The sequence below is a fragment of the Candidatus Methylacidiphilales bacterium genome (assembly GCA_028713655.1).
Lineage (GTDB): Bacteria > Verrucomicrobiota > Verrucomicrobiia > Methylacidiphilales > JAAUTS01 > JAQTNW01.
This window is the reverse complement of record JAQTNW010000024.1, coordinates 1-48,701: the sequence shown is the minus strand read 5'-3', so window position 1 is coordinate 48,701 and position 48,701 is coordinate 1. Positions and strand designations below refer to the sequence as shown.

The 48,701-nt window shown below is 55.9% G+C and carries 39 protein-coding genes; 23 read left to right on the top strand and 16 right to left on the bottom strand.

What is annotated here, in order from left to right; all coding sequences use genetic code 11:
* Positions 1-43 precede the first annotated feature (43 nt).
* Entirely contained in the window at positions 44-403 is a 360-nt protein-coding gene (locus tag PHD76_09260) for a hypothetical protein (GenBank protein ID MDD5262021.1), read from the bottom strand.
* Between PHD76_09260 and PHD76_09255 the strand changes: the two genes are divergently transcribed.
* Positions 398-3,394: a hypothetical protein gene (locus tag PHD76_09255; protein ID MDD5262020.1), complete on the top strand. Its 2,997-nt coding sequence runs from the start codon at positions 398-400 to the stop codon at positions 3,392-3,394. The two genes, PHD76_09260 and PHD76_09255, sit on opposite strands and share 6 nt — an antisense overlap.
* Before the next feature lie 114 nt (positions 3,395-3,508).
* Here the strand turns inward: PHD76_09255 and PHD76_09250 are convergent, their stop codons facing one another.
* Positions 3,509-4,585: an inorganic phosphate transporter gene (locus PHD76_09250; GenBank protein MDD5262019.1), complete on the bottom strand. Its 1,077-nt coding sequence runs from the start codon at positions 4,583-4,585 to the stop codon at positions 3,509-3,511.
* Between the two features lie 14 nt (positions 4,586-4,599).
* Positions 4,600-5,241: a DUF47 family protein gene (locus tag PHD76_09245; protein ID MDD5262018.1), complete on the bottom strand. Its 642-nt coding sequence runs from the start codon at positions 5,239-5,241 to the stop codon at positions 4,600-4,602.
* A 219-nt stretch (positions 5,242-5,460) separates the two neighbouring features.
* Here PHD76_09245 and PHD76_09240 point away from each other — a divergent pair, with 219 nt between their 5' ends.
* Positions 5,461-5,988: a hypothetical protein gene (locus PHD76_09240; GenBank protein MDD5262017.1), complete on the top strand. Its 528-nt coding sequence runs from the start codon at positions 5,461-5,463 to the stop codon at positions 5,986-5,988.
* Positions 5,985-6,188, top strand: a complete 204-nt coding sequence (locus PHD76_09235) for a hypothetical protein (GenBank protein MDD5262016.1) — start codon at positions 5,985-5,987, stop codon at positions 6,186-6,188. The genes PHD76_09240 and PHD76_09235 overlap by 4 nt, the downstream gene beginning before the upstream one ends.
* Positions 6,189-6,282: 94 nt before the next feature.
* Here the strand turns inward: PHD76_09235 and PHD76_09230 are convergent, their stop codons facing one another.
* From PHD76_09230 to PHD76_09220, 3 genes are all read right to left on the bottom strand, one after another.
* Positions 6,283-6,699, bottom strand: a complete 417-nt coding sequence (locus PHD76_09230) for a VOC family protein (protein ID MDD5262015.1) — start codon at positions 6,697-6,699, stop codon at positions 6,283-6,285.
* A 42-nt stretch (positions 6,700-6,741) separates the two neighbouring features.
* Entirely contained in the window at positions 6,742-7,815 is a 1,074-nt protein-coding gene (locus PHD76_09225) for an SDR family oxidoreductase (protein MDD5262014.1), read from the bottom strand.
* Between the two features lie 394 nt (positions 7,816-8,209).
* Complete coding sequence (locus tag PHD76_09220) at positions 8,210-8,497, bottom strand: hypothetical protein (GenBank protein ID MDD5262013.1); 288 nt, start codon at positions 8,495-8,497, stop codon at positions 8,210-8,212.
* 104 nt (positions 8,498-8,601) lie between these two features.
* Here PHD76_09220 and PHD76_09215 point away from each other — a divergent pair, with 104 nt between their 5' ends.
* On the top strand, positions 8,602-9,168 hold the full coding sequence (locus tag PHD76_09215) for a hypothetical protein (protein ID MDD5262012.1): 567 nt from the start codon (positions 8,602-8,604) through the stop codon (positions 9,166-9,168).
* 51 nt (positions 9,169-9,219) lie between these two features.
* Here the strand turns inward: PHD76_09215 and PHD76_09210 are convergent, their stop codons facing one another.
* Positions 9,220-10,962, bottom strand: a complete 1,743-nt coding sequence (locus tag PHD76_09210) for a DEAD/DEAH box helicase (protein ID MDD5262011.1) — start codon at positions 10,960-10,962, stop codon at positions 9,220-9,222.
* Positions 10,963-11,092: 130 nt separating this feature from the next.
* On the opposite strand from PHD76_09210, the gene PHD76_09205 reads away from it, so the two are divergent.
* Positions 11,093-11,755 (top strand): PH domain-containing protein, encoded by a 663-nt coding sequence (locus tag PHD76_09205; GenBank protein ID MDD5262010.1) that lies wholly within the window; start codon positions 11,093-11,095, stop codon positions 11,753-11,755.
* Between the two features lie 234 nt (positions 11,756-11,989).
* Positions 11,990-12,280: an RNA-binding protein gene (locus tag PHD76_09200; protein MDD5262009.1), complete on the top strand. Its 291-nt coding sequence runs from the start codon at positions 11,990-11,992 to the stop codon at positions 12,278-12,280.
* Positions 12,281-12,339: 59 nt separating this feature from the next.
* On the opposite strand, the gene PHD76_09195 is transcribed toward PHD76_09200, so the two are convergent.
* Complete coding sequence (locus tag PHD76_09195; protein ID MDD5262008.1) at positions 12,340-16,569, bottom strand: cadherin repeat domain-containing protein; 4,230 nt, start codon at positions 16,567-16,569, stop codon at positions 12,340-12,342.
* Between the two features lie 146 nt (positions 16,570-16,715).
* Between PHD76_09195 and PHD76_09190 the strand changes: the two genes are divergently transcribed.
* Together PHD76_09190 and PHD76_09185 are read left to right on the top strand one after the other, a co-directional pair.
* On the top strand, positions 16,716-18,815 hold the full coding sequence (locus PHD76_09190; protein ID MDD5262007.1) for a hypothetical protein: 2,100 nt from the start codon (positions 16,716-16,718) through the stop codon (positions 18,813-18,815).
* Positions 18,816-20,396, top strand: a complete 1,581-nt coding sequence (locus tag PHD76_09185; GenBank protein MDD5262006.1) for an MFS transporter — start codon at positions 18,816-18,818, stop codon at positions 20,394-20,396.
* Between the two features lie 67 nt (positions 20,397-20,463).
* Here PHD76_09185 and PHD76_09180 read toward each other — a convergent pair whose 3' ends face one another.
* Positions 20,464-21,213, bottom strand: coding sequence for a glucose 1-dehydrogenase (locus PHD76_09180; GenBank protein ID MDD5262005.1), 750 nt, complete (start codon positions 21,211-21,213; stop codon positions 20,464-20,466).
* A 26-nt stretch (positions 21,214-21,239) separates the two neighbouring features.
* Positions 21,240-22,619 carry a carbohydrate porin gene (locus tag PHD76_09175; protein MDD5262004.1) on the bottom strand — a complete coding sequence of 460 codons (1,380 nt, stop codon included), beginning with the start codon at positions 22,617-22,619 and terminating at the stop codon, positions 21,240-21,242.
* 218 nt (positions 22,620-22,837) lie between these two features.
* Here PHD76_09175 and PHD76_09170 point away from each other — a divergent pair, with 218 nt between their 5' ends.
* On the top strand, positions 22,838-23,458 hold the full coding sequence (locus PHD76_09170) for an MBL fold metallo-hydrolase (GenBank protein MDD5262003.1): 621 nt from the start codon (positions 22,838-22,840) through the stop codon (positions 23,456-23,458).
* A gap of 245 nt (positions 23,459-23,703) precedes the next feature.
* Here the strand turns inward: PHD76_09170 and vccD are convergent, their stop codons facing one another.
* The 5 genes from vccD to PHD76_09145 all read right to left on the bottom strand — a co-directional run bounded on the left by vccD (position 23,704) and on the right by PHD76_09145 (position 30,547).
* Complete coding sequence (gene vccD, locus PHD76_09165; protein ID MDD5262002.1) at positions 23,704-24,399, bottom strand: Verru_Chthon cassette protein D; 696 nt, start codon at positions 24,397-24,399, stop codon at positions 23,704-23,706.
* A 120-nt stretch (positions 24,400-24,519) separates the two neighbouring features.
* The gene (locus PHD76_09160) at positions 24,520-26,856 is read right to left on the bottom strand and encodes a hypothetical protein (protein ID MDD5262001.1); all 2,337 of its coding nucleotides are present in this window, start codon (positions 26,854-26,856) and stop codon (positions 24,520-24,522) included.
* A gap of 7 nt (positions 26,857-26,863) precedes the next feature.
* Positions 26,864-27,013 (bottom strand): hypothetical protein, encoded by a 150-nt coding sequence (locus tag PHD76_09155; GenBank protein ID MDD5262000.1) that lies wholly within the window; start codon positions 27,011-27,013, stop codon positions 26,864-26,866.
* A gap of 41 nt (positions 27,014-27,054) precedes the next feature.
* On the bottom strand, positions 27,055-28,809 hold the full coding sequence (locus PHD76_09150; protein MDD5261999.1) for a hypothetical protein: 1,755 nt from the start codon (positions 28,807-28,809) through the stop codon (positions 27,055-27,057).
* A 415-nt stretch (positions 28,810-29,224) separates the two neighbouring features.
* A complete protein-coding gene (locus tag PHD76_09145; GenBank protein MDD5261998.1) occupies positions 29,225-30,547 on the bottom strand; it encodes an MFS transporter in 1,323 nt (440 codons plus the stop codon).
* A gap of 305 nt (positions 30,548-30,852) precedes the next feature.
* Here PHD76_09145 and PHD76_09140 point away from each other — a divergent pair, with 305 nt between their 5' ends.
* The 7 genes from PHD76_09140 (at position 30,853) to PHD76_09110 (ending at position 39,952) form a co-directional block, all read left to right on the top strand.
* The gene (locus PHD76_09140; protein ID MDD5261997.1) at positions 30,853-30,993 is read left to right on the top strand and encodes a hypothetical protein; all 141 of its coding nucleotides are present in this window, start codon (positions 30,853-30,855) and stop codon (positions 30,991-30,993) included.
* Positions 30,994-31,085: 92 nt separating this feature from the next.
* Positions 31,086-33,389 (top strand): polysaccharide lyase 8 family protein, encoded by a 2,304-nt coding sequence (locus tag PHD76_09135; GenBank protein ID MDD5261996.1) that lies wholly within the window; start codon positions 31,086-31,088, stop codon positions 33,387-33,389.
* Positions 33,390-33,410: 21 nt separating this feature from the next.
* A complete protein-coding gene (locus tag PHD76_09130) occupies positions 33,411-34,661 on the top strand; it encodes an acetylxylan esterase (GenBank protein ID MDD5261995.1) in 1,251 nt (416 codons plus the stop codon).
* Between the two features lie 429 nt (positions 34,662-35,090).
* Positions 35,091-36,965 carry an autotransporter-associated beta strand repeat-containing protein gene (locus PHD76_09125; protein MDD5261994.1) on the top strand — a complete coding sequence of 625 codons (1,875 nt, stop codon included), beginning with the start codon at positions 35,091-35,093 and terminating at the stop codon, positions 36,963-36,965.
* A gap of 283 nt (positions 36,966-37,248) precedes the next feature.
* Positions 37,249-39,234: a choice-of-anchor Q domain-containing protein gene (locus PHD76_09120; protein ID MDD5261993.1), complete on the top strand. Its 1,986-nt coding sequence runs from the start codon at positions 37,249-37,251 to the stop codon at positions 39,232-39,234.
* A 31-nt stretch (positions 39,235-39,265) separates the two neighbouring features.
* Entirely contained in the window at positions 39,266-39,523 is a 258-nt protein-coding gene (locus tag PHD76_09115; protein MDD5261992.1) for a hypothetical protein, read from the top strand.
* Positions 39,524-39,526: 3 nt separating this feature from the next.
* Positions 39,527-39,952: a type II toxin-antitoxin system VapC family toxin gene (locus tag PHD76_09110; GenBank protein ID MDD5261991.1), complete on the top strand. Its 426-nt coding sequence runs from the start codon at positions 39,527-39,529 to the stop codon at positions 39,950-39,952.
* A gap of 243 nt (positions 39,953-40,195) precedes the next feature.
* Here PHD76_09110 and PHD76_09105 read toward each other — a convergent pair whose 3' ends face one another.
* On the bottom strand, positions 40,196-41,836 hold the full coding sequence (locus tag PHD76_09105) for a hypothetical protein (protein ID MDD5261990.1): 1,641 nt from the start codon (positions 41,834-41,836) through the stop codon (positions 40,196-40,198).
* Positions 41,837-41,982: 146 nt separating this feature from the next.
* Here PHD76_09105 and PHD76_09100 point away from each other — a divergent pair, with 146 nt between their 5' ends.
* The 7 genes from PHD76_09100 to PHD76_09070 all read left to right on the top strand — a co-directional run.
* On the top strand, positions 41,983-42,912 hold the full coding sequence (locus tag PHD76_09100; protein MDD5261989.1) for a hypothetical protein: 930 nt from the start codon (positions 41,983-41,985) through the stop codon (positions 42,910-42,912).
* Between the two features lie 25 nt (positions 42,913-42,937).
* Entirely contained in the window at positions 42,938-44,329 is a 1,392-nt protein-coding gene (locus tag PHD76_09095) for a GntP family permease (protein MDD5261988.1), read from the top strand.
* A 17-nt stretch (positions 44,330-44,346) separates the two neighbouring features.
* Complete coding sequence (locus tag PHD76_09090; protein ID MDD5261987.1) at positions 44,347-45,471, top strand: acetyl-CoA C-acyltransferase; 1,125 nt, start codon at positions 44,347-44,349, stop codon at positions 45,469-45,471.
* A gap of 76 nt (positions 45,472-45,547) precedes the next feature.
* On the top strand, positions 45,548-46,252 hold the full coding sequence (locus tag PHD76_09085) for a CoA transferase subunit A (protein ID MDD5261986.1): 705 nt from the start codon (positions 45,548-45,550) through the stop codon (positions 46,250-46,252).
* A 31-nt stretch (positions 46,253-46,283) separates the two neighbouring features.
* Positions 46,284-46,940, top strand: a complete 657-nt coding sequence (locus tag PHD76_09080; protein MDD5261985.1) for a 3-oxoacid CoA-transferase subunit B — start codon at positions 46,284-46,286, stop codon at positions 46,938-46,940.
* 53 nt (positions 46,941-46,993) lie between these two features.
* Complete coding sequence (locus PHD76_09075; GenBank protein ID MDD5261984.1) at positions 46,994-47,767, top strand: 3-hydroxybutyrate dehydrogenase; 774 nt, start codon at positions 46,994-46,996, stop codon at positions 47,765-47,767.
* Positions 47,768-47,841: 74 nt separating this feature from the next.
* Positions 47,842-48,701: sialate O-acetylesterase (locus tag PHD76_09070; protein ID MDD5261983.1), on the top strand; the 860-nt coding region annotated here is incomplete at its 3' end.

The window sequence follows — 48,701 nt, the reverse complement described above, 5'->3', positions numbered from 1 at the left end:
GGCCGGAACGGGCGACCTGTTTATCCACACGATCCAGGCGGGTTCAGGCAATGCCACACTCAACAGCGCCGGCCTCATAGAGGAACTCGCCTCCGACCCGATTTCTGCCGGAGAATGGCATGTCGTCGCCGACGAACTTGTCGGCACAGCCGTCGGCAGCATTGATCTCATCACCAAGGTCAACAGCCTCGACCTGCAATCGCTGCCCACAGGCGCCGCCACCGGCAACATTTCCATCGACAACACCACCGCAGCAGGCACCGACCTCGATGTCGTTCGCGCGCTGGCCAATAACGGCCAGATTGATATCACGTCCAACCACGGCATGCAGGCCGATGCCGTCACCACCAACGCCGGGACCGGTGTCACCGACCTTAATAATACGATAGTGCTTATAGTGCACGGTAACCTCGGCGCCGGAGTCATCAACACCGGCGGTTACGCCGATGTCATCCTCGACGCCGACGGAACCATCCTCAAGCAAGCCACAGGCAGCCCGCTCGTCACAGGACGCGACCTCTACGCCACCGCAGGCGGCAACGCGGGCGCGGGCAACCCCGCCATCGACCTCAACGTTGCCTTGCGCGAGCTGCATGCGTTGACCACCAATTTTGGCGACATCCTCATCCATGGCGCCGGTTCGCTCACCGCGCGTGACGTCCAGACTTTTGCCGGTGACATTCACATCACCCTGGATTCCGTCATTCCCAACCCAGCGCTCACGGTCGATACCATCGATGCCGGTGCGTATGACGTCTATTTGACCTCCGCGGGCACCATCGACGAACTCGCCCCCGATTTCACCGCCTCCACCGCGTTGAGCGCCACCTATGACAACAGCACGCCCGGCGACATCACGCTCACCGCCTCGGCTAACGGAGCTCTCGATTTCGGCGGCACCAACCCGGTCCTCGATCAGTTGGTGCTTGTCTCAGGTCAGACCGATCTGCGCCAAAACGGCCTCTACCGTGTCACCGCTACGGGCGACAATGCCTCGCCCTGGAAGCTGACCCGCGTCGCCGCCAAGATTTCCGGCAATCTGCTGACCACTTTCTCCGTCGGCGACAGCAGCCTTGACACCGTCGTCAATGCGCTTGATTCGACCATCACGGGCACAGGCAACCTGCTTGTGACCGAAACCGATTCGCTCAACGTTCAAAACGCATCCACGTTCGACGGCACGATCACCATCATCACCGGCCAATTCGGCGTGGCAGCCACCGACGGCGCGAACACGCTTCCGCACCTGCTGACCAGCGGCAATCTCTTTGCTGGTTTTATCAGCGCGGGCGCAGGCGCCGACGACGCTTTCCTGACCGCCTACGGCGGCGGCATCTTCAAACTTAGCGGAGCCAACGGCCCGGAAATCATCGCCGCGCAACTCACCGCGACCACAGCCACGGGCGTGGGCAGCGGCAATCCGAACACACCGCTTAACGACACGCCGATCGACACGCAGATTGATTCGCTCATCGCATCCACAAGCCAGACCGGAAATATCAATATCAACGAGATGGACGACATCACGCTGACAGACGTCAGCACAGCTGCGGGCTCCATCTTCATCAATGCGGGCGGTTCCGTTACCGCTACCAATGTGCAGTCCAACGACCCCGTCAATCCTTCGCATGTTGAAATCACCGCGGGCCAGGACATCCACGTCAACCAGATCCAGACCGACGACGGCAGCACCGGCCAGGTCAACCTCACCGCCACCGGCGGCGCCATTGACCAGCTTGTCGGCCGCATCATCAGCGATAAGCTTATAGCCCGCGCCCTCACCGGTATTGGCGTGATCACCAATATTAATTTCCTTACCAGCGACATAACCGGCTTGGCGGGCGGTGACACCGTTGTCAGCGAACTCGACAGCCTCACGCTCATCCATGGCTACGCCAACAGCGGGTTGTTCAAGATCGTCGCCGGGGACCGCATTGACGTCGATGCAGGCACCACGCTGCCGGATCCGCATGTCGAAGCCACCGACCTGCAACTCATCACCACGCTCGGCATCGCCCTTCCGACCGGCTACATGAATGTCGCCGTGGATACCATCACCGACGCCGAAGCTTCCGTTTCCGGTGGGATCTACATCCACAACCTCAGGAATGTGGACATGAAACATGTCCACGCTCACAACGGCACCATCGCCATCACCGGCGACGGCAACATCCAGGCCGATGATGTCACCACCGATGTGGACGACGCCAACAACGACATCCATCTCACGACGTATAACGGCGGCAATATTTCCATCAATTACCTCGCCGCAGGCACGGACAAGGGCATTCCCGGTGTCTCTCCGCCTGACACTGCCGATGTGTTCCTGACCTCGGACGGCAGCGTCAACGCCGTCGATCCGCTCACGCCCAGGACCCAACTCGTGAACGTCGTGGCCGACAACCTTGTCATTGATGCCCAGACCGGCGTCGGCAACCTGTTCAACCTCCTGTCCACATTCAGGACCCTTTCGCTGCATACCGTCAGCGGCGGCGCCAGCATGACCGATTACTCGATCCTGCCGCTCCACATCAGCGATTACACGGCGGGCAGCGGTGATATGAGCTTCACCCAACTTGGCGGCGGCAGTCTTACCATGGATCTCATTGGAACCGGCATCGGCGACGTCGATCTCACCGTGGGCGATGGCGGCACACTTTACCTCTTCCACAGTTATTCCCCGGCAGGTGACACGACCATCACCTCCGATTACATGTATTTCCTCGGCGGAGCGGACTCCATCACCGGCAGCGGCAATTTGTTCATTGAAACCTTCTCGCCCGGCCAGATGGTGCATATCTGGTCGCCCGTGGCGGGTACGCCCTTTGCCTCGCCGTTTGTGCTGGAACTCGGCTCGCGCGAGATGGAAGCGATGTCACAATACTTCCAAAATATTTTCATCGGCAATCCCTTCAACGCGAACCTCACGTTCATGACCTATTTCCCGAACGACGGGGTCTCATCCATTGGCGGCGGGGAAGAGGAGAACGAACTGGTTGAAAATGAGGCCGGATTCGAGGACGTCTTTGTTTCCACGTCGAATGGTTATGTGCCGCTGAGCGATCTTCTGGATGGTGACGTCGGCCTCGACGGCGCTCCGGGCTTTGGCAGCGGCTCTGTTCCGTTCACCTCGACCATGAATAATAGCGGCGGCTTCCAGGAATCCGGTTTTGATCCGGAAGATTACGATCCTGAATCGCTGCCCGGCAGCGGGACCGCGACCCTGCAGGCCGGCTCGCACAGCGACTACGTCGCGCGCATGGGCGAAAAGCAGAAGGTCGAACCCGCTCCGTTCTGGTCGCCTGCGGCCGTGGCACTCGCCACCCTTGCCGCGACAACCAAAGCTGTCTCCAAGGCGGGTAGCAACGCCCGCCGCGTTCTCGGTCTGTTCTAGTCCCCTCTACAAAGCCACAGAGGAAAATTCAGACTTCAGAACACTCGGTATTTCAATGTCTTATCGGTACGTTCATCACGAGCAAGTGGCTTGTGTTCAACCAGGAAGCAAGAACTACGAACCAAGAACTAACTTAAAACTGAGCACCAGCACCTTGTGTATGATAAATGCCAATCCCGCCGTGACGGGGATGGTCAGGACCCAGGCCCAGACAATTTTGCTGACGATGCCCCATTTGACCGCACTCAGGCGCTTCGTGGCGCCCACTCCCATGATTGATGTGGAAATGACATGTGTCGTGGAAACGGGAATGCCAAAAGTGCTGGCGGCATAGATGACCGTGGCGGCGGCTGTCTCGGCGGCAAAGCCGTGGACCGGTTGCAATTTGACCACGCGGTGCCCCATCGTCCGAATGATGCGCCAGCCGCCGGCGGCGGTTCCGGCGGCCATCGTCATGGCGCATGCCACAATGACCCAGGTATCCACATGAAACGCGGGGGTGCGCAAAAAGGACAGGTAATCGGGAAGGTGGTCGAAGGTACCGGCGGAGGTCGCGCTGAAAAGGGCCAGGGCAATAATGCCCATGGTTTTCTGTGCATCGTTTGAACCGTGGCTGAGAGCCATGAGGGACGCGCTGACCGTCTGCGCCCGGCCAAACCAGTTCTTGGCGGCATGGGGTGTTATTCGTTTAAACAAAATCATGATGACAAACATGAAAATGGAAGCCACGACAAATCCGAGCAGGGGTGATGTAAACATCGGAATGAAGACCTTGGGAACAAGCCCCTCAACTTTGCCGGGAGCGGGATGTGTGTACCAGTTCAAGACCGATACGTTCCCGGATGCGGCAAGCGCCGCGCCGCAAAGGCCGCCGATCAACGCATGGCTTGAGCTGGAGGGAAGACCCAGCCACCAGGTGAGCAAACCCCAGATGATGGCGGCGATCAACGCGTCGAGCACCGTAAGCGTCGTGACAACATGGGGATCCACCAGTCCCTTGCCGATGGTGGTTGCCACGGCAGTGCCCATCATGGCTCCCAATAAATTGCAAACTGCAGCCAAGGCAATGGCCTGCCGGGGGGTCAGTACTTTTGTGGAAACGACCGTGGCAATCGCGTTGGCGGCATCATGAAAACCGTTGATGTATTCAAAGATCAGCGCCGCCACCAGAACCGTGAATAAAAGAAGCATAGCGACCCAAAAACTCAGGAATTCTTCAATATGGTTTGGAATACGGTGTTGCCGGCATCGCGGCAGCGATCGATGGCCTTCTCCAATAGCTCGAAGATGTCCTTTAAGATAATGACATCCAGTGCCTGGCGTTTTCCCTGGCACAACTCCCGCAAGACCTCTGTCACCAGTCTGTCTGCCTCGCCCTCCAATTGTTGAAGCTGGTCGTTCATCTCGCGAACTTTATAGAGCGAGCTTCCCGGGCGCAGATGTCGGACCATCTGATAAACAATTTCAGTCGCCTGACCGAGCAATCCGGCCTGCTTTTTAAGCGTTTCCTCGCTCCGCAAGGCCGGAGGGCAAATCATAAGGCGCTCGGCGACTTTAAGGACGGTCTTGGGGATTTTATAAAGTGAATTGGAAAGGGCTTCGATGTCCTCCCGCTCCAAGGGCGTGACAAACGTCCGGCACAGCTCTTCGGTGATGGACTGGGTGATTTGTTTGTCCCTGCGCTTGCTCTCGGTAAACTTGTCCAGGCTCTTGTTTTCGTGCACTCGATCGCAGAACGAGATGAATTCCGTCAGTGTTTCGGCCGTGGTTTTGGCCTCCAAGGCACTGGCCTCCAGGAGGTCAAAAAACTTATCATCCCTACCCAGCAGTTTGTTCCATGAAAACATAGAATAAGCAGTTAAGGGGATGGCAGCGCAAAGCAAAGCACGTTTTTGGGTGGGATTTAGAGCCTTATCCGTATAACGATCACTGGCAAACCGTTAATGTCGGGTTGCTCACCCGCAACGAAAAACATTTCACTCGTCGGAAGGTTAAAGGCTGTCTATTTTTAGGCCAATGACAAGTGGGGCTAAAGTCTGCGGGACAGGCTGCGATATGCTTTCCCCATGAACATCAAAGAAGTCATCGCCGTCATCAACCAGATGCAGGCCGACGGGATCATTGACCGTTACGCCATCGGTGGTGCGGTGGGGGCGACTTTTTATCTTGAGCCCGTCGCCACACTTGATGTGGATATCTTTGTGGCTTTTCAGTCTGGATCGAGGAGTTTGCTGGTCAGTCTCGCCCCCATTTTCGATTATCTCAAGGCACGGGGTGGCAGGATGGAGGGCGAATACATCGTCGTAGCCGACTGGCCTATACAATTCCTGCCTACTGGAACTCCGCTGCTGGAAGAGGCGTTGAAGGAGGGCGTGGAGAGAAATGTGGAAGGAATACCCGCGCGGGTCTTTACCGCAGAACACCTTGCCGCCATCGCGCTTCAGACTGGACGAGCCAAGGACAAAGCCCGCCTGCTCCAGTTTATCGAAGGTGGAGTGCTCGACGCCGCGCTCTTTCAGTCCATTCTTGGGAGGCACGGCCTGGCTGATGCCTGGCAAAAGTTTGAACGACAATTTCTTAGGGATGTGTCATGAGCTTTGACCTGCAAAAGATACTTGAAAGCAAGCGCGCCTTGCGCCGTGATCTTGCTGTGCGATCCCTGGCGGAAAAACTGCGAATGCTCGATACCTTGCGGGAGCGGACGCTCGCCATTCGCGGCAAGAGGGCTCATTCGGATTCGAGCGTTCTGCGGGAAGAACCTGCGACCTATGGCCGAAAAAAGAAGACCGAGTAAGAAGCTGGAAACCATCCGGGAGAATTCAGAAATCAGAATTTAAAGAACCTCTGAATTCTCCGCTGTCTTTGGGAGAGTGGCGAGCGGATTTCCGTTACCAATCCACTTCCACGGCCTGACCGGTGATTTGCGCACTCTTGTCCGTGTATTGCTGTAACTCGAGGTCCAATCCATTCGGGTCCTTCATCCAAAACTGGGGGGTGTTGTCCGCGCCCATCTTGATTTCGCCGGGAGAATAACCGCGTTCGATGAGCGTTGTTCTGAGGCCCTCGATGGAATCCGTTTCCAGGCAGAAATGATTGAGGACCTGCTTGCCCGGCTTTTCCACTTCATCCGCGAGGAACACCTCAATAAAGGTGTCGTTCGACGCTTTCATGTAAAAGCCGATGGTCTTTTCCTTCCTTGTGAAATCGAAAAACTTTTTCATGCCCAGCGCGCCGCAGTAAAAGTCCGTGGTGGCGTCCAGGTCGGTTGTCTTGATGCAAACATGCGCTAGCGATTTGATGTTCATAAAGGCGTCATTACCGGCCTCCCTGACGTGGAACGGACTTTTTCAGATCGGGGCGGCGATGTGGGCCAGTTCGGTTTGCATCCGGCCCAAAACGAACGGTCCCAGATCCATCTCGGCTTCCTTCACATCAGGTGAGATGTCACGCTCGGTGTTGGTCCGGTCAAAATGGAGGCTGTTGTCGAGGTATTGTTTGATTTCCGTGAGGGCCTTGTCAAAAATTTTAGAGGCGCTGGGCAGATCCGAGCGGCTGAGGCCGGGTTCGAAGCTCACCTTCAGTTTGGATGCAATTGTCTGCAGGATGATGGCAATGTCGCGGAAATAGGTCGGGCGAGGGGCAGTGAGGTGATAGGTGTTGTTGGAGCCGGAAACCAGGCGCGCCAGATCCTCCATGGCCGCAGTCACCCAGTCGCCGTGTATCAGATTGATGGACGCACTTTCCTTCAGCCGGAAAACAAAAGGCTCGTCCCGCTTCAACGCCAGGGCCAGGGCATAGGCGCAGGCATCGACCATTTTGATGCCGCTTGTGCTCCTGCCCGCGTTCACCACGACGCTCGGACGGAAGATGGCGCCCTTGCCTCCCGCTGAAAAGATCCGGTGCACGCTTGTTTCCGCCTCGAGTTTTGATGCTTCGTAGGGATTGCGGAATTCCTGGTTCATTGCGCTTTCCGATTCGCGGATGATGCCGTTGCGCTGGCCGACGACATAGGCGGTGCTGACATGATAAAAGGGGCTGCGATCCGGGCTGTCCAGCCAGGCTTCCACGAGGCGTTCCGTTCCGGTGGCATTGACTTCGTGAATCTCACGCGCGGTCTCTTCGCACTCGGAGGTCAGCGAGGTCACTGCCGCAAAATGCCACAAGCCACCGTCTGTTTTAAACAGGGCATCGATCTGGCGTTTATCCAGTTGCCGGACGTCGCCTTCGATCAGGGAGATGCGGTCCTGGTTTTCATGGAGCCATTTCTGGAAGGCGGCGTTTTGGAAGGAACTGGAGGCCTGGCGCAGGAGAAGGCTGGCATGGAGCCTGGGATTGTGCTGAAAAACGCGCTGGATAAAGGAAAAACCCAGAACTCCCGTGGCCCCCGTTAACGCGAGCCTTTTAGGCCGATATGTGTCCATAAATGCAATAAACCCATGTACACACTAGATGAGTTTGGACTTGAGGCAACGTTATTAACGATAATTCGTCCACCCGGTTTTTAAAAATGAAATTGAGGATGAAGTCAGGCAAGCCCATGCGCCGCGAGCGGACTCCCTTGAAACGGGGCGCTTAACCTGCTTATTTTACACCCGTACTGCCGGACGTAAAGACGCATTTCCTTATGCCCGGCAGATCATGGACGATTGGGTTTACCCGCCTACGCAGAACGCCACGGGCGTAAGCCCGTGGATGAATGCGAGGCAAGGGTATCCCGCCATAGTCCGGGCAGCCGCCGGACGACGGCGGACATGCTTCGGCGAGGTTTCGCGCCGAAGCATGTGAAGAGACGCCATCCGTAAGGTTGGAGGAGCTTCACCGTATATGGATCCCGAAGTGAATGTCAGGAGGCGGGAAATACCAATAGGTGCGGTGGCGATTATAATAAACATAGCGGTGATAATTGCCGTACCTGTCATAGTATCCATCACGTTCGCTGTACCCTTCAGGATAGCGATATCCGTTATGGTAACGGTAATCACCCCGGCTATAATAACGGGATTGGGCAGACACCGGACTGGCTGTGCCCAACAGGGAAGCGAAACAGAGCGCGCCCGTTAGCAGCAACATTTTGCGGCCATGCCTCGATAGTATTCTTTTCATAGTCCATAACGGTACTGCGTTTAAGTACCTGTTGTAATGGGGTCTTCACCTGATAATTGCCTGATTCACGTGACAAAAAAGAGGCAATCAGGCAGCATCCTAAAATGACGATAACACGCTTTACCCGGTTCAAAGACGCCCGCTTCATCCTCTTATTTTTTGTTTTGGCCTGTGTTCCCCATTGCCAGGCGCAGGACAAGCCTGTGACAGCCACCGTTGAGCCGGTCTGGTCCGGTGACACTACATCAACCACAAAAGCAAAAGAATCAACAATTCATGACACCGACAGCAAGTATGAATTCAAAGCCGTTCTCCAGTCCTGGTCGGGAAAACCTGTTTCAGGCATTTCATTAAAGCTGTATGTTTTCGCCGATACGCAAAACGTAAAATCCACCGATAACAAGCTGGTATTGGCCAAGACCCTGACGGCCGACAGCGTCAACGTCGGCCAAACAGGCAGTGGAACGGTTGATCTGGGCAAGATTACCTTCAAAAAAAGCAGAACGGACATTGCAGCCACAGCCAAAACGCCTTCGAGTGTTGTAAAGAGCGGCCAGGTCTATTACGGATGGGTTTTGGAGGTTCTTGTGGACGGCAAAATAATCGACACGGTTTTCAGCAGCACCACCGGCGACCTGCAGAAGGCGTACGAGTCATCGGCAGGGAAATAAACGAGAACGCAAAATGCGCAGGAGTGGCAGAGCCCTCCCGGTGGCTCGGGCTTAGATACTGATGCTGCAAAACAGCTTCCGTCCCTTGAATTTGATGCCATTCAGTTTCTTTAGAACCGTGGCGGAATGTTCCTCCGCCACATCCACCAGGGTGTAGTCGGACTGCAAAATAATCGCTCCCACGCAATCCTTGGGGATGCGGGCCACGCCCAAAATCACGCCCACGATGTCTCCCGGCTGGATGCGTTGTTCCCGGCCTTGATTCAACCGCAGCCGCAGCATGCCGGCCTCACTGGCAAGCGCGTCCGCTGTCTGGTCCTTTGTATAATCCTCCCGCGCTGCCCGGCCCTCCCGGTGTTCGGAACGTTCACGTTCTCTGCCGTGTTCTTGCCCGCGTTTTTCCTCGCGCCGCTCCCGCCGTTCTGGACGCTCGCGTCCGCGCTCCGGCCTGTCCCGCCGCTCTTCAAAAATCTTTTCCGGAACCGCCGCAACTGGCGGGCGCGATTTTTCCGAATTTTGCAGATGGATCAGCGCGGAAGCGATGTCAGTCGGGGCATGTCCCTGATCCAGCAGGCTGCCAATGAGTTCGTCGTAACGCCGGTATTCACCTTTTTCCAGTGTCTCGTTTAAGGATTCAAAAAATTGGCTGGTGCGCTTTTGCTCCACCTCGTCCTCGTTCGGCACCCGCTCGCGCCGGATGCGGGCCTTGGTAAAACGGATGATATTCTGCATCTTGTAAATTTCACGCCCGGCCACAAAGGTGATGGCCCGTCCGCTCCGGCCCGCCCTGCCGGTCCGCCCGATGCGGTGGATGTAATCCTCGCCGTCGTGCGGCAGGTCATAATTGAAAACCACCTCGACATCATCCACATCCAAGCCGCGGGCGGCCACATCAGTCGCCACCAGAAACTCCAGGCCCTTCTTTTTGAATTTTGCGATCACGCGCTCGCGCATGGCCTGGGTCATGTCGCCATGCATTTTATCCGCTGCGTATCCCCGGGCGACGAGATGCTCCGTCAATTCGTCCACCATCATTTTGGTGGCGCAAAAAATGATGCCGAACTTGATGTCCTGCAGATCGATCAAGCGGCAGAGCACGTCCAGTTTCGAGCGGCGGTCGATTTCATAATAAACCTGCTCGATGGCCGGCACCACAAGGGCCTGCGATTGGATGCTGACATTGACCGGGTTACGCGTGAAGGTTTTGATCAATTCCTGTATCGGACGCGGCAGGGTGGCGGAAAAAAAGACCGTTTGCCGCTCGGGTGGCGCCTGGCTCAACACCTTGCGGATATCGTCCAGAAAACCCATGTCCAGCATGCGGTCGGCTTCATCCAGAATCACCATGCGGATCTTGTCGAGCTTCAGCGTTTTGCGCTCGAGATGATCCATCACACGGCCCGGTGTCCCGATGATGATCTGCGCGCCTTGCTGCAGTCCGCGGAATTGGCGCTCATAGGATTGGCCGCCGTAAATGGGAAGCTCGCGCACGCCCTTCTTGAACGAGGCCAGCTTGGCCACTTCCTCGGCGACCTGCACGGCGAGTTCGCGGGTGGGGCAAAGGATCAGCACCTGCGGCGCTTTGAGCGCGGCATCCACGCGTTCGATGGCGGGGATGGCAAACGCCGCCGTTTTGCCCGAGCCGGTCTGGGACTGGCCCACGACATCGGCTCCCCCCAGCAACACCGGGATGGCGCTGGATTGAATGGGGACCGCCTCCTCAAAGCCCATTTTGTCAACGGCTTTGAGTATTTCGGGTGACAGGCCGAGCTCGGCAAAAAGTTTCTTGGACATTTATTCTTATAGGGCGCTTGCCCGGAATACGCAACGGCATTGAATTATCCTCTTTTCCCAAGAGTGACCAGCGCAACTAAAGGAACCAAAAGGATCTGGCACTTTAAGTCCGGCATTGGTAATTTTTCCCATGCCCACCGACTATCTTTTGCCACCCGAATTCAACGCGGTCAAAGACGCAAATGAACAGGTTTATTGGACCGGACGTCCGCATCTGGTCCCTTTTCTCGCCACCGGAGTGATCTTTCTTTTGTTTGGCATGGCCTGGGGCTGCTTCGACATTTTTGGATTTATTCTGCCCATGTTGTCCAAGCCTGCGGGCTTCCACCATTCCGGCGGGTTTCCGGAATTTGCCGTCATCCCCTTCTTCGCCGTGCATCTCTTTCCGTTCTGGGGCAGCATCCTGAACATGGTTCGCTTGTTTTTGGTTCACGGCAACACCTGTTACGCCTACACTAACAAGCGCCTCATGCTGCGGAGCGGCTTCTGGGGAACCGATTTCAAGGCCATCGACTACGACCAGATCTCCGAACTGGACGTGACGGTCAACCCGATCGAAAATATGATTGGAGTTGGCACCATCCGCGCCTTCTCCGGAGCCACCAACAGCAAAGGCGTGCGTATTTACGACAGTTTCATCGGCATCGACAAGCCGTACGAAATCTACAAACAGATCAAGGAAGTCTCGGTGGATATCAAGACCGACTGGAACTATCCCAATGCCGACCGGCCCGCGGCCAATCCCGGCTACCAGACCCGGTACGAGAAAAAGCCCGCCTCCGGCGCGTCATGACGCGTCCGATGCCCATAAATGATGGTGCAAGGAAAAGGCTGAAAATAGTTCTTTACATTCCCGCCGCCCGTGCGATTGTCCCGAATCGATCAAACGCTTCTATCTGAAGCCAAGTAGTAGTGTCTCAGGCAGTTTCCTGTTCGCTCCCAACGGTTTTTCATGCGTGTCACAACGCTCTTCACTAGTCTGCGCGAGGTCGAAACCTCAACATAAAATAGAAAGTAGAAAAACAATATGAAATTATACGTTGGAAATCTCTCATTCCAAGCCACTGAACAGGACTTAACCGAGCTTTTTTCAAAGCATGGCACGGTCACCGAAACAAAATTGATCATGGATCGCGAAACACAACGCCCCCGCGGCTTTGGTTTTGTCACCATGGGCAGCGCCGAAGAAGGCCAGCGTGCGATCAGTGCGCTCAACGGCCAGTCGGTTGACGGCAGAAACCTGACAGTCAACGAAGCCAAGCCGATGGAATCACGCGGCGGTGGCGGCGGCGGTGGTGGTGGACGTTCCCGTTATTAATCTGTAACGCTTGAAACACAACAGCCCGCTTCGCCGAACGCGAAGCGGGCTTTGTTTTTTTACGGTCTGGTGACTTGCAGACGCATGAAGAGGCGGGGGGTCTGGGAATCGACCGGGACAGTCGCCTGCCAGAGCTGGGTCGTTCCGTCGTCGGAAAGCAGGGTCTCGCTCACGCTGCTGGTGCTCCATGCGTTGAGATCCTTCGACCAGTAGGCATGCGCGGTGGTGTCCGTCGCTCCGGAGCCGCGGGTGTAGTTCAGGGTGAGTACGCTGCCGGAAAGTATGGCGGCAACTCCGTTGCCGGTTGGCGCCAGGGGATTCAGGCCCATCGCGTATTTGAGAAGATTGGGAACGCCATCACCGGAAAGATTCACCAGATCGCCAGCAACCGCGGGGTTGTTGGCATCGATGTTGAAGTTTGTGATCTTCCAGCGGGTATAAGGAGTCGGCTGTACCGTGATGATAAAGGGCTGTTCGAGGCTCACGCCGCTGGTTTGGTCCGTCACGTTCAAACGGATATTGTAGGTGCTTTGGGTGAGGTATTCAAAGGGAGCAACCGTCATGAGCGTATTGCCGGAAAGCGTGAACGACGCGTTGTCGGTACTCCCGGTTCCACTAACAAGAGAATAAACCAAGACATCTCCCGGGGCTGATCCGCTGGTGTTGATGGTGGCGACCGTGGCGCCTGCGGCCTGTTCTTCCACAACCGAGTTGGTATTGAGTATCGGCCCGGAGGGGACTTGCTCGAGGCTTTGGTCCACGACCTGGCCTGTGAACCGGTCAATCGCCACATGCAGCCAGTAATGCGTTTCGCCCTGCACATTGAAGTCGCTCAGGGTTGCTGCGGTGGCGGACATGCCGCCGGTTTGCGCGATCACATCGATCATCAGGTTCCAGGTGCGGGTGTTGGCGACGGAAGAAAGCGCGCGCAGGGCGGCCTCACCATAGGCTTTGTTGCGCAGGCCGGAGATTGGGCTGGCCCCGCTTAAAATGGCGTTAATGGTGGTCGATACGGCGCCCGTGAGATCTGCGCGATTAACAACGCGATTGGCTGCAAGATTGGTGGAAAGTTGCTGGGAGATATTTTTTGCGTCCGTAGCACTGCAGGTCTCGACTGTGGATTCATTTTTCATGGCGCCTACAATAATGGCCTGCAAAACGGGCAGGGGTGCGTTGTTGAGATTGATTTGTCCGGCGACGAGCACCGGTTCGTCAGCCACGGTGAAGAGATCGAGCAAGGCTGCGTCTGCGCTGGTGCTGGACCAGAAGTCGAGTGATTTAAAGGGTTCGTCCCGGTAGGCGTAGCCCAGTTCTCCAACGGAGCGGAAGGGCCGGTTTAAAATGACTGGGCGGCGCGCGGTGGTGCTACCGGTGACCTGATCCGCATGGAAAAGTAAACAGCCGTTCCCGCTTGTGTCGTCTCTGCGGAAGCCGTCAGCGCTCCGCACCACACCGTCGGGATCCGTGTAATGGGCCGAAGTACTGCTTGTCGTCGTATTTTGAGCCCAGTCACTGGGTGGGCTACTGGAGCCATAGAAAAAACCGGAATTTGAACTGGGCAAGCCAAAGCTGCCTAAGCAGTAGGTGGGAAAATTGTTTCCACTCCTATAGTTGGCGGTTTGATTCATTCCATAGACGCCCGGGATGGCTGGTGATCCTGAAATGAGAGCGGAACCCGTTCCCCATCCCGCATTGTTAAGTAATATGGAAAATCGATCTGTACGCGGGTCCACGCGTTCATTGGAATATTTAGGGAACGTAGTATCTATTATAGTGTGATCCTCAAAAGTCCAAAGTGCAATACGGCTGATATAGGAATAGGGTCGATAGACACCATTGCTGTCCAAATACTGAAGGCATGCCGTCCACATCGGCGAGGGGGCAATGGAATGGTTTGTGCGAATTTGGTAAGGCCAGTTGGGCGGCTTCGTATAACCGGGAGTAGGAGCGTTTAGGTCGATATACCCACAGTTAAATCCAACAAATTTGTTCGAAGTCGAACCGTCTGAGCTTTCCGAGGGATAGGATCCGTTATCTTGTGGATTCCCGGGCGTGGTGTCTGTGGGGTTCACATAGGTGGAATTCCAGACATTAATGGCGGGGGTATTGACCGTGTCTGCAATAACCGTATTCAGATTTTGCGGATGAATGTAGAAGGATGAGCTGCTGGTGCCTGCGAAAGCATCGTTGAAATAAATTGTTGCATTGTTTGAATGGGCCGGGTTGTCAAAATCTACCGTGGGAGATTGGAGGGTGGGACCGCCGAAGCCGAAAATTTGAACAAAAACCTGCCCCGACGCGGCTATTTTGAAATTAGCGGGCTTGGCGCCTGTAGCCGAGGGATTGGCCACCTGATGGGGATTCCACAAAACCGGTTGGAGCCAGCCGCCAACCCTCATACTCGGAACACCTATGCTAATTTGATCAATCTCTTGCAGGTAGGGCAGGTTTTCCGTACCATAAACCATATTGACTGGCTCCTGTTCCGGGACAGTGGGATCAGGGGATGCGATTGGGAAATAAATGGCGGTCGGATAGCTGTCAGCATCGTATTGGTCGATGATGTTTGCTCCGATCTGCACAATCTGCTGGTCCTTGTTGACCTTGTACTGGTCGAGGCCCAAAGCCGGTGGTCCCGGCGGCCCAGGCGGCCGGGATTGAAATCCCGCGTATGAAAGTGCTCCTGGATCCCTGCCTAGCGAGCCATTGAGGATACCTACTTTGAGCATCTCGAAGAAGTTGGGCTCGCGGTTTTCACTGGCAACCTGGGCCAGCGTTTCAATGCTGGGCTGCGGCGTAGATCCGCTGGCGCCAACATACTTCCAGCAGGGGTCGGAGACCGTTGTGCCGTTGGCATCGACTCTGCGCGCGTATGTCCTCCACTGCAATCCGAAGCAGGCCTGGATATTCGCATCGGTCCCCCCTTTGTTATAAAGAGGATCATTCAATGGAAGATCGGCGCTGGGCCCCTTGTAGGTCAGCCAGGCGAGCTTGGCCAGGGAGAAGCGGCGCTTCAGAAACGGATCGCCGAAGTTGGCGCTGTATGTCGTTGTGGTTCCGTCGTCATTATAGTGTGTGATTGTGGCAGGACTCGGAAAACGCAGATTCAAAAGATTACGGTTTGCGCTGCCTGGGTTGTCGGCGTTGCTTTTATAGGCAACAGGCGAGGTGCCCACCCCGCCCACATATCCGGACAGGGCCGTCGAGTCGGCGGGCGGACTCCACGAAGGCGTGGTTACAGCGCGGCTGAACGTGCCGAGATACTGGAGGTTGTTCGGGTTGAAGTTTGTCGTTCCAATCGCCAGGATGCGATTGATCAATTGCTGTCTGCTGGGAAAGAGTTGGTCACTCTGGCCATTGTACGGCGGCGCGCTGTTCGGTATCAAAAAGCCGTTCGTATTGGACAGGATCAGATTTTTGTAAAGGTCCAGAACGCCGGTGCCGCTGAAGCTAAGTGTTGGAAATGTTCCCAACGGCTGCAGAGTGGCATAGTTGCGCCAACCGACGAGGCTGTTGACACCGGCTTGTTTCGGCTGCCGTGAGCCTGCGATATTGAGAGCGGTAAGATCGGCGAAGGCTATCGAGCCCTTGGGCGCGTATTGCGCGGGCATTGAGGTCGTGCTGGTATCGCGTGGGAACCCAGCCACATTGGCATCCAGCAGCGCGCCTTCATCGTAAATGGCATAGGCGTAGCGCCCGAGGACAGAACTGCTGGTGCTTGTGATCACGGCGGGTCCTGTACTTGTCACATAGACCCAGCTTGGAGCGATGAAATTCATGTCGGGTGTCGAATCGGTGGGGCTGTTAATGTTTTTGAGCTGAATCAAGTAATGCAGGTTCCAGAGGGCCGTGCTGAGGATTCTGCCATTGGCCGAGGGGTTGGTGCTCAGCGCATTCGACGCGGGATGATCGACCGGCTGGCCAGAAATCATGGCCGAGGTCGTGCTGCTGATTCGGAGTAGGGTTGTGTTCGTCGCACTCGTGAGGTTCCAGGTTGCGGGCACACCATTCCTTACCGGAACCATGTAGGCATTGCTTGTGGGCGTATAAATCACAGGCGATCCTGTCGCTGTCGAACCGTTCGCAATTTCCTGCTGCAAGTCGCCGATAATGGTATTGAGCGCGTTTTGGGCAAAGGGGTCGGCGGTTACCTGGCTATTGCAGACGGTTGAAGAAGAGAAGAAGATCAGGAGCAGGGCGGTACATAAGAATCCTGCCGATGCGCGCCTGGCGCAGGACGCCAAGCCGCACCGCTCACGAAAGAACCGGCGCCAAATGTTGTCTTTCATTACCCCGTCTCAGTTTATAAGCCGCCTTCCATTACGCCATCTTATTTTACATGATTTTTCTTCTGGATTAATGGGGTAATCCAAGTCAGCCTTGTCCGCCAAAGCATATAAAAAGGCTTCTAACACCTTAATCTATTCTGAAATCTATGTCCATTTTCGATTGGATCGTCACTGCCATCCCGCTTCTCATCGTTCTTTGTGTCGGTATTTACAGCCGACGCTATGTCAAAAGTGTGGCCGATTTCATGTCGGCAAACCGTTCCGCCGAGCGTTATTTGCTCTGCATTGCGGGGGGGGAATTGTATTCGGGCGCTGTTGTGTTCGTCGCATTTTTTGAGTCGTTTTCCCACGGTGGATTTTCGCTGGGTTGGTGGTGGAATTTCAACGCCCCGGTGGTGGTTATCATGGCGATCGCAGGCTGGGTCACCTATCGCTACCGCGAAACCCGGGCCATGACCCTCTCCCAGTTTTTTGAGATTCGTTACAACAAGTCGTTCCGGGTTTTTGCGGGTATCACCGGGTTCCTGTCCGGCATCCTGAACTTCGGGATTATCCCGGCTGTCGGCGCCCGCGCCCTGGTTTATTTCCTGGGCCTGCCGGAGACGGTGCATGTTTTCTCACATACCCTGCCGACCTTCATACCGCTGATGGCCCTGTTTCTCAGCATCACGGTGTTTATTGCAACGTCCGGCGGAGTCATCACCGTTTTGGTGATCAACGCAATGGAGGGCATTATCACGCAGGTTTTTTATCTGGTCATCATTTTTACCATTTTATACATGTTCAGTTGGACGCAGATGAATGCCGTGCTTACGGATCCCGTCGCCCATCCTCCGGGTCATTCCCTGGTCAACCCGTTTGATTCATTCAAAATTGCGGATTTCAACATCTGGTTTGTCCTGATCGGCGTCTGGGGCGGCATCATTGGCAGGATGGCCTGGCAAAATGCAAGCGGTTATAATTCCGCGGGCCTGACGGCGCATGAGGGGCGGATGGGTGGCATTCTCGGCGGCTGGCGGGAAATGGGCAAAGGTGCGGTCATTACCCTGCTGGCCCTGGCCGCCATGACTTATCTGGGGCATCCCGACTTTGCCGCCGGCGCGGCCAAGGTCCATACGACTGTCCAGCAAATCTCCAACGGCCAGATCCGGGAACAAATGCAAGTGCCCATTGCCCTGGCGACTCTGTTGCCTGCAGGTGTGAAGGGTGTTTTTTGTGTGATCTTGCTCATGGGTGTTTTCGGTGGAGATGCCACGCATCTTCACTCCTGGGGCAGCATTTTTGTGCAGGATGTCCTGGTTCCTTTGCGCAAGAAACCCTTTGGCACGCGGACTCATCTTTGGGTTCTGCGCCTTACGATTGTCGGCGTGGCCTGCTTTGCCTTCCTGTTTGGCTCCTTGTTTCCCATGAACGATTACATCAATATGTGGTGGGCCATTACCTGTTCGATCTTCAGCGGGGCCGGGCCCGTTGTTGTCGGCGGCCTTTATTGGAAGAAAGGTACTGCTGCCGGCGCCTGGTCCGCCTTCGTCACCGGCTCCACACTTGCCTTGTCCTCCATCATCATCCGGCTGATTTATTCGAACTACGGCGAGTCCTTCGTGTTGCACGGCACCAAACTCGGCTTTATTGATCTTGGACGCTTCGCCGTTGAAAAGGACGGCCATTATGGGTTTATCTTGAACGGAGTTTATCTTGGTTTCTTTACGGGTCTTCTAGCCATTTCAGTTTATGCCATCGTTTCGTTGTTGACGTGCAAGGAAGACTTCAATCTGGAACGGATGCTGCATCGCGGCCAATATGCCACCATCAAACCGTTGGTCGGGGAAGCCAGGATTGAAGAGGACCGAAAAGTCGGCTGGGGCAAGCTCATTGGCATTGATAAAAACTTCAGCCTTAGTGACAAATGGATAGCAAGCGGTTTGTTTGGTTGGACGATGTTCTGGTTCTCGGTTTTCGTCGTGGTTTCGTTGTGGAACCTGGTTTCGCCCTGGTCCACGGCCACATGGTCGTCCTATTGGCATGTCACCGCCATCGGCCTGCCCATCCTTTTTGCGGTGGTTACCGGCATCTGGTTTACCTGGGGCGGATTGCGGGACATGTTCAGGCTTTTCCAACGACTTCGCCATCAACAGATCAACGCGCTGGACGATGGCACCGTGGTCGATAACCGGAACCTTGACGAGTTGATCCTTGAGGAGCATGCGCACGGTTCCCACAAGCATGACGACCTGACAAAGAAATAAGTGAAAAAAAACCTACAAAATCCGGACGGAACAGATGTCGCTCCAAAACTCTATCATGCCGGTACGCTGACCTACACGAAGCCGGCGCTGGTGATTCTGTTCTTCTGGTTGTTGTGGGGTGATTTCTGCTTCACGGTGATGGAATCGGTCACCCAACCCATCATGCAGTTGAAGTTTAAGGCGCTGGAGGCATCGAACACTGAAATCGGACTGATTTTGGGGACCATTCCCGGGATCGTTTATTGCACCCTGAATCCGATCATCAGCTTCAAGAGCGACCGCTATCGCAGCCGCTGGGGACGGAGGATTCCGTTTATTTTGTTTTCCCTGCCCTTCATTGTGATGGCATTGGTGGGCATGGCGTACGGGGATCGACTGGGGTTCTGGTTGCATGCGCATCTCGGGATTCTCCAAAAGGTCTCCGCCAATCATGCGGCCATCCTGACTCTCGCGGTGTTGCTGGTAATATTCATCTTTTTCAATACGTTTGTTACCTCAACTTTTTGGTACCTTTTCAGAGACATTGTGCCGGAGCATTTGCTGGCGCGCTTCATGTCCTGGTTCCGACTGCTTGGTTTGGGATCGTCCGCGCTTTATCAGAACTTTATTTTCCCCTATTCCGACACGCATTCGACCCAGATTTTCGTCGGAGCCGCAGTCCTGTATCTAGGCGGGTTCGGCTTGATGATCCTCAACGTCCGGGAAGGGCAATACCCGCCCGCGCCGCCTTTCATTGGAGGGCAGACCGGCCCGGTGGCTGCAATCACGACTTATGGCAAGGAATGCCATTCACATGCGCACTATTGGTATTTCTGGATGCTAACGTTTATCGGCTCGATTGGCGGTGGCGCGGCCGTGTTCAACCTCTTCTTCCTGCAACGGGTCGGCCTGGATTTGTTTCAAATTGGCCGCATCCAAATGACCGCAAGCATCGTGACGGCTGTGCTGGTGCTTGGCGCGGGTTGGCTGGCAGACCGGTATCATCCGATCCGCGTGGTGATCGCTGCAACTATAATGGGGTTATTTGTGACCCCGGTCAATTTGATCTGGCTATTCTGGCACCCGTCAGCCAGCGCGGTGTGGGAATGGCACGCTCATTGGTTGCAGTGGGTGCCCATGATTCACATTCAGCATTGGCATCTGCACATGACACATCTTGGGCCTCTCATCCGGATTCGACAGGTTTATCTCGTGCAATTTTGCATAAGCGTCGGACTGGCAGCTCCCGTAGCTGCTCTGAGCGCCATGTGGGATCCTGTTCTGCTGATGCGGATATTTCCACAGGAACGTTTGGGCCAGTTTTGTTCGATGAATGCGGTCTGGCGTTCGGCTGGGTCAATCATTGGCGCCACCCTGGCTGGGGCGGCTCTGGATTTCGTGGGGCGTCGCGTCGGCGTGGACCGGGCGTATTTTTACATTCCCATTTGGGGGCTTGTCTTCACTATCCCTGCTTTTATCTTTCTGCTCAAAATGTACAAGAGTTGGAAGCGGTACGGAGGCGATGACGCCTATGTGGCGCCCCAGCTCAAGGAAAACCTCGGCGCAATGCCATCGCCCGTTCCCCTGGCTGGGCCAGATTGATGATTAGAATTGATGATCTGAAAATGGAAACAGGGAACTATCAACCACGCTGACAATTCCAATTTCCTCAACGCGCGGTCAGAGCGCCGTCGATGGGCAGCGCGACGCCGGTGATGTAGGATGCGCCAGGGGAACAAAGCCAGAGTACGGCCTGGGCCACTTCCTCCGGCTCGGCCACCCGGCCGATCGGTTCCAGCGAAACAAACAGTTCCTCTGTAATGACATTGGGATTGTCCTTGATCATGCGTCCCATCAAGGGTGTGCGCACCGCGCCGGGACAGACCGCGTTGACACGGATGCCGGCCTGCGCATACTCCAGAGCCGCGGTCTTGGTCAGACCCACCACGCCGTGTTTGCTGGCCGCATAGGCCGGATACCCCGGCAACCCGACCAAACCGAGAACCGACGACATGTTGACGATGGCGCCACCGCCTTGCTTGAGCATCTGCGGGATCTCATGTTTCATGCAGAGCCAGATCCCCTTGAGATTAATGGACAATACCTTGTCCCAGTTGGCTTCGGAACAATCGACCGTCGATGCCAGTTGGCCTTCCACCCCGGCGTTGTTGACGGCGCAATCGATGCGCCCGTATTTCTTGACCACCTCATCGATTAACTTCTTCACCTGATCGGGCTTGGAAATATCGACACGGACGGAAAAGCCGTCGCCGTCCATCTCGGTTACGGTTTGATCCAGGCCTTCCTGGTTGATGTCCGCCACCACGGTGACCGTCGCCCCCGCCCGGCTGAACGCCAGGGCGCAGGCCTTGCCGATTCCCGAACTGCCGCCGGTTACAAGAATTACTTTGTCTTTCATGGAATCACTTTTCATATTTTTTGAGGTTAAAATTGCACGATAGTCCGCAGGCCCAGAATGAGGATGTCGCCGCGGGAAGCGTCACCACCCGGATCGACGATAAGCTGGGCATCCGGCTGGATGGCGAACCATGGTGTGACAATGTATTGATAACCAAGTTCGAGGGTGGTTTCGCTCCCGAGTCCATGTCCCGTTAGGCTGCGGTAGTACTTGCGGAATGCGCCTCCAATCTCCGAATGAACGGCGCCGAAAGCGAGTTTGTCCGCATCGCGCCCCGGAATCAAGCCGGTATAACGGCCCCCGGCGCTGAATTCGAATTCGATCGGGTTGCGGTCGCCGGGCGCGCCGATGGATTGAAACAACAGATCCAGCCCCTTCTTGGTTTGCAGGCTGCCGTCAGGCCCGGTGGGATGATAAACGGTTTTCTCGATCACCCCATAAAGATTGTAGTCGTTGCGGTAGATTTTTCCAGTGGAGGGATTCATGTAGGACAACTCATTTCCGTTGGCGCCAATCTTGTACAAGCCGGGATATTCCTTGTTGGGTTCGTTGTACCCGATTTCAAACGCGGCGGTCATGCCGTGCTCAAAATCGTCCGCATAGTCAACGCCCTTGCTGTCCGGATGATAGGGATTGTAATAGGCCGTGAAGGCGCCCGCCTTCGTGTAAAGGCCCGGGGTCAGATCGGACAGGTCTCCGGTCAGGACAATGCCCGGCTTGCCGGCCGGGCTGAAGGGCTGTCGGATGTTGAAAATGGCGCTGGGCGCATAGGCCAATTCGTCGTTCACAAACGTATCAAAATAATCCGTTGCGCCAAATTCGCTTGAGGCGGCCACCTGGCCGATCTTCACCTTGAACTTGCTGTCGGCGAAACCCTGCTGATACCACAATTGATCAATGCGCTCGCTTTCCTCGCCCCCGACACTGCTGGTGAAGGTTGTGACCCCGTAGGGGCTGACGAACGTGTTGTCTTTGGGATAGGGTACCGTGTTGTTCTGGCCGTATTGCCAGAGGGCTGTGAAAAAGAATTCGCCGTCCACATCGGCCAGCTTCTTGAAATCGATATCGACAATCCCGCGGAAGCGCCCGTTGTAGGTCATGTGATGCTGCTGGTTGCCGCTCACATCCGTCTGCCAGTCGCCAATGTTGTTAAGCGCAAACACCACGCCCTGTTCGGCGAGCTGGGTTCTTGTGCCGCCCCAATCGCCGAAAAGGTAGGGTTGATTCAAAAAGTTCGGTTCGACCTGCCGGATGGCCGGTGCCGGTTGCTTTTCGTTTACAGCATCCGGTGTGTCCGTGCCGGCCCATCCCGGCGCTTGCACGGTTAAAAACAGGCCGATGATAAAACAAATTCGTGTGTTGATTTTTCCCAGGGGGAAACAGGATGGCGCAATACTCCAATTCACTCGTTTTCTTTCGTTCAATCCGCGTTGTCCAAAATCCGAAGTGAACAACGCCGTTTACGATACCTCAAACAAACCGGCAATGATTTCCAAAGACGCTAACAGTTTCAGGCCTTCGGGCAAGAACTCTTTTGGAAATGATTGGAGTCCGGCTTGACCCTCTCCAACTCATTGCTACCTTGGCGCATTGCTTATTTAAACCACGGACCATCTGCCGAACCATGCCATCCGCTCCCAACATCAAAACCTTCACCGGCGGGCTCGCCGAAACCAACGCGTACTTCCTCGAGGGCCGCGACGGCTGGCTGGCTGTTGACGCTCCCGAAGGTTCCGCCGACGCCCTCGACGACTGGAAACTCAAGGTCACGCAGCTCGTGCTCACCCACGGCCACTGGGACCACATCTGGGATGCGGCTGAAATTGCCAAACGCCACAACTGCCCGGTTTATTATCACAAGGCCGATGAACCGCTTTGCACCCAGCCCGGAATCATGCGGAACTACGGGCTGCCCATCGACCTGCCGCCGGTACATGCCGCAAAATTCCTGGACCAGGACGACGTGTTCCCATTTGATCCCTGGAAGTTCAAAATTCTGCATATCCCCGGCCATTGCCTGGGCAGCATCTGCCTGTATGAAGAGGGGGCGGAATTTGTTTTCGGCGGCGACGTCCTGTTTGCGGGCGGAGTAGGCCGCTGGGACCTGCCGGGCGGCTCCGAGCAACTGCTGCTGAACGGGATTCGGAATAAACTACTCTCCTTGCCTGACAAAACGGTCATCCACCCCGGCCACGGGCCTTCGACAACCATCGGCAGGGAAAAGAAGCACAATCCTTATCTTTAGCCCGGATGTTTCACACGCCTCTGAAAACCGATGCAGGGCGTCCTGCCAAAAGGCCGGGCGGAGTGACGACACCATAACATCCGTGCTAAAAGCAAAACCCCTTCGCTTGAATGGGATTTTTGAAATTAGAAACGTCTTATTTCCAGGCGGTTTTGCAAGAGCCTGCTTATCCCCCGCTGTTTTCTTCCCGGCAACGGTGGAAAAACCAGGTGGAGTATTTTCGTGACACGTCTGAGATAAGCAGGCTAGGGACGCAATACCGCCACTTTGCCTACAACCGGATCGATTTGGACGGTGACGAAATTGGCCGGAAGGCTGCCATTGACCGGGGCCGCGTTTTTGGCCACGAGAGTGACAAAACATGGTGGCACCTGAGCCAGACTGGTTCCTCCACCCGGCTTGAATTTAAAGGAAAGGTATTGATAGGCGGTCCCGACTTCGGGCAACTGGACGCCCGTGTTTACGCCCTGGCCAATCGTTGTGTTCGTGGAATTGGAATCAAACAAGGAACTAAACTGTGTATCAGTGTTCAAGATAATGGATTTTGGAAAATAGAGCACCTTGGTGAGTGCTGCATAGGTGCCGTCATCTTTTTGCAGAAACAACTGGAAAGCCTGGTAATCGGAAGTGGTGGCGCCAGTTCCCTGGAACTGGTAGAACCGTACTTCGACCGAATGGTTGCGCGCCAAGGCGGTCTGGCGGGCGAGGGTGAGGTTATCGCGGAGCAACTCGCCGGAAACTGTAAAATTGGAACCGATGACGATTTGTTGAAAGGCGGGGATGGTGGCGGCGGCAATCACGCCGATGATGCTCATGACCACCAGGACTTCGATGAGGCTGAAGGCGCGCCGCGAAGCAAGAGCAGGTGCTTTACGGAAACCCGGAGGACAGAATTTTGTCCTGGGTTCGAAGCTTGTCTTGCGTGAGGATCTGCTTCCCATACCGATACGATAAGCGCGAAAGCGGTTTTGATCCAGTACTGATACATTCTAACTGTAGAAATTTTCCCGGTTGCCGCGCTAATAGGCCTGTTTGCGGGGTTTTCCCATCCGGATGTAGATTTATTCGCTGATCGTGGCAACGACTTGGTGTGTCTTGTTGTCTGCAGAGTAGGGGAGGACGTTGCCCTTGATCGGTGTGCCGTCCATTGTGATCGACACTTTGCCGCGGCCAATACCCTTGGGATTGAGCAGGCGGACCCGGTAGGTTGTCCCGCGCCAGCAGCGTTCCGCTTCCACTTCCTTCCATTCCTTCGGGAGGCAGGGTTCGATTGCAAGCCCCGCGTAGCCGGGTTTGAGGCCGATCATTTCGTTGAGGAGAACCGTATTGAGCCACGCATAGGAGCCGGTGATCCATGTAAACTCCTGTTGAAAGGGGCGGTTCCGATGGCTGGGGCCAAAATAACAGTTGGCGTAAAGGAACGAGGCTTTGTGCTTGGCATCGCTGTCTTTGTAGGCCGGGGTGATGCGCCGGAAGATATCGTAGGCCTTGTCAGCCTTGCCCTGTCGCAGCAAACCCAAAATCATCCATATGTTGAGATGGGTATAGATCGTTCCATTTTCCGCAATGCCCGGCTCCATGCTTGAAATGCGCCCGATGTTCGGGTCGGGTTCGGTATAGGGAGGTGTTAGTAGCATATACCCCAGGTCGGTTAGCAGGTGCTCGTCGCAGGAACGTTCGAGTTTCTTTGCGCGTTCGGCATCCGCGATTCCGGCGATCAGGGCCCAGCATTGGGGTTCCATGAAGATGCACGCAAAACGGTTGTTGTGTGAACCGATGGCCTGTCCGGCGTCATCGTAGCAACGCTTGTACCAGCCGCCGTCCCAGGCGTGTTTGTTGACCGCATCGGCAATCGACTCGCGGCGTTTATTATAATCGTCCGCGGCCGGTTTTTGTCCGGTGGCTTCCATCAGGGCCGCCATTTCACGCATCGCCTCCGCGTACGCAATCGAGAGCCAGACGCTTTCGCCGCGGCCTTCCTTGCCCACTCCCGTCAGCGAATCATTCCAGTCGCCGAACTTGATGAGGATGAGTTCGTGCAAACCCTTGTTCTTTTCCAGGAAATCGAGTGCGGTGCGGATGTGGCCGAGCACGGTGTCGGCGCCGCCGTCGTAGTAAGGCACGGCTTGCTCGAGCAGGGCGAGGTCGCCGGTTTCCTTGAGATAGGCGCAGAGGGTGAACACAAGCCACAGGGCGCTGTCGCTGTACGGCTTTTCGTCCACCGGATTCCACCCGCGAAGGGCGAGCCCGTTGGAAAATTGATGACGCAGCGCCTCCAACAGAATCTCTCTCGTGCGGGCTGGATTTTGAGCGGACACTCCGAGTCCGTGTTGGACGATGTCGCGATAGCCGTTCCAGCCCCAGCGGCACCAGGTGCTGCCGTAGGCGGCCACCTGCTTGATCCAGATATTGACCATCTGGTCGAAGATGGGATCGGGTGTCTTGACGTGGTTGGTTGAAACCATGCGCGCATGGGCGGCTTGCATTTCGGCGAAATACCCGGCGGATTTTCCAAGATAGCGTTCGCGTAACGTGGCAACTCCGGACTCGTCATCGGTTGCTCCCAGCAGGGCGGAAAGCGCCGTTTCTTCGCCGGGTGTTAGCATGAAGTTGAATTGAAGCGCGCCGACCGTGGCGTCTGCCGAGCCGGGGGTATTGGAGCACTGGCCCCGTTCCACGGCGATGGGGTCCTTTAATGTGCGGTAGGCGCCCACAAAGGCCTCGCGGGAGCCGTCAAACGCCGCGATCGGCCTGTTGCCTGTGAGAAAGCCGGTGAGATGGCAGTGGGGTTTTCGAAAAGGATGCTTGGATGCCACCACTGCGTTAAGTTTTTCATTCAAGTGTGTTTCGCGGTAGATGGCGTCGCCGTAACTGTTGAATCCCCATTTGAACGCAAACTGGAATTGCACATAGAGAAACACCGAGATAGAGCGCGGCCTGCTGCTGTGGTTCTTGAAACGAAGATCCCAGAGCTCGACCGGGTCCTTGCCTTGTGGGACAAAAATACGGAAATCTGCTTCCACTTGATTGGTTGTATTGCTGAGAAGGGTGTAACCAAGTCCCTGCCTGCACTCAAATTTTTCATACGTCATGCATGACGGTTCCCAATTCAAATTCCAGTACTCGCCGCTGTCATTGTCCCGGATATAAACAAGGCGGCTCATCAGGTGATCGCGCCCGAAGACATCGAAGTCGCAGATCCGCCCGATGCCGGTCAGGAGCTGCACGGCCTCCGTGCCGTCCACCTGATAATCGAAACAGCCGACGCCGGTTTGCTGCACGTTGGCAAAGGAGGCCTCGTTCCAGAGGAAGTTGTCAAACGCCCGCGGGCACTCCGGATTGGTGATGACAAACTCGGTTCCGTCCTCGCTGAAATGTCCGTAGGAGTGCTGTGGCATGGGGGAATTACAGAGCGTCCTGCTGTTCCATCGTGACGCGGTTCAACATCCACTTGTACTTGCGTTGCAGGTCGCCATACATGCTCCAGATGTCCGCGCGATTGCCGGTAAAACTGCATTTGACGCAGTAGTAGTCGGCGCCTTTTTGGCAAAGCACGACGTCGGTTTCCCGGGAAAAGCAGACGGGGCAGCGGAATCTTACGGCAGTTTTTTCACTCGAAGCCATGTTTGTGTCTCCTTTTGCCTGGTCAGTGTTTTTTCCAGGGTCAGCGTGTAGTAGGGATTAAAGAGGTAGCCTTCGATGGCCTGACCTTGCAGCGCGGGTCCGCCCTCGGGCTCCAGAACCAGTTCGGTGCGGACTTGCGGAATTTGCGCGCGAACCGCCTTTGCGGCGTCCGTTGCGAGGGTCTGTCCCTTGTAGGCGTAGTCGAGCGCCGCCGGTTTTGCGCCTTCGACGGAGAGGCGGATGCCCTTCATATCCTCCGGGTATTCGGTGACGCCGTAACAGCCCTTCACATATTCCCGCACGCGAATTTCGACGCCGGGATCGGAGCTCTCGACGAGCCGCCGCACGATCCGGATGTTGCCCTTGCCAGCGAAATAAAACTCGGTTTCGATGGATGCCTCGACGCCGCTGCGGAACGAGACCTTTGCCGGGCTCAGACGCACGCGGGTGTTAGGTCCATCTTTCTCCACGGCAGCCACCTTCGTCGGGCAGATGCCGAGATCGATTTCCTCACCCTTGCAGATCGCGAAAAGGGTGGTTCGCGCGCCGTCCTCGCTGTGATGGGCGATGCCCGAACGGTATTGCGAATGGATGAGGTAGGGGTAGGAACCGTAAATGGTGTGGGGCGTGTCGCGTCCGGTATCGACCGGCACCTGCCCGGCGTAGGGCCGCAGGTCGCCGATGGAACCGCCCTGCGTGGCGTCGATCAGGACGCGGAAATAGCCGTCGGAGTACCAGAAATAGTTTTTGCCCGTGCCGTAGAGCATCTCCTTGGCCAGCGCCACCTGCGGTTTTTCAATCGGCGTGTTTTTCCGATACCAGGTTGCGAATTCGCCCATGGTCATGTCCTGGCAATGGCCCTGTTTGCGCAACTCGACAAAGTATTCGAGGAAATCGCGGTAAAGGCCCGCGGAGACGGACTCGGGGTCGGCCACACAGTGGTTGGGTACAAGCCAGGCGGCGCTGACATGGACGTTGCAGTAGGAAAAACCGTCGTTGTATTTTTCCTGGAGCCGGTGCTGGTCCACCAGATTGTACATATAGGGGCAATCTTCGGCCCGATACGCCATGGCCCGCTGGACGTTGGCCGGGTGGGTGGCGAAAAAGTCGTTGCGCCCCTCGTAGGAAAGGACCAGATCGCGGCTCAAGTGCGGCACGGCCACAATTCCGGACCAGTCGGATTCGTCGGTTGCCGCGCGCAGCGCGTGAGTGCGCGAGGGGTACCAGGAAGTCCAGGGCATGCCCTCGTTGAAGAGGTACCACGAATTGTTGCAGCCGTGGAAGACCTTGACCCCTTCCTCGAAACAGCCCGCCACCGCGATCTTGACCGTCGGGCAAAGTTCGCGGATCAGGCGCTGGCACCCGGCATCGAAATGATAGGAGCCGATTGATACAGGATCGTGGCCGAAGATTTCCCGGAAAAGCTTGAAAACGATCTCGAAGATGCGCTTTTTTTCGGGCTGGCTGAAGAGCCAGATGAAGAACTCCTTGCCGCTGACTTCCTTTTCGAAATCGGGGCCTTTGAAGTCGGCGAACCAGATGCCGAGTTCATCCCCGTATTTCTCCACATCTTGGCGTATCTCCTTGAGTACGCGCTCGTCGCGAAATGCCCGCGGGTCGAGCAACAGGGTGACTTTCAAACCGAGTTGATGGGCCATGTCCTGTTGGAGACGGAACAACCGGTAATGTTCCCCGTAGGCGGGCCGATGGATCAGGTTCAGAATCATAAAATGGGTAAAAAGCGGAGCATGATGGCCGTGGGCATTGTTGTCGAACCCGAATTAAACCGTCTTATATCTAACTGTAGAATGTTCCAGGATCGTTGTCATAGAGCAAATTGCGTTTATATTGCCGCGTCGCCTCGCTCCTCGCAATGACGCATGAACGTGCGGCAGAATAAATATAATATGCTCTAACTGCAAAACTCTCACTCAAACTCCATCTCTTTTGGATTGCTGCGGCACGCCGCCGCTTTTTATCACGGACGACATGATCTTAATGCAAAGCGTCCGCCGCGGCGGACGCACTTCAAAACTGCACCTCCGCGTCTTTGCGCGAGACCTTGTGTTTTAATCCGTGTCCACCTGCTCGCGGCGAATGTCGGAGTCCGTGGTTCAAAATGTGTTCTTTTGTCTTTGCAGGCTATGGAGCCGCGTACTCTTTCGGCCCTCCGAGCTTCATAAATTGGGTGTACAAGATGACGAATGACACAAACGCCAGTAGAGCCAATCCGGAGCTGGCAAGATAGGTATAACGATAGACGTGATGAATATGGTCGAGGAACTGGCCGACGATGGGGCCCACCAGCATCGTTCCGGTGGCACTGACCAGGCCCATGGCCGAGGCGAACTGTGCAAATTTCGCCTTGGGCAACAGCATTTGCCCGAGGGATGCGGTCGAGGTCATCCAGCAGCCCGAGAGCACGCCGTGCGCGACAAGTGCGAAGGCAAACGTGCCCGCGCTTCTGGCATACAGCCCTCCCCACAAAGCGACCGCCGCGTAGAGTCCCATGGTCACCAGTCCCATGCGGACGGGATGGAACCTGTCCGCGAGCGCGCCGAGAGGATAAGACAGGATGAAAGAGATAATGTAGGTCAGCGCGATATATTTTCCCCAGGCCTCCATGCTCATGTTGATGCTCTTGGCAAAAAACAGGCTGAACAGGTTGATCGGCGTGAATGCCATCCAGGACAGTGCGATGACGCCGAAAAAAAGGAGATAATAGGGATTGCTGAAGCATTCGCGAAAATAAACCTTGATGCCGCCAGCAAAATTTTCGGCAAGGCCCCCTGCCATTTTTGGAAGAGGCGGATATTCGCCCTCCTTCACCTTGAGGCACATCATGGTAAAGCCGACGCCATACAACGCCCCGAGGCCGAGGAAAAGCCACTTGAAATGGCTTTCCGCCTTTCCGACCAGCGAATAGAAAAAAAAGATCGCCACCAGCAAGGACACCGCCCTGAACATGCCGTAGAAGCGTCCGATGACAGCGTGAGGCACGACGTCGTTGATGAGCGCGCCATAAACGGCATTGACGACAATGGCCGCGGTTTCAAAGGCCCCCCAGAACAATCCGATGACGATGAGGGTGCAAATATCAAGGCCGGGGGAATGTGCGCCCAGTATCTGGTGCAGGAAATGTCCGATAGAAGGGCCGAAAGCCAGGCCGACCATCGAAAGAACGGCAATGGGAGTGGGAGCGAGCAAAAATGGAATCCGGCGGCCCATGCGCCCGCGGTGGTGGTCCGAGAGACAACTGACAATCGGGCCAAGCACCATCGCAAGGAATTGGGGCAGGGCGCCGGTGAGAAGGGCGGCGAGGGTATCGGATGCGTGGAATCGTTGGAGTTGGGACAGGACGATTGTCGGTATCGAACGCTCCTTGAACGAGTACGCGAAATCGCCCCAAAGAAGCCAGGAAAACAGAAGGATCAGCCCGCCTGTGGTGTAGGCGAGAGTTCCCACCGTCCAAATCTTCCCCGCTCCAGAGTCGGGCGGGGATTGCGGGAATCTCTTTGTTATGAAGGCAGGAATGAGGGTGCCTTTCCGTTTGCGGTCTTCATGCATCAACCGTTGTCTTGTTTTCCGCGCCGGGAGTCAATGGGGAAGGTTGGCTTTATACAGTTAGAACGATATGGTCATTGTAGCGCATTGCCAATTCAATAAGCTCAGATTTTGAATCACGAAGGCAGCAATCGGTGATCCGGACAGGGATTGTCGGGAGACACGAAGGAAGACATTTTATCCGTAGATTGGGAAGATTCACACAGATGGAAGCGGCACAAAATCGTTCTTGGTTTTTGGTTCGTGGTTCTTTGTTCCCTGTTTTAAACCAAGGAATGGTTTTTATCTTCCTTGGCGAACTTGGTGTTGGCGCGAAATACATTCTCCGTGACTTTGCGGCTTTGTGAGAGGAAAAATGTTGAATTCGGACACAAACTGAACGCTGAAAATCCGCCACAGGACGGATTCGCCGGGGGCGAACTTGAAACTGAAAACTTGAATGAACCCATCCATGCCTTTTATCAACAAAAGATTCATGTGCGCGTTGGCGCTTGCGGCCCTGCCACTTTTTTCCCCGGACTCAATGGCTGCGGCCGACACCGCGGTGGCAACATCGCCAGGGGCGGGTGACGTGGCCATCCGATTTGAGACCGCGGCTAAAATACCATCGCCGGAACAAAGCGCCGATATGGCCTTGATCAAAAAACAATTTTGCGACTATCAGCGCGATGTTTGGAAGGGTGCAAACAGCGCCGGCAAGGACGAAGAGCAGGTGGCCGCGTGGATGAAATCGCTGACCGCGGACGGAACCTGGCCCGACGTGAACTATACGGACCTGACCCCCGGCTACTGGCGTGCTGTCGATCATATCACTCGCACCAACAAGATGTGCATGGTGTACACTTCACCGGAATGCAGGCTCCACGGCGATCCCGGGTTGTCCAGGGCGATCCACGCCGCCCTCGGCCACTGGCTGCAAAAGGATTACCGCAGTCCCAACTGGTGGCATAACGAAATCGGCGTGCCGCGCGAAATCTCGATCATCATGCTGCTCATCGAGCCCGAACTTACCCCGCAGGAACGCGCCGCGGGAATCAAGATCGTCTCCCATGCCGTGATTGACAGCCCGCCCCGTTTTGGCGGCCGAGGGGCGCTTACCGGGCAAAATCGCGTTTGGGTGGCGGAAAACACGCTGACCCGCGGTTTGCTCGCCTCAGATTTCGAGTTGGTGCAACACGCCCGCGATGTCATCTCCGAGGAAGTCACTGTCGCCACGCAGGCCGGCGGGGGCGAACCGAAGATAAGCAGGGGCAGCGCGGGCGTGGTGCTCCTCTCAACGCAGGAAGGAATCCAACCCGATTTTTCCTTTTTTCAACACGGCCCGCAGTTGCAACTCGGGAATTATGGACTGGGTTTCGCCGGGGACATCGTCACCTGGCTGACCGTCCTGCACGGCAGCAGCCTGGCGCTGGAGCAGGACAAAATCGGAATCATGAGGGATTACCTCTTGAAAGGGGAAAGTGTCGTCGTCTGGAAAGGCTTTATGGACATCAGCTCCTGCGGCCGGCAGATCGGCCCGCAATCCCCCGCGGCAAAAGGGAGCACGGTCCTCCGCATCCTGGCTCGGGCAAAAGCCTCCGACACCGATCATGCGGCGGAATATCAAGCCGCGATTGAGCAGGACAGTCCTGACGTTCCGGTCAGCGCCATTCCAGCGAAAAACACGTATTTCTGGCGCGCGGATTTCATGGTGCATCGCCGCCCCGGGTTTTACGTTTCCACGCGGATGAACTCCGCGCGGGTTTATGCCACAGAGCTTGTCAATGGAGAGAATCTCCAGGGCAAGTATCTGGGGGACGGCGCCACCTATGTTTATATGACGGGCCATGAATACGAGGACATTTTTCCCGTGTGGGACTGGTCGCGGCTGCCCGGGGTGACTTCGCCGAAAATCACCGACAAGGCCCGGCTCAAGCCGAAGAATTTCCAGATTACGAACCCATGCGAATTTGTCGGCGGGGTTGCGGACGGCGAATACGGCGCCGCCGCGCTGGCGCTTAATCGCGAGGGGCTTGCCGCCAAAAAAAGCTGGTTCTATTTTGACGACCAGATTGTCTGTCTCGGGGCGGGGATCACCTGCGCTAACAAGGACAAAGACCTTTTCATCACCACCAGCGTCAATCAATGCCTTGCCAGGGGCGGGGTTGCGGCGGATGCGGGCAAAGGCCCGGCTGCAGCGCCGGCAGGGCTCAGGGAATATGCGACGCTCAAGTGGGCCTGGCATGACAATGTCGGTTATATTTTTCCCGAGCCGCTGAACATCAGCCTCGGCAGCCAGGAACAGACGGGCAGGTGGAATGAAATTTCCTCCGGCGGAAGAAACCAGTCAACGGTAAGCAAAAATGTGTTTTCCATCTGGATCAATCACGGCGCCCTGCCGAAGGAGGATCACTACAGTTACCTGATCCTTCCGGGCGTTTCCCTGGATGCGCTTAAGGCGCAGGCGGGCGCGCCGGATGTCACAATCCTTAAAAACACTCCCGCATTGCAGGCTGTACGCAACGCCAGGCTGAAAATGACGCAGGCCGTTTTTTACGAGCCGGGAACGCTCACGTATGCCGATGGAAAAACAATCGCCGTTGACCAGCCCTGCATCCTGCTTCTCGATGAAAACAAAAACCGCCTCAGGATCGCGGATCCGACGCAAAAACTGGCCGGCATCACCGTCACGCGCGACGGGGCGGCCGTAAAATACACCCTTCCCGCCGGGGCGCAGGCCGGCTCCAGCTTCACTGCAAATTGAATTTAACCTTAAAAACATCATATGAATAAATGCCTGATTTCATTTTTCTCGCTGCTTGTTTGCGCCGCCACCCTGTGGGCGGGCGAACTCAGCTTCAACGGCATCACGGACAAGGAGGCTGCTCTCTATCAACCCGGTGAGAAAATCGTGTTCAACGTCCAGTTGTTGGAGGATTCAAAGCCGCTTACCGGGAAAAATCTGAAATGGAAGAGGACGGGGGATGATGGCAAGACGGAGACGGGTGAGGCGGTTTCCTCGGAGAAAGAGCCGCTGGTCATCACCACCGCCCTGGACAAGCCCGGTTTTGTGCGGATCGAGGTCTGGGCGCTGAACGAGAGTGGAAAACCTCTCGTGGATGCCAAAAATCAGCCGGTTCGGTTTGACGGCGGCGCGGGAGTCGAACCGGAAAAGCTGCAGCAGGGCATTCCTGAGCCCGCCGACTTTGACGATTTCTGGACAAGGCAAAAGGCAAGGCTGGCTGAAGTGCCGTTGAAATTTACCATGACCGAGGTGCCGTCGAGCGATCCCGCCTTTGTCACCTACGATGTGAAGATCGACTGCGCCGGCGGCAAACCCGTGTCAGGCTATTTTACAAAGCCAAAGGAGGCCGTCCCAAAATCCCTCAAAGCCCAAGCCGGGTTCATGGGCTATGGAGTCACTCCGGCCCAGCCTTACTATATTGCCGGTACCATGACGCTGAACGTCAATGCGCATGGGATCGAGAACGGAAAAGATGCCGCCTTTTACAAAAGTCTGGGAGAGGGTGAACTCAAAAAGTATGCTTTTAACAACGATGAGAATGCAAAACCCGAGACATGCTACTTCAATGGGATGATTCTGCGGGTCATGCGCACTTTGGAGTTTTTGAAAGCGCAACCGGAATGGAATGGCAGGGATTTGATGTCATCCGGAGGCAGTCAGGGAGGGTTTCAGGCACTTGCCGCGGCCGCACTGGACAAGGATGTCAGCAAATGCTTTGCGATGATTCCCTGGTGCAGCGATCTGGGCGGCATTACCGTGGGCCGACTCAGGGGCTGGAGGCCGGACTGGGCGGAGGGCCTGGGTTATTACGATACGGTCAACATGGCGAAGCGCATCAAATGCGAAGTCTCCATTGTCGCCGGCCTGGGCGACTATGTGTGTCCGCCCTCCGGGGTTTGCGTTCTCTACAACAACATCAAGGCGGCAAAACAACTGAATCTGATCCAGGGAAAAACACACACCTACAATCCGCCCGGCAATCCGCAGAAAATCACGTTGAAAGGCAATTGACCCGGAATGTCGCCGCGCCAAGGGAAAGCCAAAGTCAGCACAGGCTCTCACGCGAAGACGCAAAGCCGCAGTTTTGGAGTGCGTCCGCCGCGACGGACGCTTTGCACTATCGACATGTCGTCCGTAATAAAAAGCGGCTTCGTGCCGCCGCAGCCCAAAAGAGATGGGGATGGAGTTTGAGTGAGAGTTTCGTGGTTAATCTGCGGAGAAAAAGGTGTTTGGCTTTCCTTCGTGCCTTGGTGACTTCGTGGTTTAACCCGAGTTTTCTGAATTCAATATTCCGAATTCTTCATTTTTCCGCGTTTTTTACCCTGTTGGAGTCAATTCTACAGTAAGAATTTAGTACCTGTTGTCAAATGATGCCTATGCGAGTAATGTTTAAATTAGCAACGAACCAAACCGAACGTTAAAAGCCTCTGGGGAAAAATTATGAAGAACCATATCGAAAACCTGTCTGGAGCCCATTATACGCGTCCGCGCGCGGGAATCTTGTTATGCCTCACCGCTCTTGCGGCCGTATTCCTGCTTTTAGCCATGCCTGTTGCACAGGCCTCGACACTGACTTGGGACAATAGCGGCGCCAATCCGGCAGCGCCGACCGATGGCACTACCAGTCTCTGGGATACCACTGCCACGGTCTGGAGTAACACGACTACCGATTCAGCCTGGGTCAACGCCAATAACGACACCGCTGTTTTCGGCAGCAACAATGGCACAGCCGGAACGGTCAATCTGGGGTCGGCTATCACGGCTGGCGGAATTACTTTTAATGCAGCGACCAGCGGTAATTACACCATCGCCGGTGGCTCAGGGCCATTTGCGTTAACCTTGGCGGGAGCAACCCCGACTATCACGGCCAACGTCAATGCGACCATCAGTGCGGGTATCACGGGCACGGTAGGGCTGGTCAAAAGTGGCAGCGGCACGTTGGTATTGAGCGGAACAAATACCTACTCGGGTGGGACCACCATTAACGGCGGCATTCTGAGCATCAGTGGCGCTGTGACGGCTAACGGCAGCCCCTCCAATATAGGAACAGCCGGCGTCACATTAGATGGGGGCACTCTGTTAATGGCCAGCCCGGCATCCCTGCCAAGCTCATTTAACCGCGGGATCACCCTGGGTGCAAACGGCGGCACGTTGCAAGTGGACGGTGCTTTGGCAAGCGGTCTCAACTATAATGGAACTTTTTCAACAACGGGTTCCGGAGCGCGCACATTCACACTTTCCGGCAGTCAAATCAAAAATAACATAACACAAGCAATTGTGGACGGAACGGGCGGCGCGACCTCTTTGGTCAAGGCTGGCAGCAGTGACTGGACCATTGGCGCGACTACAGCCAGCACTTATACCGGCACTACGGACATCCAGGGAGGCACTCTGATTCTTGGTAAACTCAACGCCCTCCCTACGACGACCACCCTCTCGGTGGCCAATGGAGCCACCCTCAGGCTCAATGGATTCAATCAAACCGTGGCCTCGTTGTCGGGTGCAGGCAATGTCACTAATAACGCTGTAAATACCTCAACGCTGACGGTCGGTTCAGGCTCATTCAGCGGCGCACTCCAAGATTTCACGCCGAACTCCAGAATCCTGGCCCTGGCCAAAAACACTGCGGGAACGCTCAGACTAAGCGGCAACAGCAACACCTACACCGGTGGCACGACGATCTCGAACGGTACCTTGATTGTAAACAACACGCTGAGCACCAGCAGCGGCTTGAGCGTGGGTGCCGTAAGCGTCACTTCAGCGACCCTCGGCGGCAACGGGTACATAGCCTTGGGCTCGGCCACAGTCTCAGCCCCGACAATCGCCGTCGGATCCGGCGGCATTATTGCTGCGGGGGATGGCGGCATCGGCACGCTGACTTTGAACGGCGCCAACACGAGCGGAGCCATCCTGGACATGCAAGCGGGATCAAAATTCACTTTCGATCTGGGTCCCACAAGCACCAGCGACCTGGTCCAGTTTTACAACTATGCAGGAGCGGCTGATTTTCTACGGGACAGTGGCGGCATCACCTTGGATTTCACCGGCGCACAGGCGGGCATCTATCAGCTTTTCAAGTTTTACTCGAATTCGGGATCAACCTTGGTTAGTGAGGGCTTTACCCAGGGCACGTCCAACTTTACACTCGGTTCCGGCCTGACGGGATTCACTGCGGTATGGGATTATACCACGCCCGGCATCATTTCCCTGAACCTCACCGCCGTTCCGGAGCCTTCCACCTACGCGATGTTGCTTGGTGGGGTCGGACTGTTGGTTGTGTTGCGGAGGCTGGGCGCCAACAGTCGTAAATCCTGACATGCCTGGAATTGCATGACACAAGTATAAGTTTTCACGCAAGACCGGGGCGTTAGAGTGAAGCGTGCCCGGGTGCGCTGGAGAAGATGGAGGGTCGAGCTAGCTCGACCCTCCATTGTTTTTTAATCCCAAAAGAAAGGGGTCAATTCTGATCATCATCGCTAGTGAACTCCAATACTACAGGTAGAACTAAGCAGTGATTGCAGTCAATGTCCATTTAAGCAAACCTGCTTGCGGAGTCAAAAACTTATACCCCTATAAAAATAACACACCGGGACAAACTATGAACAAAACCTATATTCAAGTGCTTGCTCTGCTGAGTCTGTTGGGCTGCGGCGCAGCAAATGCCACCGACTATTATTGCGACCCCGTGACCGGCTCCATGTCCAACCCAGGCACATCCGCCAGTCCCTGGAGCACCCTGGAAGCCGTGTTCACCGCCAACAAAACATTCGTCGCTGGCGATGTCATCAACCTCCGTACCGGTTACCATGGCTTTCCTTCCATCAAGGGCAACAACTCCGGCGATGTGACGATCCAGGCGCAGAACGGAAATACGCCGACGGTCAAAAAAATAACCGCCTCCTATAATGCGGCCTCGCATTGGGTGATTTCCGGTCTGACAATCAGTCCGGAAACCGCCGGCACGACTGACAACGGAAGATACGTTTATTTTCTCACCGGCTGCCATTATATGACGGTGAAAAACTGTCTTATTTACTCGGCGTCGAACATTACCGGCTGGACCGCGACCGATTGGACCAACAACGCGGGCTCCGGAATTGTATCGTATGCTGACAATACCGTGCTTTTGAACAACACCTTGCGAAATGTCGGCGGCGGAATCGCAATTTTGCGGACATCCACCGGCCAGGCATCCAACTCACGAGTGACCGGCAACCTGATCGAGAACTTTTGCGGCGATGCCATGGTGGGTTTGGCTGATAATTCCATCTTTGATTACAATACCATCCGGAACTGTTATAATAACGGCGGTACCACGCATCGGGATGGGTTCCAAAGCTGGTCGGTAGGCACCGATGGCGTGGCGGGAAATGGCATCGTCACAGGCGTCACGCTGCGCGGCAACATCTTCATCAGCCAGACCGATCCCAACCAGCCGCTCAGCACGGAAGATGGGGGCACCATGCATGGCATCGGTTGTTTCGATGGGATGTACGATAATTGGATCGTGGAGAACAATCTGATTGCGAACGGCAACGATTACGGGATTTCCTTCGATGGCGCCCGCAACTGCCGCATCGTCAACAATACCGTGCTGGTAAACCCCTTGAAGCGCGCCGGCACCCCATATCCCTATTCGAGAATCTATCTTGCCGCGCACAAGGCGGGCGGGCCTTACGCCAATGTGTACGCCTCTGATAACATCATCCGCAACAATATCGTTGCCCTTATTTCCGAATGGCATACCACCAATACGACGTTGGATCATAATATCATCACCACGGCTTATGACACAGGGTATTTTGTGAACTACTACGGCTTTGACTTCCATACGAAGTCCGGCAGTCCGCTGATCGATACGGGCAGCGCCACGTTGGCTCCCGCGATCGATCTGGATGGCGTACCCCGGCCGCAAGGGGTCGGCTTTGACATTGGCGCTTATGAATTTGTCAGCGCCCTTTTTGGCAACAGCTTTGAAGCCTATCCCGCCAATGCCAACATCGGCGGACAGCCGGTTGGTACGACCACCTGGGCAGTAGCGGGTACGGGAACCGGGGCCTTCGCCATCGTTTCCAACGCGCAGGCGTACAGCGATGGTGGAAGCAAATCGCTCTATCTTTCCCAGACCGCCACGGGTTTCCGCCCCCGCGCCACGGTCAATCTTGTGGCCGGCGGTTTTATTCCGTCCGCTCTTGCAAAGGGATCGGTTTCCTTTGCGGTGTGCGAGGATCCCGCCAACGGCGGGGGCGCGAATTTTTATACTGTGAACATTGGCAACATGAGCCTCTCGCGCTTCGATCAAAGCGGTGTTGGAAAGCTCGTTTTCTCCGTCACGGGAGGGAGCTATATCGGTGCTGGTTTCACCGGCACCGGCTATACCTACACGCCCGGCGCGTGGAATCTGATCGAGGTGTCTTTTGACAACACAGCAAAAGCCGCCTCCCTCTACATCAACGGCGGGTTGGCGGGAACGATCACAGGCGCCTCGTCCGATTTCTCGGTGTCATCGATCACTCTCGGCCTTTATTCCAGCGGCAGCACCAGCGACAAAGTCTATTTCGATGCGGTGCAGGCGGCTCCTTGACAGGGCTGTGAAACATGTTCATCCTACGGTCATGAAGACCATCACCGTACGGGATGTCCGTCAGCACTGGCCTGAAGCGGAGCGAGCCCTGGAGGTGGAAAGGGAAATTATCATCACCCGCGACGGCCGTCCGGTGGCCAAACTCAGCCGCATCACGCCGAAAACAAAAAAACGCAAACGCTTCGATCCAATTGCCCATCGCAAATGGAAGGAACAATTGTGGGGCAAGGGCGTGACTGTGAATTGGGTTCAGGAATTCTGCGAAAAGGACCGCGCTGAGCGCTTTTGAAGAATGCTTTATCTCGATACAAGCTCGCTGTTGAAATACCTGCTTCCAGAGCCGGGCGATGAAGCCGCCGAAGCGGCCATTCACCGGGAGGAGGAAGTAGCGGTTTCCCAGCTTGCGGAATTGGAAGCCGCGGTCCAGCTTCGCGCCAGGCATCTGGGCGGAGCGCTGCGCCCGCGCCTTTATCACGCGTTGCTTGCCAAACTGCAAGCCTTGGACAAGGAGTCTCCGTTTGTATTCCAGGCGCTCTCTGGCCAGGTTTTTCCCACAGCCCTTCGCCAGCATCGCAAAGGAGAATCGGTTCATTGCCGCTCGCTTGACCGCCTGCACCTTGCGGCCATGGAGGAACTTGGGATCACGCGTCTGATGACTCATGACGCCCGCCAGGCCATGGCGGCGAGAGCCCTTGGGTTTGAAGTCATCACCCCATAACCCGGATGTTTCACACGCTTCTGAAAACCTCAGCAAAGTGTCCTGCTCCAAAGTGTGGCAGGAACTGGGGTGCAGGAACATCCGGGTTACATAGCCTGCATATGCCCAGTACGTATCTTTCCGCTGTTACGTCCCGGCGCTAACAGGTTGACCATTGAAATGAGTATGAAATATGCAGGCTAAACATCGATTACTTGAAAAATTCGAAGTAATGGTTGAAGAACCGTTGAGGATTGACTGTCGTCACGGCTTTGGGTTGGGGACCCATTGTCCTTTGCTGGCATGGAATTTCCGGGTTGCTTCATCCAGCTTGCCATCCACCCATGTCCACTTGAGATTGTCCGTGCCGCCGGGTTGTTCGGGCGCAGTGGAACGGTACGCATCCCACATTTGCTGCATAAAAATCGCCGTGGTATCCCGGGTTGGAACGGGTTTCCCGTTTGTATCGAGCCTCGTCTGCCCCGGCGCCATGTACCAGTCGCAATAATCAAAAAAAGCGTCATGGTTCCACGCGGACTTCATCTTCATGTACAGCGCGGCCAGGGCGAAGGCGTTCCAGTTGCATGTGACCCAGTAGTATTTATTTGTAAATTTGTCGTCTTCATTCCATTCGAAGAATGGTTTTTCCAAATAGGCCTGCCGGGTGTGGGTGTGAAAAACAATCTGCCACAGAACATTCTGGCCATCCGCGCCCTTGCCATAGTAGGTGTCCAAATCCTCCTGAAAAATTGTGGTTGGCGCCGGATCGCCCGTCGGCGAAGGCAGAATCTCCAACTTGCTGTGGCCGCGGAGCGCTTGCAAATCCACCGGCGGGAATGTTCGCAGCGCGGGCTGGTCGAGCATGGCGCTCGCGAAAATAATCGGCCACTTTCGTCCCATCCAGTGGCCGCCGTCGGAAAACCACTGTCGGCCGCATTCCGCCAGGCCGTGGAGGTCGATCCCCAGTTGCAGATAACTGATCATGAGTTTTTGCTTCTGCTTCTGCGGGACATCGAGAAGCAGCATCAGGCCCGCTGTGGATGTCAGGTTGGTAAAAATGCCGCCATAGCTGGGCTGGTTCTGCCCCGGCCCAGTGGCTTGGATCAGCCAACTGGAAATATGGTCGAGCCAGGGACGTTCAAAAACGCGCGCCATGGCGTTCCAGTCCGGAGTTGCCGCGACCGGTTTGAGATTCGGCAGCAAGTCCCAGCGGATGTCTTTCGTCCGATAAATTGTTTTTGTCTTACCGATATACGCGGGACGAAACGCATCCGCCGGGGGAGCCTGATCCAGACAGGTGAGCACGGCAGCGCTGTCCAACGCCAGCGGTATCTCCTTGCCGGCTGCTAGGCCCTTGGTCAAGTCCGGCGTCTGGATTGCGGGAACGTATGGCGTCGCCAGACTTCCTTTTTTGTTGTAGTTCTCGCTGCTGATGCTTGAGATCAACGATTGGCCGGGCGCCAGGCTGCTGGGGAACTTTGTGGAGAGCGCCGGGTCGAAGTTCGCAAGGCGCGAATCGTAACCCTGTTTTGAAAAATCCATTGGGATTTCCGTGTCTGCGGAGAAAAGCATCGAGCCGTTTCTCAGGCGCTTGTCGTTGCCAAGCGAGGTGGCGCCGTAAATACTTTTGGCTTCGGTGGCCGGTTCATCCGCGGGCGCGGGTCCGGGCGTGGGGGAGACGCTGATCACAGTGACGGGTCCGACCACCCACCAGTCGCCGGTGACAAATTGTCCTGCCGGAACTTCTTTCTCAAAAGTCCAGGTGATGCCGTATTGGGTAATGGTTTTGACCTGGGCGGGCGGGGTGGGGGCGTTTTCCAGGCCGGGATTTTCCGTTTCCGAAGGACTGGCGGTGGATAAGGCGTTGTGGAGGAAGCCGATGAGCAGGGCAAAAACAAATTTCATCCGGACAACCCTAGGTTGAAACGAAGTTCACTACAAATCCCGCTCATTTCTACATGTAGAATGGCAACTTGATTGCCGGAAACCATCATTTTAGAGACAACAGAATAACAAAGTCTATGCTAAGTTCCCAACCGGCATTTCAAATCATGAAACTCAAATTATTCATCTGCCTTTTGCTGTTTCCGATTGCAGGCGCTTTCAGCGAAGAAGCCTTGCTGAAAAGCCCGGAAACCGCCGCAGCGACGGCCAACGTGGCCTTGGAGCCGATCGTCAAAGGCCAGCGCATTTTCGCCGCCCACCACAGCTATTTCGCGCAAGTCCCGCCCATTCTGGATGAGATCGCGAAGTCAGCGGGCGTTGAAGGCCAGGTATTCGTTGGAACAAATTATATTGGCGGCTCGAAGACCATTCAACATTGGTATATCAAGGATGCTGATAACAAGGCCAAGCAAGCTTTGCAAACGGGTGCCGTGGATGTGCTCGTGTTGACTCCGATTTATCTTCCCGATGCCGGAATCGAAAAGTTTGCGCAACTGGGTCTGCAGCACAATCCGGACATTCGCGTGACCGTGCAGGAATTCTGGCTGCCTTTCGATGCCTACGAACCGCATTATTACGATCCTCCGAAGATACCGGTTCCCACCTCGGTGGATCACAACGCGCAGACCGGCGATTCCCTGCGTGCGATTCACCAGCGCTATTTCGACGAAATGGACGCGCACATCCGCGCGGTGAACACGAAGCTTGGCAAGCAGGTGATTTTCGTCGTGCCGGTGGGTCAGGCCGTTATTGCGCTGCGCGAAAAAATCATTGCCGGAGAAGCTCCGGGATTGAAAACGCAGGAGGATATTTTCCGCGATCCGCTTGGACATCCCAAGCCGGCGCTGCAAGCGTTGATTTCCTACGCGCACTATGCGGTGATTTACCGGAAAAGTCCCGTTGGCTTGCCCATCCCCAAGGTGCTGGCCGATCTCAAGCTTCCTGCGGGCGAAACGGATAAGCTCAACCGCCTTCTCCAACAACTGGCCTGGGATGCGGTGATTCATCATCCGCTCAGCGGAGTCGTTTCCAAGTAAACCAAAGATAGGCCAATCCCCCTCGATGAACGCCGTAATCATTCTCACCGCGCTCGTGTTTCTCATGGTTGTCGCTTATCGCGGTTTCAGCGTGATCCTTTTTGCTCCCGTGGCGGCGCTCATGGCCGTTTTTTTGACGGATACTTCCGCAGTCCCGCCGCTTTTCACAGGTCTTTTCATGGAAAAGACGGCGGGCTTCATAAAGCTTTACCTGCCCGTTTTTCTGCTGGGTGCCGTTTTCGGAAAGCTCATTGAGATTTCCGGATTTTCGCGATCCATCGTGGCCTCAGTCATCCGGACCGTCGGATCCCAACGCGCAATACTTTCCATCGTCCTGGTCTGCGCGCTGCTGACCTATGGCGGGGTGTCCCTCTTTGTCGTCGTGTTCGCCGTCTATCCCTTTGCCGCCGAGATGTTCCGTCAAGGGGACATTCCCAAGAGGCTCATCCCGGGAACCATTGCGCTGGGGGCTTTCAGCTTTACCATGGATGCGCTTCCCGGTTCGCCGCAGATTCAGAATATCATCCCCACCTCCTTCTTCCACACCACCACATGGGCGGCCCCGTGGTTGGGGGTGGCCGGGTCGATTTTCATTTTTGTCACGGGAATGGGCTATCTGGAATGGCGGCGCAAGAGTGCCCGGACAGCGGGCGAGACCTATGGCGCGGGTCATAGAAACGAGCCCGAAGTGTCTCTCCTCGGATCACCGATCCCGCCCATTGTGGCACTCCTGCCGCTCGTCGTTGTCGGCGTTGCCAACAGTGCCTTTACCTGGCTCATCCCGAAATTCTACGCCGCCACGAATGAAACTTTATTGGGGGGAATGACGGTTCCTGTCGTCACGCAGACTGAAAAGGTGACGGCGATCTGGGCGGTCGAAGGGGCGCTTTCATTGGGCATTCTCACCATTGTCGGATTTGCCTTCAAGGCGGTTGCCGGGAAATTTACCGAGGCGTCGAAGTCTGCAGTGGACGGGGCGCTGATGGCCTCGGTCAACACGGCGGCGGTATATGGTTTTGGCGCCGTTGTGGCCGCTCTACCCGGCTTTGTCTTGATCCGGAATGCTTTGAAGCTGATTCCCAATCCGCTCGTCAACGAAGCCATCACGGTTACGGCGCTCGCCGGTATCACCGGTTCGGCCTCCGGTGGCCTGGGTATTGCTCTGGGCAGTATGGCGGACCAGTTCATCGCCGCCGCGCATACAGCCGGCATTTCCCCGGACGTGCTGCACCGCGTGGCCTCCATGGCGAGCGGGGGGATGGACACATTGCCGCATAACGGGGCCGTCATCACACTTCTGGCGGTGACCGGTCTCACGCACCGCCAATCCTATCGGGATATATTTGCGGTCACCTGCATCAAAACGCTGTCCGTGTTCGTTGTGATCGCGCTTTACTATGCGACAGGTACCGTCTGACAATATAATTTATGACCATGAAACCCATCTGGATTGTCTCCGCAAAACGCACTCCGCAAGGCCGTTTTCTTGGCGGATTGGCAAAACGTTCCGCCGTCGAACTGGGGGTGGCGGCCGGGAGAGCCGCACTCGCGGGCATCGATCCCTCGATTGTTGATTCGGTGATTGTCGGTAATGTGTTGGGTGCGGGACTCGGCATGAACGTGGCGCGCCAGATCGGGATTGGAGTCGGCCTGCCCGTCAGCACGCCCGCCTTTACGGTCAACATGATGTGCGCGTCCGGAATGCAGGCGGTTATTCTTGCGACCCAGGCCATCCGTGGCGGCGCCGCCCGCATGGTGCTTTGTGGCGGCACCGAATCAATGTCCAATGCGCCGTATCTGCTGAACCGTGCGCGGTCGGGTTACAAGCTGGGCGATGGCGTGCTGATTGATTCCGCTTTGCGTGACGGGCTGACCGATGCGTTCAGCAACGAGCACATGGGTGTTACCGCCGAGCGTGTCGCGGAGCGCTGCAACATTTCCCGCGAAGCGCAGGATCGTTTCGCCGTGCGCAGCCAGCAGCGCTACGCTGCGGCGGAGGCCGCCGGACATTTCCGCGACGAAATCACGCCGGTGGACAAGCTGGAGAAGGATGAGCATCCGCGTCCTGAAACCACCGTCGAGACGCTTGCCACGCTGCGCCCCGCGTTCAATCCAAAAGGCACGGTGACGGCAGGCAACGCCTCGGGCCTCAATGACGGTGCGGCCATGCTGGTGATCTGTGATGAGGCGCGCGGGATTGAGTGCGGACTGAGCCCGCTCATGGTGATCACGGCCGGCGCATCTGTGGGCTGCGATCCGGATGTCATGGGATTGGGTCCGGTCTATGCGACGAGAAAAATTACCAGCGATCCCGGCGGGTTCGACATGATCGAACTCAACGAGGCATTCGCCGCGCAATCCATCGCCTGCATTGTGGAATTGGGGCTTGATGAGGGGAAAGTCAACACGGATGGCGGGGCGATTGCGCTCGGTCATCCAATTGGCGCCAGCGGAGCGCGGTTGCTGGTGCATCTCGCGCACCGGCGGCCCCGGAGCGGACTGGCGTCCCTGTGCGTGGGCGGAGGCATGGGTTGCGCGGTGGCCATGCAGCGCCCCTGACTACACAGAGCATACGGGATGCATCTGCCGCGGATTTTTTTTGGAACATGAGCCAACTTGTTGAAAGCGAAACCCTATGACCGGACGAAATAAGATTGTCAACTCCTTCACCGCAGCTGTTCAGGATATTCAGGACGGGGCAACCCTCATTGTTGGCGGATTTGGACTCTGTGGAATTCCTGAACAGGCAATTCTGGCCCTGAGGGAAAGGGGGCCGAAAAACCTGACAATCGTCAGCAACAATTGCGGAGTCGAAGATTGGGGGCTGGGGGTTCTGCTGGCGAACAAGCAGATCAAGAAAATGGTGTCCTCCTATGTCGGGGAGAACAAGATATTCGAACAACAGTTTTTAAGCGGCGAAGTCGAAGTTGAGCTCGTGCCCCAAGGCACGCTGGCGGAGCGGATACGAGCGGGGGGAGCCGGGATCCCGGGTTTTTACACGGCAACCGGAGTGGGGACGCCTATTGCCGAGGGAAAAGAGCACAAGGAGTTTGATGGTCGGGTCTATATTCTTGAAAAAGCCATCGTGGGCGACTTTGCCCTTGTGAAGGGCTGGAAGGCGGACCGGCTTGGGAACCTGGTTTACCGCAAGACCGCGCGGAATTTTAATCCACTGGCGGCAATGGCCGGCAAAGTGACAGTTGCCGAGGTTGAAGAAATCGTGGAAGTGGGCGGACTGGAACCGGATCACATTCATACCCCGGCCATTTTTGTCCAACGGGTGTTGTGTGGTGGAAATTATCAGAAAAGAATCGAACGCCGTACGGTCAGAAAACCATAAAACCATTACCGGAACCCATCAGGGAAGACATATGCAGGACACTCGATCGACTATTGTGAAGCGGGCGGTACGTGAGATTCAGGACGGGATGAACGTCAATTTGGGCATCGGCATGCCCACCTTGATTGCCAACGAGATTCCCGGAAATCTCAGCGTATTGCTGCAATCGGAAAACGGATTGCTCGGAATCGGGCCTTATCCTTTGGAAGGGTTGGAGGATGCCGATTTGATCAACGCGGGCAAGGAAACGATCACGTCCGTCACGGGGGCTTCTTTTTTCGACAGCGCCGAATCGTTTGCCATGATCCGGGGCGGACACATTGATCTCGCCATACTGGGTGGAATGGAAGTTTCCGAACAGGGCGATCTGGCCAACTGGATGATCCCCGGCAAACTTGTAAAGGGGATGGGAGGGGCGATGGATCTCGTCAACGGGGCGAAGAGGGTCGTGGTCATCATGGAACATGTGAACAAACATGGTGAATCGAAGGTAAAAAAGCAATGTACGCTGCCTTTGACCGGCCAACGGGTGGTGCACCGGCTGATTACCGACCTGGCCGTCTTTGACTTCACGTCCTCTGGCATGGTGCTGGTAGAAACGCAACCGGGAGCCTCAACGGAGGAAATCAAGGAGAAGACGGAAGCCTGCTTTACGGTTTCAACAGCCCTGTGTACCGGACAGGGTTAGGGGAAATTGCCAAAGTTCCGCAAGTGGCGGCAGTCAACAGGAGAACTTTGATTATGATGAATCCAAAACGCAGCATTCTCATCACAGGCGCCGGCAGCGGCCTGGGACGCGGACTCGGCCTTTGTCTCGCACAATGGGGACATTCCATCGTTGCGAGCGACCTCAACGTTGAAGGAGCGGGAGAAACCGCCGCGCTGATCAAGGAGATGGGAGGGATAGCGGAAGCCCACGCCCTTGATGTGACTTCAGAGGAGGACATCGGGCGGTTGTTGCAGGAGCTTGGTCAGCGGCGCATCGACGTGCTGGTGAACAACGCCGGGTTGCAGCACGTCTCGAAAATTGAGGAGTTTTCCACCGCCAAATGGGATTTGCTGCTGAATGTGATGCTGAAAGGTTCCTTTCTCATGACGCGAGCCCTTCTGCCCGGCATGAGAAAAAGCGGATTTGGGCGCATCATTAACATCGGGTCGATTCATTCTCTCGTTGCGTCACCTTACAAATCCGCCTACGTCACCGCAAAGCACGCACAGATCGGCTTTTCCAAAGTTATCGCGCTGGAAACGGCGGATGCGGACATCACCATTAACACCATCTGTCCCTCCTACCTTCGGACGCCGCTCGTGGATGCCCAGATCAAGGACCAGGCACGCGTACGCGGGATTTCCGAAGATGAGGTGATCGGGAGCATCATGCTCCAGCCAATGCCGAAGAAGATGTTCATCACGTTTGAGGAAGTCGCCGCCGCAGTGGAATATCTTTCCAGTCCCCTGGCCCGCAATGTGACGGGACATACAATCACAATAGACGGGGGTTGGACAGCGCAGTAAACAAGCCGAACCAATCCGGTGGCCGGGCTCCTTTTTGCCCGCGAACCAGGTACGGCATACTTCAAATTATAACCATGAAACGCCATTTTATTTTATCTGTATTGTGGATTTTTGGAACTGCCGCGTGCCTGAATGGGGAGGTGCGGTTGCCGTCGATTTTCGGTGATCACATGGTCTTGCAACAGGGGCAAAAGCTTCCGGTATGGGGATGGGCTGAGCCGGGTGAGGAAGTCGCGGTATCGATCGGCGACAAAACAGCCCATGTGACAACGGGGAAGGACGGCAAATGGCGCGTGGAACTGGAGCCAATTTCAGTTTCCGGCAATCCGCTCGAAATAGTTGTCAAGGGGCGTAATGAATTGAAATTGGCCGATGTGCTGGTAGGCGATGTTTGGATTTGCTCCGGGCAGTCGAATATGGAGTTCGGCCTCAGCCGCGCGCACAATGCGGCCACGGAATTGCCGAAGGCCGATTGCCCGCAAATCCGGTTGTTTCTGGTTGCCAAAAAGAACTCGATCCAGGCGCAGGACGATGTCGCGGGCAAATGGGAAATTTGCACACCCGCAACTGCAGCGCGCTTTTCCGCGGTGGGTTATTTTTTCGGACAGGATATTTACGGGGCTTTTCACCAGCCGATAGGCCTGATTGGAACCTACTGGGGCGGCACCCCGGCGCAGGCGTGGACCAGCCTGGACGGCCTTCGCAAAGATGCGGAACTCAAGGGTCATGTTCAAGCTGCGGAAAAATTGATTGCCAATTATCCCCAAGCCTCCGTTGTCTATAAAGACAAGATGGCCGAATACAATGAGGCCAAAAAGAAATGGGACGAACAATACGGAGCCGCCAATGCCGCGGCCCTGAACACATGGAAAAGCGAGGCTGCAACATTGGCCACTGAGGGCAAACCGGCGCCGCCCATGCCCAAGCCCGAGCC

Bases quoted from the DNA above. Each gene is read 5' to 3' on its own strand.
- PHD76_09190 (MDD5262007.1), top strand. From the start codon at position 16,716: ATGTCCATTTTCGATTGGATCGTCACTGCCATCCCGCTTCTCATCGTT.
- PHD76_09240 (MDD5262017.1), top strand. From the start codon at position 5,461: ATGAACATCAAAGAAGTCATCGCCGTCATCAACCAGATGCAGGCCGAC.
- PHD76_09080 (MDD5261985.1), top strand. From the start codon at position 46,284: ATGCAGGACACTCGATCGACTATTGTGAAGCGGGCGGTACGTGAGATT.
- PHD76_09120 (MDD5261993.1), top strand. From the start codon at position 37,249: ATGAACAAAACCTATATTCAAGTGCTTGCTCTGCTGAGTCTGTTGGGC.
- PHD76_09115 (MDD5261992.1), top strand. From the start codon at position 39,266: ATGAAGACCATCACCGTACGGGATGTCCGTCAGCACTGGCCTGAAGCG.
- PHD76_09100 (MDD5261989.1), top strand. From the start codon at position 41,983: ATGAAACTCAAATTATTCATCTGCCTTTTGCTGTTTCCGATTGCAGGC.
- PHD76_09180 (MDD5262005.1), bottom strand. From the start codon at position 21,213: ATGAAAGACAAAGTAATTCTTGTAACCGGCGGCAGTTCGGGAATCGGC.
- PHD76_09135 (MDD5261996.1), top strand. From the start codon at position 31,086: ATGAACCCATCCATGCCTTTTATCAACAAAAGATTCATGTGCGCGTTG.
- PHD76_09235 (MDD5262016.1), top strand. From the start codon at position 5,985: ATGAGCTTTGACCTGCAAAAGATACTTGAAAGCAAGCGCGCCTTGCGC.
- PHD76_09095 (MDD5261988.1), top strand. From the start codon at position 42,938: ATGAACGCCGTAATCATTCTCACCGCGCTCGTGTTTCTCATGGTTGTC.
- PHD76_09075 (MDD5261984.1), top strand. From the start codon at position 46,994: ATGATGAATCCAAAACGCAGCATTCTCATCACAGGCGCCGGCAGCGGC.
- PHD76_09085 (MDD5261986.1), top strand. From the start codon at position 45,548: ATGACCGGACGAAATAAGATTGTCAACTCCTTCACCGCAGCTGTTCAG.
- PHD76_09105 (MDD5261990.1), bottom strand. From the start codon at position 41,836: ATGAAATTTGTTTTTGCCCTGCTCATCGGCTTCCTCCACAACGCCTTA.
- PHD76_09220 (MDD5262013.1), bottom strand. From the start codon at position 8,497: ATGAAAAGAATACTATCGAGGCATGGCCGCAAAATGTTGCTGCTAACG.
- PHD76_09110 (MDD5261991.1), top strand. From the start codon at position 39,527: ATGCTTTATCTCGATACAAGCTCGCTGTTGAAATACCTGCTTCCAGAG.
- PHD76_09250 (MDD5262019.1), bottom strand. From the start codon at position 4,585: ATGCTTCTTTTATTCACGGTTCTGGTGGCGGCGCTGATCTTTGAATAC.
- PHD76_09245 (MDD5262018.1), bottom strand. From the start codon at position 5,241: ATGTTTTCATGGAACAAACTGCTGGGTAGGGATGATAAGTTTTTTGAC.
- PHD76_09210 (MDD5262011.1), bottom strand. From the start codon at position 10,962: ATGTCCAAGAAACTTTTTGCCGAGCTCGGCCTGTCACCCGAAATACTC.
- PHD76_09205 (MDD5262010.1), top strand. From the start codon at position 11,093: ATGCCCACCGACTATCTTTTGCCACCCGAATTCAACGCGGTCAAAGAC.
- vccD (MDD5262002.1), bottom strand. From the start codon at position 24,399: ATGGGAAGCAGATCCTCACGCAAGACAAGCTTCGAACCCAGGACAAAA.
- PHD76_09215 (MDD5262012.1), top strand. From the start codon at position 8,602: ATGACGATAACACGCTTTACCCGGTTCAAAGACGCCCGCTTCATCCTC.
- PHD76_09225 (MDD5262014.1), bottom strand. From the start codon at position 7,815: ATGGACACATATCGGCCTAAAAGGCTCGCGTTAACGGGGGCCACGGGA.
- PHD76_09125 (MDD5261994.1), top strand. From the start codon at position 35,091: ATGAAGAACCATATCGAAAACCTGTCTGGAGCCCATTATACGCGTCCG.
- PHD76_09150 (MDD5261999.1), bottom strand. From the start codon at position 28,809: ATGATTCTGAACCTGATCCATCGGCCCGCCTACGGGGAACATTACCGG.
- PHD76_09230 (MDD5262015.1), bottom strand. From the start codon at position 6,699: ATGAACATCAAATCGCTAGCGCATGTTTGCATCAAGACAACCGACCTG.
- PHD76_09200 (MDD5262009.1), top strand. From the start codon at position 11,990: ATGAAATTATACGTTGGAAATCTCTCATTCCAAGCCACTGAACAGGAC.
- PHD76_09195 (MDD5262008.1), bottom strand. From the start codon at position 16,569: ATGAAAGACAACATTTGGCGCCGGTTCTTTCGTGAGCGGTGCGGCTTG.
- PHD76_09090 (MDD5261987.1), top strand. From the start codon at position 44,347: ATGAAACCCATCTGGATTGTCTCCGCAAAACGCACTCCGCAAGGCCGT.
- PHD76_09160 (MDD5262001.1), bottom strand. From the start codon at position 26,856: ATGCCACAGCACTCCTACGGACATTTCAGCGAGGACGGAACCGAGTTT.
- PHD76_09140 (MDD5261997.1), top strand. From the start codon at position 30,853: ATGGAAGCGGCACAAAATCGTTCTTGGTTTTTGGTTCGTGGTTCTTTG.
- PHD76_09130 (MDD5261995.1), top strand. From the start codon at position 33,411: ATGAATAAATGCCTGATTTCATTTTTCTCGCTGCTTGTTTGCGCCGCC.
- PHD76_09170 (MDD5262003.1), top strand. From the start codon at position 22,838: ATGCCATCCGCTCCCAACATCAAAACCTTCACCGGCGGGCTCGCCGAA.